The 54,605-nt window shown below is 71.1% G+C and carries 57 protein-coding genes and 1 pseudogene (1 of these 58 cut by a window edge); 27 read left to right on the top strand and 31 right to left on the bottom strand.

Annotated elements, in window-relative coordinates:
- A protein-coding gene (locus ACFPZ3_RS62780) for a TROVE domain-containing protein (protein ID WP_379523953.1) crosses the window boundary here: on the top strand, positions 1-1,127 show its 3' portion. Its footprint begins 265 nt before the window's first position; only the last 1,127 of its 1,392 coding nucleotides appear in the window; its start codon lies beyond the left edge, outside the window; the stop codon is at positions 1,125-1,127.
- Between the two features lie 108 nt (positions 1,128-1,235).
- Here ACFPZ3_RS62780 and ACFPZ3_RS62775 read toward each other — a convergent pair whose 3' ends face one another.
- Entirely contained in the window at positions 1,236-2,477 is a 1,242-nt protein-coding gene (locus ACFPZ3_RS62775) for a tetratricopeptide repeat protein (protein WP_379523952.1), read from the bottom strand.
- Between the two features lie 117 nt (positions 2,478-2,594).
- Positions 2,595-3,596, bottom strand: a complete 1,002-nt coding sequence (locus tag ACFPZ3_RS62770; RefSeq protein WP_379523951.1) for an aldo/keto reductase — start codon at positions 3,594-3,596, stop codon at positions 2,595-2,597.
- Between the two features lie 110 nt (positions 3,597-3,706).
- Between ACFPZ3_RS62770 and ACFPZ3_RS62765 the strand changes: the two genes are divergently transcribed.
- On the top strand, positions 3,707-4,342 hold the full coding sequence (locus ACFPZ3_RS62765; protein ID WP_379523950.1) for a TetR/AcrR family transcriptional regulator: 636 nt from the start codon (positions 3,707-3,709) through the stop codon (positions 4,340-4,342).
- On the opposite strand, the gene ACFPZ3_RS62760 is transcribed toward ACFPZ3_RS62765, so the two are convergent.
- On the bottom strand, positions 4,339-5,874 hold the full coding sequence (locus ACFPZ3_RS62760) for an MFS transporter (protein ID WP_379523949.1): 1,536 nt from the start codon (positions 5,872-5,874) through the stop codon (positions 4,339-4,341). The two genes, ACFPZ3_RS62765 and ACFPZ3_RS62760, sit on opposite strands and share 4 nt — an antisense overlap.
- A 92-nt stretch (positions 5,875-5,966) precedes the next feature.
- Between ACFPZ3_RS62760 and ACFPZ3_RS62755 the strand changes: the two genes are divergently transcribed.
- The gene (locus ACFPZ3_RS62755; protein ID WP_379523948.1) at positions 5,967-6,887 is read left to right on the top strand and encodes a LysR family transcriptional regulator; all 921 of its coding nucleotides are present in this window, start codon (positions 5,967-5,969) and stop codon (positions 6,885-6,887) included.
- A gap of 172 nt (positions 6,888-7,059) precedes the next feature.
- Positions 7,060-7,401 (top strand): hypothetical protein, encoded by a 342-nt coding sequence (locus ACFPZ3_RS62750; RefSeq protein ID WP_379523947.1) that lies wholly within the window; start codon positions 7,060-7,062, stop codon positions 7,399-7,401.
- Here the strand turns inward: ACFPZ3_RS62750 and ACFPZ3_RS62745 are convergent.
- Positions 7,376-8,308 (bottom strand): cation diffusion facilitator family transporter, encoded by a 933-nt coding sequence (locus ACFPZ3_RS62745; RefSeq protein WP_379523946.1) that lies wholly within the window; start codon positions 8,306-8,308, stop codon positions 7,376-7,378. The genes ACFPZ3_RS62750 and ACFPZ3_RS62745 overlap by 26 nt on opposite strands.
- A 161-nt stretch (positions 8,309-8,469) precedes the next feature.
- On the opposite strand from ACFPZ3_RS62745, the gene ACFPZ3_RS62740 reads away from it, so the two are divergent.
- Genes ACFPZ3_RS62740 through ACFPZ3_RS62730 form a run of 3 tightly spaced genes read left to right on the top strand, consistent with a single transcriptional unit; the run spans position 8,470 to position 9,775 of the window.
- Positions 8,470-8,970, top strand: a complete 501-nt coding sequence (locus ACFPZ3_RS62740) for a phosphoheptose isomerase (RefSeq protein WP_379523945.1) — start codon at positions 8,470-8,472, stop codon at positions 8,968-8,970.
- Positions 8,967-9,179, top strand: a complete 213-nt coding sequence (locus tag ACFPZ3_RS62735; protein ID WP_379523944.1) for a HypC/HybG/HupF family hydrogenase formation chaperone — start codon at positions 8,967-8,969, stop codon at positions 9,177-9,179. The genes ACFPZ3_RS62740 and ACFPZ3_RS62735 overlap by 4 nt, the downstream gene beginning before the upstream one ends.
- Positions 9,176-9,775, top strand: a complete 600-nt coding sequence (locus tag ACFPZ3_RS62730; RefSeq protein WP_379523943.1) for a D-sedoheptulose-7-phosphate isomerase — start codon at positions 9,176-9,178, stop codon at positions 9,773-9,775. Before ACFPZ3_RS62735 ends, ACFPZ3_RS62730 begins: the two co-directional genes overlap by 4 nt.
- Here ACFPZ3_RS62730 and hypE read toward each other — a convergent pair.
- The 13 genes from hypE to ACFPZ3_RS62665 are packed head-to-tail and all read right to left on the bottom strand — an operon-like array spanning position 9,758 to position 19,426.
- Positions 9,758-10,831, bottom strand: coding sequence for a hydrogenase expression/formation protein HypE (hypE, locus tag ACFPZ3_RS62725; RefSeq protein ID WP_379523942.1), 1,074 nt, complete (start codon positions 10,829-10,831; stop codon positions 9,758-9,760). The genes ACFPZ3_RS62730 and hypE overlap by 18 nt on opposite strands.
- Entirely contained in the window at positions 10,828-11,988 is a 1,161-nt protein-coding gene (hypD, locus tag ACFPZ3_RS62720; RefSeq protein ID WP_379523941.1) for a hydrogenase formation protein HypD, read from the bottom strand. Before hypD ends, hypE begins: the two co-directional genes overlap by 4 nt.
- A gap of 15 nt (positions 11,989-12,003) precedes the next feature.
- Positions 12,004-12,276 (bottom strand): HypC/HybG/HupF family hydrogenase formation chaperone, encoded by a 273-nt coding sequence (locus ACFPZ3_RS62715; RefSeq protein WP_379523940.1) that lies wholly within the window; start codon positions 12,274-12,276, stop codon positions 12,004-12,006.
- Positions 12,254-12,619, bottom strand: a complete 366-nt coding sequence (locus ACFPZ3_RS62710) for a hydrogenase maturation nickel metallochaperone HypA/HybF (protein ID WP_379523939.1) — start codon at positions 12,617-12,619, stop codon at positions 12,254-12,256. The genes ACFPZ3_RS62715 and ACFPZ3_RS62710 overlap by 23 nt, the downstream gene beginning before the upstream one ends.
- Positions 12,620-12,625: 6 nt before the next feature.
- Positions 12,626-12,733 (bottom strand): DUF6893 family small protein, encoded by a 108-nt coding sequence (locus ACFPZ3_RS62705; protein ID WP_379523938.1) that lies wholly within the window; start codon positions 12,731-12,733, stop codon positions 12,626-12,628.
- A 1-nt stretch (position 12,734) separates the two neighbouring features.
- Positions 12,735-13,559 (bottom strand): hydrogenase maturation protease, encoded by an 825-nt coding sequence (locus ACFPZ3_RS62700; RefSeq protein WP_379523937.1) that lies wholly within the window; start codon positions 13,557-13,559, stop codon positions 12,735-12,737.
- Positions 13,556-14,515, bottom strand: coding sequence for a hypothetical protein (locus ACFPZ3_RS62695; protein ID WP_379523936.1), 960 nt, complete (start codon positions 14,513-14,515; stop codon positions 13,556-13,558). Before ACFPZ3_RS62695 ends, ACFPZ3_RS62700 begins: the two co-directional genes overlap by 4 nt.
- 6 nt (positions 14,516-14,521) lie before the next feature.
- On the bottom strand, positions 14,522-15,172 hold the full coding sequence (locus tag ACFPZ3_RS62690) for a DUF6084 family protein (RefSeq protein ID WP_379523935.1): 651 nt from the start codon (positions 15,170-15,172) through the stop codon (positions 14,522-14,524).
- Positions 15,169-15,387: a hypothetical protein gene (locus ACFPZ3_RS62685; RefSeq protein WP_379523934.1), complete on the bottom strand. Its 219-nt coding sequence runs from the start codon at positions 15,385-15,387 to the stop codon at positions 15,169-15,171. Before ACFPZ3_RS62685 ends, ACFPZ3_RS62690 begins: the two co-directional genes overlap by 4 nt.
- Positions 15,384-16,031: a DUF5947 family protein gene (locus tag ACFPZ3_RS62680; RefSeq protein ID WP_379523933.1), complete on the bottom strand. Its 648-nt coding sequence runs from the start codon at positions 16,029-16,031 to the stop codon at positions 15,384-15,386. The genes ACFPZ3_RS62685 and ACFPZ3_RS62680 overlap by 4 nt, the downstream gene beginning before the upstream one ends.
- Complete coding sequence (locus tag ACFPZ3_RS62675) at positions 16,004-16,552, bottom strand: hypothetical protein (RefSeq protein ID WP_379523932.1); 549 nt, start codon at positions 16,550-16,552, stop codon at positions 16,004-16,006. Before ACFPZ3_RS62675 ends, ACFPZ3_RS62680 begins: the two co-directional genes overlap by 28 nt.
- A gap of 11 nt (positions 16,553-16,563) precedes the next feature.
- Positions 16,564-18,369 carry a nickel-dependent hydrogenase large subunit gene (locus ACFPZ3_RS62670; RefSeq protein ID WP_379523931.1) on the bottom strand — a complete coding sequence of 602 codons (1,806 nt, stop codon included), beginning with the start codon at positions 18,367-18,369 and terminating at the stop codon, positions 16,564-16,566.
- 13 nt (positions 18,370-18,382) lie between these two features.
- On the bottom strand, positions 18,383-19,426 hold the full coding sequence (locus ACFPZ3_RS62665) for an NADH-quinone oxidoreductase subunit B family protein (RefSeq protein WP_379523930.1): 1,044 nt from the start codon (positions 19,424-19,426) through the stop codon (positions 18,383-18,385).
- A gap of 111 nt (positions 19,427-19,537) precedes the next feature.
- Between ACFPZ3_RS62665 and ACFPZ3_RS62660 the strand changes: the two genes are divergently transcribed.
- Positions 19,538-20,059, top strand: a complete 522-nt coding sequence (locus tag ACFPZ3_RS62660; RefSeq protein WP_379523929.1) for a DUF6789 family protein — start codon at positions 19,538-19,540, stop codon at positions 20,057-20,059.
- On the opposite strand, the gene hypF is transcribed toward ACFPZ3_RS62660, so the two are convergent.
- Positions 20,048-22,348, bottom strand: a complete 2,301-nt coding sequence (hypF, locus tag ACFPZ3_RS62655; RefSeq protein WP_379523928.1) for a carbamoyltransferase HypF — start codon at positions 22,346-22,348, stop codon at positions 20,048-20,050. The genes ACFPZ3_RS62660 and hypF overlap by 12 nt on opposite strands.
- A 56-nt stretch (positions 22,349-22,404) precedes the next feature.
- On the bottom strand, positions 22,405-23,874 hold the full coding sequence (locus ACFPZ3_RS62650) for an SDR family oxidoreductase (protein WP_379523927.1): 1,470 nt from the start codon (positions 23,872-23,874) through the stop codon (positions 22,405-22,407).
- An 82-nt stretch (positions 23,875-23,956) separates the two neighbouring features.
- Here ACFPZ3_RS62650 and ACFPZ3_RS62645 point away from each other — a divergent pair, with 82 nt between their 5' ends.
- Positions 23,957-24,934: a YbgA family protein gene (locus ACFPZ3_RS62645; RefSeq protein ID WP_379523926.1), complete on the top strand. Its 978-nt coding sequence runs from the start codon at positions 23,957-23,959 to the stop codon at positions 24,932-24,934.
- A 7-nt stretch (positions 24,935-24,941) separates the two neighbouring features.
- On the opposite strand, the gene ACFPZ3_RS62640 is transcribed toward ACFPZ3_RS62645, so the two are convergent.
- Entirely contained in the window at positions 24,942-25,985 is a 1,044-nt protein-coding gene (locus ACFPZ3_RS62640; protein WP_379523925.1) for a LacI family DNA-binding transcriptional regulator, read from the bottom strand.
- A 314-nt stretch (positions 25,986-26,299) separates the two neighbouring features.
- Here ACFPZ3_RS62640 and ACFPZ3_RS62635 point away from each other — a divergent pair, with 314 nt between their 5' ends.
- From ACFPZ3_RS62635 to ACFPZ3_RS62610, 6 genes are all read left to right on the top strand, one after another.
- Positions 26,300-26,449, top strand: a complete 150-nt coding sequence (locus tag ACFPZ3_RS62635) for a hypothetical protein (RefSeq protein ID WP_379523924.1) — start codon at positions 26,300-26,302, stop codon at positions 26,447-26,449.
- Positions 26,446-27,369, top strand: a complete 924-nt coding sequence (locus ACFPZ3_RS62630; RefSeq protein ID WP_379523923.1) for a DUF6807 domain-containing protein — start codon at positions 26,446-26,448, stop codon at positions 27,367-27,369. The genes ACFPZ3_RS62635 and ACFPZ3_RS62630 overlap by 4 nt, the downstream gene beginning before the upstream one ends.
- Before the next feature lie 80 nt (positions 27,370-27,449).
- Positions 27,450-28,787, top strand: coding sequence for an ABC transporter substrate-binding protein (locus tag ACFPZ3_RS62625; protein WP_379523922.1), 1,338 nt, complete (start codon positions 27,450-27,452; stop codon positions 28,785-28,787).
- On the top strand, positions 28,784-29,752 hold the full coding sequence (locus tag ACFPZ3_RS62620; protein ID WP_379523921.1) for a carbohydrate ABC transporter permease: 969 nt from the start codon (positions 28,784-28,786) through the stop codon (positions 29,750-29,752). Before ACFPZ3_RS62625 ends, ACFPZ3_RS62620 begins: the two co-directional genes overlap by 4 nt.
- Positions 29,749-30,597 carry a carbohydrate ABC transporter permease gene (locus ACFPZ3_RS62615; RefSeq protein WP_379523920.1) on the top strand — a complete coding sequence of 283 codons (849 nt, stop codon included), beginning with the start codon at positions 29,749-29,751 and terminating at the stop codon, positions 30,595-30,597. Before ACFPZ3_RS62620 ends, ACFPZ3_RS62615 begins: the two co-directional genes overlap by 4 nt.
- 6 nt (positions 30,598-30,603) lie before the next feature.
- On the top strand, positions 30,604-31,197 hold the full coding sequence (locus ACFPZ3_RS62610; protein WP_379523919.1) for a hypothetical protein: 594 nt from the start codon (positions 30,604-30,606) through the stop codon (positions 31,195-31,197).
- Positions 31,198-31,255: 58 nt separating this feature from the next.
- Here ACFPZ3_RS62610 and ACFPZ3_RS62605 read toward each other — a convergent pair whose 3' ends face one another.
- Positions 31,256-35,083, bottom strand: a complete 3,828-nt coding sequence (locus ACFPZ3_RS62605) for a S8 family peptidase (protein WP_379523918.1) — start codon at positions 35,081-35,083, stop codon at positions 31,256-31,258.
- Between the two features lie 116 nt (positions 35,084-35,199).
- On the opposite strand from ACFPZ3_RS62605, the gene ACFPZ3_RS62600 reads away from it, so the two are divergent.
- From ACFPZ3_RS62600 to ACFPZ3_RS62585, 4 genes are all read left to right on the top strand, one after another.
- A complete protein-coding gene (locus ACFPZ3_RS62600) occupies positions 35,200-36,144 on the top strand; it encodes a transcriptional regulator (RefSeq protein ID WP_379523917.1) in 945 nt (314 codons plus the stop codon).
- Entirely contained in the window at positions 36,141-37,115 is a 975-nt protein-coding gene (locus ACFPZ3_RS62595) for a helix-turn-helix domain-containing protein (protein ID WP_379523916.1), read from the top strand. Before ACFPZ3_RS62600 ends, ACFPZ3_RS62595 begins: the two co-directional genes overlap by 4 nt.
- Before the next feature lie 508 nt (positions 37,116-37,623).
- Positions 37,624-38,208: an RICIN domain-containing protein gene (locus tag ACFPZ3_RS62590; protein ID WP_379523915.1), complete on the top strand. Its 585-nt coding sequence runs from the start codon at positions 37,624-37,626 to the stop codon at positions 38,206-38,208.
- A 43-nt stretch (positions 38,209-38,251) separates the two neighbouring features.
- Complete coding sequence (locus ACFPZ3_RS62585) at positions 38,252-39,628, top strand: S8 family peptidase (protein WP_379523914.1); 1,377 nt, start codon at positions 38,252-38,254, stop codon at positions 39,626-39,628.
- A 111-nt stretch (positions 39,629-39,739) separates the two neighbouring features.
- Here ACFPZ3_RS62585 and ACFPZ3_RS62580 read toward each other — a convergent pair whose 3' ends face one another.
- Positions 39,740-40,060, bottom strand: coding sequence for a hypothetical protein (locus tag ACFPZ3_RS62580; RefSeq protein ID WP_379523913.1), 321 nt, complete (start codon positions 40,058-40,060; stop codon positions 39,740-39,742).
- A gap of 195 nt (positions 40,061-40,255) precedes the next feature.
- Between ACFPZ3_RS62580 and ACFPZ3_RS62575 the strand changes: the two genes are divergently transcribed.
- Both ACFPZ3_RS62575 and ACFPZ3_RS62570 read left to right on the top strand, forming a co-directional pair.
- Positions 40,256-41,764: a sensor histidine kinase gene (locus ACFPZ3_RS62575; RefSeq protein ID WP_379523912.1), complete on the top strand. Its 1,509-nt coding sequence runs from the start codon at positions 40,256-40,258 to the stop codon at positions 41,762-41,764.
- A 28-nt stretch (positions 41,765-41,792) separates the two neighbouring features.
- Complete coding sequence (locus ACFPZ3_RS62570; protein WP_379523976.1) at positions 41,793-42,449, top strand: response regulator transcription factor; 657 nt, start codon at positions 41,793-41,795, stop codon at positions 42,447-42,449.
- Positions 42,450-42,620: 171 nt separating this feature from the next.
- Here ACFPZ3_RS62570 and ACFPZ3_RS62565 read toward each other — a convergent pair whose 3' ends face one another.
- From ACFPZ3_RS62565 to ACFPZ3_RS62550, 4 genes are all read right to left on the bottom strand, one after another.
- On the bottom strand, positions 42,621-43,268 hold the full coding sequence (locus tag ACFPZ3_RS62565; protein ID WP_379523911.1) for a phosphatase PAP2 family protein: 648 nt from the start codon (positions 43,266-43,268) through the stop codon (positions 42,621-42,623).
- A gap of 249 nt (positions 43,269-43,517) precedes the next feature.
- Entirely contained in the window at positions 43,518-44,060 is a 543-nt protein-coding gene (locus ACFPZ3_RS62560; RefSeq protein ID WP_379523910.1) for an OmpA family protein, read from the bottom strand.
- Positions 44,044-44,619, bottom strand: a complete 576-nt coding sequence (locus ACFPZ3_RS62555; RefSeq protein WP_379523909.1) for a hypothetical protein — start codon at positions 44,617-44,619, stop codon at positions 44,044-44,046. Before ACFPZ3_RS62555 ends, ACFPZ3_RS62560 begins: the two co-directional genes overlap by 17 nt.
- Positions 44,620-44,823: 204 nt before the next feature.
- On the bottom strand, positions 44,824-45,414 hold the full coding sequence (locus ACFPZ3_RS62550; protein WP_379523908.1) for a TetR/AcrR family transcriptional regulator: 591 nt from the start codon (positions 45,412-45,414) through the stop codon (positions 44,824-44,826).
- Positions 45,415-45,538: 124 nt separating this feature from the next.
- Between ACFPZ3_RS62550 and budC the strand changes: the two genes are divergently transcribed.
- Both budC and ACFPZ3_RS62540 read left to right on the top strand, forming a co-directional pair.
- Positions 45,539-46,300, top strand: coding sequence for a meso-2,3-butanediol dehydrogenase (gene budC, locus ACFPZ3_RS62545; RefSeq protein ID WP_379523907.1), 762 nt, complete (start codon positions 45,539-45,541; stop codon positions 46,298-46,300).
- Positions 46,301-46,332: 32 nt separating this feature from the next.
- On the top strand, positions 46,333-47,289 hold the full coding sequence (locus ACFPZ3_RS62540; protein ID WP_379523906.1) for an alpha/beta hydrolase fold domain-containing protein: 957 nt from the start codon (positions 46,333-46,335) through the stop codon (positions 47,287-47,289).
- Positions 47,290-47,326: 37 nt separating this feature from the next.
- Here the strand turns inward: ACFPZ3_RS62540 and ACFPZ3_RS62535 are convergent, their stop codons facing one another.
- Positions 47,327-48,664: an aminotransferase-like domain-containing protein gene (locus tag ACFPZ3_RS62535; RefSeq protein WP_379523905.1), complete on the bottom strand. Its 1,338-nt coding sequence runs from the start codon at positions 48,662-48,664 to the stop codon at positions 47,327-47,329.
- Positions 48,665-48,744: 80 nt separating this feature from the next.
- Between ACFPZ3_RS62535 and ACFPZ3_RS62530 the strand changes: the two genes are divergently transcribed.
- The gene (locus ACFPZ3_RS62530) at positions 48,745-49,368 is read left to right on the top strand and encodes a LysE family translocator (protein WP_379523904.1); all 624 of its coding nucleotides are present in this window, start codon (positions 48,745-48,747) and stop codon (positions 49,366-49,368) included.
- A 137-nt stretch (positions 49,369-49,505) separates the two neighbouring features.
- On the opposite strand, the pseudogene ACFPZ3_RS62525 reads toward ACFPZ3_RS62530, so the two are convergent.
- A pseudogene (locus ACFPZ3_RS62525) lies at positions 49,506-49,883 on the bottom strand (MmyB family transcriptional regulator); the annotation flags it as partial.
- 17 nt (positions 49,884-49,900) lie between these two features.
- Between ACFPZ3_RS62525 and ACFPZ3_RS62520 the strand changes: the two are divergent.
- Positions 49,901-50,509 carry an MFS transporter gene (locus tag ACFPZ3_RS62520; RefSeq protein WP_379523903.1) on the top strand — a complete coding sequence of 203 codons (609 nt, stop codon included), beginning with the start codon at positions 49,901-49,903 and terminating at the stop codon, positions 50,507-50,509.
- Positions 50,510-50,545: 36 nt separating this feature from the next.
- Here the strand turns inward: ACFPZ3_RS62520 and ACFPZ3_RS62515 are convergent, their stop codons facing one another.
- Positions 50,546-51,196 (bottom strand): class I SAM-dependent methyltransferase, encoded by a 651-nt coding sequence (locus ACFPZ3_RS62515; protein WP_379523902.1) that lies wholly within the window; start codon positions 51,194-51,196, stop codon positions 50,546-50,548.
- A 129-nt stretch (positions 51,197-51,325) separates the two neighbouring features.
- Positions 51,326-52,180, bottom strand: a complete 855-nt coding sequence (locus ACFPZ3_RS62510) for a class I SAM-dependent methyltransferase (RefSeq protein WP_379523901.1) — start codon at positions 52,178-52,180, stop codon at positions 51,326-51,328.
- A gap of 77 nt (positions 52,181-52,257) precedes the next feature.
- Here ACFPZ3_RS62510 and ACFPZ3_RS62505 point away from each other — a divergent pair, with 77 nt between their 5' ends.
- Together ACFPZ3_RS62505 and ACFPZ3_RS62500 are read left to right on the top strand one after the other, a co-directional pair.
- Positions 52,258-52,908, top strand: coding sequence for a GntR family transcriptional regulator (locus ACFPZ3_RS62505; RefSeq protein ID WP_379523900.1), 651 nt, complete (start codon positions 52,258-52,260; stop codon positions 52,906-52,908).
- Between the two features lie 27 nt (positions 52,909-52,935).
- Positions 52,936-53,700 (top strand): NAD(P)-binding domain-containing protein, encoded by a 765-nt coding sequence (locus tag ACFPZ3_RS62500; protein WP_379523899.1) that lies wholly within the window; start codon positions 52,936-52,938, stop codon positions 53,698-53,700.
- Between the two features lie 25 nt (positions 53,701-53,725).
- On the opposite strand, the gene ACFPZ3_RS62495 is transcribed toward ACFPZ3_RS62500, so the two are convergent.
- On the bottom strand, positions 53,726-54,487 hold the full coding sequence (locus tag ACFPZ3_RS62495; RefSeq protein ID WP_379523898.1) for a hypothetical protein: 762 nt from the start codon (positions 54,485-54,487) through the stop codon (positions 53,726-53,728).
- Positions 54,488-54,605: the final 118 nt, after the last annotated feature.

Below are 54,605 nucleotides of genomic sequence, written 5' to 3'. Positions count from 1 at the left end.
GCCTGCTCGATCAGTGCCTGCACCGCGCCGACGAGCCTGGCGAACTGCTCGCCTACTGGCTCCAGTGGTACGGCAGGGCCGTGCCTCAACCGGTCAAGCGCGGCGTCGCGGACGCCGCCGTCCGCCTCTACGACGAACTCGCCCTGGCCACGTATGACAGGCCGGGCGCCCCGCTGCGCTTCGCCGACGTACTGGCGCTGACCCACCCCGTCCCCCAGGGAACGACACAGACGGCGGTCTTCCACCACGCGATCGCGCGCAGGCGTGGCGACCTCAACGAGATCCCGGCGGCGTTGCCGCTGCTCCGCGCCCGCCGCGCGCTCTACTGGATACCGGCGAGCCGGCGTCCCGCCCTGTTCCAGCGCCCGGAGGCCGGCCGGATGCTGGCCGAGGCCGCCATGACCTGGCCCACCGTGCAGCGGTGGCTGCTCGGCACGATGACCGGCCCGGCCTGGGCCGCGGTGGTGCCGTCCATGTCCTACCAGGACCGGCTCGCTCATCTGGCCGACTTCGACCACGACGGGATGCCGGACGAGATCGCCCACCAGGTGGCCGAGGAGGTCGCCGAGCCCGCGGCGGTGCTGCGCTCCGGGGTGACGCCGCTGGAGGTCTTCGCGGCGATGCGATCGGTGCCCGGCAGCCGCTGGACCCGCGCGCTCACCCTGGCCATGGAGTTGTCGATGGCCAACGTCCCCGCGCTGCCCGGCCGCACGCTCGTGCTGATCGATCGCGGCGACCTGATGGCGGGTCCGGCGTACGGCGGCCTGACCAGGGCGGATACGGCCGCGATGCTCGGCGCGGCGCTCGCCTGCCGCGCCGAGCACGCGCAGATCGCCGTTCTCGGCGCGGCCTGTGCCATCGTGCCCGTCCTGCCGGGACAATCGCCCCTGTACGTGCTGGACCGCCTGGGAGCCCTCGGCGGCTCGACCAGCCCCGCCCAGGCCATCCGGGAGCACGGGGCAGGACATGACAGGGTCGTCGTCCTCACCCACCCCGGCCAGGCAGCCGAGGCCGCCGAGGCGGTCACGAGCCCTGGCCAGGAGCATGTGGTCACCGACGTCACCAGCGGCTGGTTCACCGCCATCCCGCACGTCGAGATGGCACGTACCGCGGACTGGCCCTTCTGAGATCACCGGCCCTGCCGGGCCGGGGCGCGGGGGCCGACCGGCTCACCCGGGCGTGATGGTGAGGTGCATGGCGGTGTAGTCGAAGGTGATGGCGTAGGGCTTGAAGAACTAGTGGGTGAAGTTGGCGATCAGATCGAAGCCGAACTGTGCGGATTGTCCCGGGCCTGGGAACCCGGGGAAGACCTGCTCGGCCGCGTGGCCGCGCACGTCACGTCCGCCCGCCCGGCCCAGGCTGATCCGTTCGGCGGTGATCGGATAGAGCTTGTTTCCGCCGGGCTGCTCGATCGGGTGGTCGTAGTCCACCTGGATGCCGCCCGCCTTCTCGGCGATCTCCACCGTGGTGTCGAGGCCGCTGGCGATGCCGCCGGTGTCGAGGGTGACCATCCGCGGGCCGTGGTCGCCGAGGCTGCCCACCGTACAGGGGTAGTGATCGCCGGCCAGCCACAGCGGCAACCGGCCCGCGGCGTTCTGCCGCTGCCCGGCCTTGGTCTTGCGCCGCAGGATGAGGGCCCGTCCGGCGTAGTCCATGGTGGTCAGGAAGTGGTAGAAGATCGTCGTTCCGAACGCGCCCGCCGCCGGCGTCCCGTCGGGCATGGAGGGCCGCCGCGCGTCGCTCCATTGCACCGGAAGGTTGCGGATCTCGATGTTGCCGATCTTGAAGGAGTCCAGGACGCCCAGCCAGATGGTGATCGGCTGATTGTTGGCCACCCCTCCCGACATGGTGGTCACCGCGCGCAGGCCCGCCTGCTCCGCCACCTCCTTCGACAGGTCGAGCGTGGCGTAGGTGTCGAGCCAGAACCTCTGCGGTTCCCCGCCGTTCAGGCTGGCTTCGACGGCGGGCACGGGATCCAGGGTGACGAAGGGCACGTGCGTGCTCCGCGGGCCGCGGATCTGCCATGGCGTGCCGCCGATGTGGGGGTAGAGCTCGGCGAAGGCCTGCTCACGGGGGCGGTCGATGCCCTTCAGCAGTGGCAACGCGCGGGTGAGCCGATCCTGCCGTACGAAGCACTCGGCCAGCCGCTGTGCCGAGGCGACGTCGCCGGGCTGAAGGTCGAGGGCCTTTGACAGGTGCTGCTCCGCCTCGCCGAAGCGGTTGGAGAGCAGGGCGAGGTAGCCGACCTGAGCCAGGGCGTGCGTGTTGCTCGGATCTGCGCGCAGAAGGCGCCGATATCCGCGTTCGGCAGCGGTGAGCCTGCCCGCCTTGAACAGCTCGTCAGGGTCGGCCGCGGCGGCGGCCGCGTGCGGGCCGGCGTCCAGCACGGAGAGGACGGCGCCGGCGGACAGGGTCAGGCCTGTCCGCCGCAGGAAGGCGCGCCGGCTGGGAGCATGGGGGTCGGCTTGGAGGGTCATGCCAGTCCTCAGGTCGAGATGTCCCACCGCCGAGATGATCACGACGGACGTGGGGCCAGCCAACGCGGAGGCGTGTTTCCTCAGCGTTTCCGGCCGGCGGACGCCCCGGCGCCTGAGTCAGACGTTCGCCGCGGCGAAGACCCAGGGGGAGGTCTGCGCGATGAAGTCGTGCGGGAACCCGAGCTCGACGGGGGCTGTCTCCTCCAGCCGGGCCAGCGCCTCCGAGCCGAGCTCCAGCTCCGCCGCCGCGAGGTTGTCCCGCAGTTGCCCGGTGCTCCGGGCGCCCACAATGGGCAGCACGGCAGGCGAACGACTCATCGTCCACGCGATCGCGACCTGGGAAGGCGTGGCGCCCATCTCGTCGGCGACCTCCTGCACCGCCCGGGCGACGGCGTGGTCCCGCTCCGAGATCGAGTCCTGCGACAGCCGGGCGGGGCCGTCGAGCCCGTCCGGTCGCGTGTACTTGCCCGACAACACGCCACCGCCCAGCGGGCTCCACGCGGCGACCCCCAGCCCGAGCGACTCGGCCATCGGCAGCAGCTCGCGCTCGATGTCGCGCTGGAGCAGGCTGTAGGGGACCTGCAGACCGATGAAGGGGCTCCAGCCCCGCCACTCGGCCAGGGTGTTGGCCCGCGACACCACCCAGGCGGGGCTGTCGGAGATCCCGACATGGAGCACCTTGCCCGCCCGGACCGCGTCGTCCAGGGCGCGCATGGTCTCCTCCAGGGGCGTGCGCCGGTCCCACATGTGCACCCAGTACAGATCCACATAGTCCGTGCCCAGCCGCCGCAGACTGGTGTCCAGGGACGCCCGGAGGTTCTTGCGGTGGTTTCCGGCGGCGTTGGGGTCGCCGCGGTCCCGGGAGACGGTGTACTTCGTGCCCACCACGAACGAGTCCCGCCGCCCGTGCAGCCACTGGCCGAGGATCTCCTCGCTGCCCCCGTCGCGGTAGTTGACCGCCGTGTCGATCGTGTTGCCGCCCGCCTCGCTGTAAAGGTCGAGCATGCGCCGGCACTCCTCCGCCGGCGCGCCCACCCCGCCCTGTTCGCCGAAGGTCATGGCCCCCAAGATCAACTCGGAGACCCGCAGGCCGCTGGGGCCTAACGTCCTGTACCTCATGCTTGCATCCCGGATGGATCTGTCGCGAACCGTGTCATGAAAGGACCATACGCCTTGTATGGACACTATGTATAGACACAGCATCCGGACATGTTGTCTAAACTGGCGGCATGAGCAGCAGCGAAGCCTCTGACGGTCGTCCCGCACGTCGATCCGGCCCCACTCCCGCCGCCACGGAGACGCGGGAGCGCATCCTTACCGCCACCCGCGAACTGCTGGACGAACGCCGCTTCGACACCCTCAACGTCGCCGACATCCTGGCCGCCGCAGGAGTGTCGAGAGCGAGCTTCTACTTCTATTTCCCCAACAAGCAGGCCGTGCTGGCCGACCTGGTGCGCGCGGCGGTGGCGGGAGGGCAGCAGGCCGCCCAGCCGTGGATCGGGGAGGAGCAGTCCCCGATCGCCGCGCTGCGGGCGGGCGTGAGCGACGGGGCGAAGCTGTGGCGAGAGAACGCCGGCGTGCTCCGGGCGATCGTGGAGAGCTGGGGCTCCGACGACGACCTGCGTGCTCTCTGGCTGGCGCAGATGAACCTGTTCACCGAGGCCGCCACCGCCCGGATCGAGGCGGATCCGCAGGCCCGGCAGCGCCTCGGCGACCTCGACAGCCGGGCGGTCGCCGCGTCACTGTCGTGGCTCGGGGAGCGGCTCTACTACCTGGCCGCGGCCGGCGTGCCGCCCTTCGACGACGAGCAGATCCTGGTGGACGTCCTCACCAACGCGTGGACCTCCGCCCTGTACGGCACCTAGCGCCTCGGATGGGCCGTGGTCGATCGGGCCACCAGCAGCACCGCGAGCAGGCCCATGCCGATGAGGACGTAGCCCGAGGTGGTCATGGCGCCCAGGGTGCCGAGCACGGCGACGCCGAGCGCGGAGCCCGCCTGCCGGATGCCGTTGAGCGCTCCCTGGCTGGTGGCGGCGTACTCCGGCGGGGCGGAGACGGCCATCGCGGCGGCGGCGCCGGGGATGGAGAGCGTGCCGGTGGCCGCCAGCGCCAGTTCGGCGGCGACGAGCAGCGGCAGCGGTGGGTGGTGGCCGACGGCGAAGGCCAGCAGGACACCCGCCACGACGGAGGCCGACATACCGGCCAGCAGGATCGGACGCGGGCCGAAGCGGGCCACGAGGCCGCCGGTGAAGAACGGCATGACGCAGACAGGGAACGCGATCGGCAGCGAGGCCAGGCCCGCCACGAACGGGCTCAGCGCGTAGGCGTGCTGCAGCGATACGGCGACCATGTACATCCCGCCGAAATAGGCGAAGCAGGAGACGGCCGCGGCCACCATGGCGGCCCGCACCTTGGGCAGGGCGAGCAGGGCGGGTGGCAGCACGGGAGAGGCGACCCGGCGCTCGACGACGGCCAGGGCGGCGAAACAGAGCAGCGCCGCGGCGATCGGGGCCACGGCGAGCGGCGTGCCCCAGCCCTCAATGCCGGCCTCGACCAGGCCGAAGGTGAGCAGACCCAGCCCGGCGGTGGACAGGGCCAGGCCGAGCCGGTCCAGGGCGCGCGCGGCTCGTGCGGGCGGCATCGGCAGCCGGCGGGCGAGGAGCAACGCGGCGAGCGCGATGGGCGGGTTGACGAGGAACACCAGGCGCCAGCCGCCGAGCTCGACCAGGGCGCCACCGAGCACGGGTCCGGCCGCGGCGCCGAGGCCGCTCAGCGCGCTCCACGCGCCGATGGCGCGGGTGCGGCGGACAGGGTCGGGGTTGAGATGAATGAGCAGCGCCAGCGAGGCCGGGACGAGACCGGCGCCCGCGGCCCCGAGCAGTGCGCGCCCGGCGATCAGCGCGCCTGCGTCAGGCGCGGCGGCGCAGAGCGCGGACAGCACGGCGAAGACGGCGAGAGCGCAGGCGTAGACGCGCCGGGCGCCCCATCGGTCGGCGATGACGCCGCCCGCCAGCAGCAGGCCGGCGAAGACGACGGTGTAGGCGTCCACGACCCAGGGCAGGGCGGCGGCCGCCGGATGGAGGGACGTCTGCACGTCCGGCACCGCGACGTTGAGGATCGAGGTGTCGAGCAGGACGAGCAGGTTGCCGGCGGCGATCCCTGCGAAGATCAGCTTGGCGCGGCCCCCGGAGGCCGCGGGAGCGGCATCGGAGGCTGCGGGAGCAGGATCGGAGGCTGCGGCAGTGGACGGGGGCGCTCCCGCGGCAGTGCTATCGGCGGCGCGGGAGAGTGGTTCGGCGGTGGTGCCGGCGGTGCGGGGAAGCGGGTCGGCGGTGGTGCGGGGAAGTGGGTCGGCAGTGGAGTCGGTCGCGCGGGGAAGTGGGTCGGCAGTGGTCATGCGGGAAGGTTCGCCTGGGGGCCACCGGTCTCGCGACGCCGTACCTTCGATGGCCCCATCGGAAAGTCCGATGGGGTGGCTATGCTGGCCGGATGGACTCCCGCTACCTGCGAGCATTCGTCGCCGTCGCTGAGCACGGCGGCATCTCCGCCGCCGCGCAGGCTCTCGGGTACGCGCAGTCCAGCCTCAGCGCCCAGCTCAAACGACTGGAGGCGGATCTCGGAGTGGCCGTCCTCCTGCGCGCGGGCACGGGCGCGACGCTCACGGAGGCCGGCGAACGGCTGCTGCCGCACGCGCGAGAGGCTCTGGAACTGGACAGGCGCATGCGCTGGGCAACCCGCGGCGAACGCCCCCGGCTGCGCATCGGGTCGCAGGAGTCACTGGCGCACGTGTGGATGCCGGAGGTGCTGGCCGCGCTGGAGTACGGCGCGGCAGGCACGGACACCCACGCGGACGTCGAGCTCATGGTCGCCACCCGGAGCAGCTTGGAGCAGTCGTTCCGGACAGGCGAGCTGGATGTGGTCTTCCAGTACGACAACGGCGTCCGAGCGCTCGGCCCGCACGCGGTCGTCGGGCACGACCGCACGGTCCTGGTGACGGCGCCGATCCATCCGCTGGCGCGGCAGGCGCTGGTGACGCCCGAGCAGATGCTGGCCTACGACTTTCTGGTGGCCGAGCCGGGGTGCACCTCGGAGATGCTGGTGGACCGCTTCGGGCGGGATCTGCTGGAGGGTGCCCAACTGGCCATGATCCAGGGATCGATGTCCGCCCTGCTGCGGCTGGCCGGACACGGGCGCGGGGTGTCGCTGTTGCCGGAACTGGCGGTCGCCCGGGAGTTGCGGGACGGGGAGTTGGTGGAGTTGCCGCTGACGGAGCGTCTCCGGCCGGTCAGCATCGTCTCCCAGTGGCGGCCCCGGCTGGGGCCGGCCGAGCCGGCGCTGCGCGCCCTGCTCGACCTGGCCGAACGCGCGGATCCGCAGCCCGAAGTGACCCGCGCGACGCAAGCGTCCTGACCACCCGGCGCGGCGCGAGCGTCCCCGGTCGCCCCGAGCGGTCGGCGGTGTGTACCCCGCGTTACGACGGGCCTCTGAGGCGTTCCGTGGGTTTTGCGCGATCACCTGGGCCGCTGCTCATCTCGCCGGTCTTATGGGGTTATTTGTCCCGATAACAGAGACTTGGAGAACGATGCGAGCGAAGCTAGTCACCGCCACTGTCATCGCCGGGCTGGCAACAGCACTGGCCAGCGCACCTGCCGCCAACGCGGCCGCGGATGGTCACCTGAGCTGTGTCACGCACACAGTCAAGATCAAGGGCAATGACAAGATCCTCACCGTCCGTAACAAGTGCGGCGGCACGGTCAAAGTCAATGTTCACCAGAGCATGTCCGACTCCGGCTACAAGGCGGTCTCGCGCGGGTCCTCGCGCAAATTCACCGGAGGCAAGTACCACTACGTCTGCGGCCTGAAGATCTACTACAAGGGCACGAGATACTACAACCGCATCAGCGGCCCTCTGGGTGACTGCTGAGGCCAGGTGAATCAGGCTGCAGGTAGACGGCGGTGCTGATCGGGACGCGTTCCCGGATGCGTTCTTCCGTGCTCCTCAGCGCCTCGGCCACCGCCTCCGCCTCCGGGAGGCCTGCCATCGTGACCCGGGCGGCCACCAGCAGATCTTCCGGCCCGAGATGCAGTGTTCTCAGTTGCGTGAAGTCCTGGATCGACGGGTCGCGATGGAGAACGTCCTCGAGTGCCCGCTGGATCTCGGGAGTGGCCGCCTCACCGATGATCATGCTCTTGGTCTCCCTGGCGAGCGTGATCGCCACCGCGATCAGGAGGAGGCCGATGGCCAGCGAGCCGATGCCGTCGAAGACGGTGTTCCCGGTCAGCAGCGCCAGCGTGACGCCCGCGAGCGCGAATGCCAGTCCGATCAGCGCGGCGGCGTCTTCCAGCAGCACGACGGGAAGCTCGGGGGCCTTGGCCTCCCTCACATACCTCGGCCACGAACGGCCGTTGCGCACCCGATCGGCGTTGCGAATGGCGGTGCGCAGGGACAGGCTCTCCATGAGGATGGCTCCGGCCAGGACGCCTATCGCCCAGGGCCAGCTCTCCAGCGGATGGGGATGAGCGATCTTCTCGTACCCCTCGTACAAGGCGAACAGTCCCCCGCCGAAGAACAGCACCACGGAGACGAGGAAGGCATAGAAATACCGTTCGCCTCCGTAGCCGAAAGGGTGGGCAGGGCTGGGGCCGCGGGCCGCCCGCGTGCGTCCGAGCAGGAGCAGCCCCTGGTTGCCCGAGTCGGCGACGGAATGGATGCCCTCGGCCAGCATGGAGGATGAGCCGGTGAAGAAGAACGCGACGAACTTCGTCACGGCGACCCCCACGTTCGCCGCCAGCGCCGCCAGGGTCGCTTCCTGAGAACCGCCACCACTCACACCGTCTCCCCCTTCGTGAAGCCTGCCTTTACCCGAGAGCGGCAGCTCGGAACCTGACACGAACCTTGAGGGAACCTTGCCGGGCCTCTTACGGGCGGCGCTCCCCCGCCTGACCGTCGTCGCAGTGGAATGGGCGGGATGGGCGAGCTGAGGAGCGCAGGATGGCGGAAGCACTCGATCAGGCCCGCGCGGGCCGCGACGCCGCCGGGACGGCGCTGGTGGCGGAGACCCGCGCGGTCGTCGCCGCGGCGGGCGCCATGTCCGCTCGCTTCCGGTCGGGAGGCAGGCTGCTGGCCTTCGGCAGAAACGGGGGCGCGGCCGACGCGGCGCACGTCGCGGTGGAGTTCACGCACCCGGTGATCGTCGGCAAACGCGCCCTGCCCGCCCTCAGCCTCGGCGAGGACCCCTCCACGCTGCCGATCCTGGGCCGCCCGCGGGACATCGTCCTCGGCATCCGGCCCGCCCCGGACGACCTCGCGGTCGCCCGCGAGCACGGCATGCTGACCGTCGCCCTGACGATGGGCCGCCGGCGCCCGGAGGCGGACCACGTGCTGCCGGCGCTGAGCGAGGACCCCCTGATCGCGCGGGAGATCCACGTCACGATGTACCACCTGCTGTGGGAGCTGGTCCATCTGTTCCTGGAGGGGGAGACGGAGGCATGAACGAGCAGGTCTGCGACTCCTGCGTGACGTGCGGTGACATCGCCGTACAGGTGCGCGTCGTCGCTCTGCTGCCCGGCGGGCTGGCGCGGGCCGGCACCAGTGAGAGGACGGAGGAGATCAGCGTGGCGCTGGTGGAGGCTCAGGTGGGCGACACCGTGCTGGTGCACGCGGGCGAGGCCATCGCCGTGATCGCAGGAGACGAGCGGTGACGGAGACGATGTATCCCTTCCTGCGACGCGAGCCGCTCGACGTGGCCGCGTCCACGGCGGAGAAGGCGCGCGAGAGCCTGGAGCTGCGGATGCGGGTGCTCGACGGCCTGGCGGTCCCGCTGGCCGGGTGCGCGGCGGCGATGGCCGCGGCCCTGCGCGGCGGCGGCAGGTTGTTCACCTTCGGCAACGGCGGCAGCAGCACGGACGCGCAGTCGATGGCCGGGCTGTTCACCGGTCGTGGCCTGCCCGCGGTGTCGCTGGCCGCTGACTCCGCGCTGGTGACGGCGCTCGGCAACGACGTCGGGTTCGAGGTGGTGTTCGCCCGCCAGCTCGCCGCGCTGGGTGACGAGGGCGACGTCGCCTGTGCCTTGTCGACCAGCGGCGGCTCGGTCAACGTGCTGCGGGGGCTGGCGCAGGCCAGGGAGCAGGGGATGGTGACGGTCGGCTTCGCCGGCTCAGGAGGCGGACGCATGGCCGAGGACGGGCTGGCCGAGCACCTGTTCGTCGTCCCGTCGCCGTCGGTGCACCGCATCCAGGAGGCGCAGGCGACGCTCTACCACGTACTGGCCGAGCTGGTGTCAGCAGATACGCGGTAGCGGGTCGCCCACGAGAACGTCGACCACCCGCGTGCCACCGAACGCCGTACGCAGCAGGACCAGGCCGGCCGGGTCCGCGGCGACCGTGGCGATGATCGCGGCGTCGCCTCCCAGCGGATGGCGGCGCAGCAGGTCAAGGGCACGATCGGCGTGCTCGGCGGCGACGACGGCGACGAAACGGCCCTCGCAGGCGACGTAGAGGGGGTCGAGGCCGAGCAGTTCGCACACGCCGGTGACCTCCGGCCGTACGGGGATCGCGCTCTCCTCCAGGATCACGGCCTTCTCCGAGGCGCGCGCCACCTCGTTGAGCACCGTGGCCACGCCTCCGCGGGTGGCATCGCGCAGCGTCCTGACCTGGCCGGGCAGGGCGTCCAGCAGTTCGGCGACGATGCCGTGCAGCGGGGCGGTGTCCGAGGCGATCGGCGCCTCGATGTCGAAGTCTCCCCTGGCCAGCATGATGGCGGCGCCGTGTTCGCCGATCGGCCCGGACACGAGGACCGCGTCGCCGACCCGGGCGGCCGAGGCCGACAATGCCGACGGCTGCTCGACGAGCCCGACCCCGGCCGTGGTGATGTAGCAGCCGTCGCCCTTGCCCCGCGGGACGACCTTGGTGTCGCCGGTCACGATCGTCACCTGCGCGGCGGAAGCGGCCGCGGCCATCGAGGCGGTGATGCGCCGCAGGTCGGCGACGGGGAAGCCCTCCTCCAGGATGAAGCCCGCCGACAGGTGGCGGGGTACGGCGCCGCACATGGCCAGGTCGTTCACCGTGCCGTTGACGGCCAGGTCGCCGATGTCGCCGCCGGGGAAGAACAGGGGCGAGACCACGAAGCAGTCGGTGGTGAAAGCGGCCCGTTCGCCCTCCAGCGTCAGGAGGGCGCCGTCGTCGAGGGGCGCGAGCATCGGGTTGCGGAACGCCTCCAGGAAGATGGCCTCGATCAGGGTGTGGGTGGCCTGGCCCCCGGCGCCGTGCGCGAGCGTGATCCGCTCTTCCCTGACGGTGGCCTTGCGCCGCCGCACCCGTTCGATGCGGTCGAGCACCTGCTGTTCGCGGTTCACGCCCGGTTCGCCTCCCCCGCGCCGGCGAGCGGCTCGCGGGCCGCCGCACGCATCCGCTCCCTGCTGAAACGGCCGAAGTTGTAGTACGCGGCACAGGCTCCCTCGGAGGAGACCATGCAGGTGCCGATCGGGGTCTGCGGGGTGCAGGCCGTGCCGAACACCTTGCACTCCCACGGCTTGAGCACGCCCTTGAGCACCTCGCCGCACTGACACGAGCGCGGGTCGGCGACGCGTACCCCGGGCAGGTCGAAGACGCGCTCGGCGTCGAAGGCGGCGTACTCCTCGGCCATGGCGAGCGCGGAGCCGGCGATGAAGCCGAGGCCGCGCCACTCGAAGTGCGGCCGCAGCCGCATCACCCGGCCGATGGCGGAAAGCGCGACGCGGTTGCCCTCCCAGGGCACCACACGGGCGTACTGGTTCTCCACCTCGCAGCGGCCCTCGGCGAGCTGGCCGAGCAGCATGTGCACCGAAGCGAGGATGTCCAGCGGCTCGAACCCCGCCACCACGAGCGGCTTGCGGTAGTCGCGGGCGATGAACTCGTACGGCTCGCAGCCGATCACCGCCGAGACGTGGCCGGGGCCGATGAAGCCGTCGAGCCGCAGGTCCGGCGAGTCCAGGATAGCCTTGATCGCCGGAATGATCATGACGTGGTTGCAGTAGACGGAGAAGTTCGTCAGGCCCTCGGCCGCGGCCCGCAACACGGTCATGGCGGTGGAGGGCGCGGTGGTCTCGAAGCCGATCGCCATGAACACGACTCGTTTGTCCGGATTCCCGCGCGCGATCTTGAGCGCGTCCAGCGGCGAGTAGACCATGCGGATGTCGGCCCCGGCGGCCTTGGCGTCCAGGAAGGAGCCCGACCCGCCGGGCACGCGGAGCATGTCGCCGAACGACGTCATGATCACGTCCGGCTGACCGGCGATGTGAATGGCGTCGTCCACGCGTCCCATCGGGATCACGCAGACCGGGCAGCCCGGCCCGTGAACGAGATTCACCTCGGGCGGCAGGTGATCTTCCAGGCCGTGCTTGTAGATCGTGTGGGTGTGGCCGCCGCACACCTCCATGAACGTGTACCGGTCCCCGGGCCCGCAGCGGGCGGCGATCCGCGCGGCGAGCGCACGCGCCCGGTCCGCGTCGCGGTACTCATCGACGAACCGCATCGGTCCTCCTCATGCTCATCCGATGTCCGAGGCGCGCAGCGCGTCGAGCTCGTCGGTGTACGGCTGGCCGAGTCCTTCGAGGTAGTCGACCACGGCCTGCGCCTCCTGCTCCGAGATCTTCGACAGGGCGAACCCGACGTGGACGAGCACCCAGTCACCGGGCCGGAGCTCCTCGTCGGCGAGCAGGCCGACGTTGATGCGGCGCCGGACGCCGCTGACCTCCACCGTGGCCAGATCGGCATGCTCGGGCAGGAAGTCGATCAGCTCACCGGGGATGCCGAGACACACCGGCGGCCTCCTCGTCGAAGGTGAGCGACTCCAGGATCAGCTCGTCGCCGCCGCTGAGGTCGACGGTGTCGTCGCCGCAGTGCGGGCAGGCGGTCAGCGGGTCCGCGGACTCGCCCTGCCCGCCGCAGGTGCGGCAGTCGACAGTCATCGGCGTGATGACCAGGTCCACGACCGCGTCCTGGACGATGGTTCCCGCCGCGGCCAGCGAGAACGCCTGGTCGAAGGCGTCGCCCACGACCGCGTGCCGGGCGCCGACGCGTATCCGCGCGGAGGCGACCCGTCGGCTGCCGGCCTGTCGCTGGATCAGCTCGACCAGGCCCTCGCACATCCCGATCTCGTGCATGCCGTCCTACATTCGCTTGATCTTCAGGTATCGGCGGATCTCCGGCCATTGGTGGACGAGCAGCGCCGCCAGCCCGCACAGCACGAGCAGTTTCACCAGTGGGGACTTCCACATCTCACGTCACCTCATCTCGGTCGTCGATCGCGGGAGCCCCGTCCGGCTTTTCCGCAATCATGTCCATAACCAGGGACTTCACAAGACCGGCCGCCTCGGCGACCATCGCGCGGACGGGCTCGCTCAGCTCGAACAGGGCCTCCTCCACGGTGACCGGCTCGCAGCAGACGACCCGTACCCGTCCGGGGATCGGGCCGAGCTGCCTGGCCAGCCGCAGGACCCGCACCGGATCCATGCCATGGGCCTCCACGAGCGTGCCGTCGTCGTCCGGCAGGTCGGGTTCCAGCACGGTGAGCGTGCCGGGCGCCTGGCCGCGCGGCGCGGCGTCCACGAAGATCACTCCGGTGTAGTCGCGCTGCAGGGCGTAGGCCAGGTCCATGCCACGGATGCCGAAGTCGACGACGTCCGCGCCCGCGATGGCGGACCGCGTGCCCAGATGGCGGATCACCTCGACGCCGAAGCCGTCGTCGGCGAGGAAGACGTTGCCGATGCCGGCCACCAGCACGCGGGCGTGGGCGGGAGGGCTCTCGCGCTCGTCCAGCGGCTCGATCTCCTCTGCGGAGTAGAAGAACCGGTGGCCGGGCATCCGGGCCTCACCCAGGTCGCGGCCGGGGTCGTCCTCGAGCACGACCGCGACGTGCAGGGCGTCCTCGTCGTCCTGCTCGATGCTCTCCACGACCGCGCAGCGGCCGTCGAGGACGAGGTCGAAGATGTCGGTACGGTTCCTGGGCCGCAACCGGACCCGGCTGCCCGGCCCGATCCGCACTCCGGCCACCGTCACCTCGGCGGGGCCGCGCCCGGCCATGTGCGTCCAGAAGCCGTTCACGCGCGCGGTCCCGTCTTGCGCATGATGCCGTGCATGCGCATCAGCTCTTCAGGAGTGAGGGCGGTACAGCGGTCGAGGATCTCGCGGGCCCGCGGATCGCCGCCGCGGATCTCCTGCCGCTCCTGGTCACTGAGGGCGAGCACGCTCAGGGTGAGGAGCTGGTCGATCTCGGTCGCGTCGAACAGGTCGCCGGGACTTTCCGGCGCGATCCGCGGGTGGTCGTAGAGGATGATGGGCGCGGACAGGACGGTGTGCCTGTCGCCCTCCGGCCCGGCGAGCACGGGCCAGGTGCCGACGTTCACGCAGTCGGCCGCATGCGCCCGCAACTCCTCAGGCGGGTCCATCAGTGAGACGAACCGGCCGCGGGGCGCGTGCAGGACGGCGTGCGCGGAGACGAGCGTGCGCCGCAGCGCGTCAGCGCGGGTGCCGGGGCTCTCGCCCGGCCAGGGCGTGGTGTTGACCACCTCGACGGTGATCATGAACAGGCCGGGCCGCAGGGCTCGCGCGCTCGTCTCGACCCGCCCGCGCAGGCCGTGCCACCGGCGCACGACCGTGGCGTCCTGCTCGTCCGGCGGCTCGTAGCGGCACCCCGCGGACAGCGCGATGTCCGTGGTGACGGGGGCCTCCAGCAGGTCGCCCACGACCAGCCCCGTCACGCTCACCTCGCGTTCGCGCGCCTCCTCGCCGCAGTCGCGCGCGCCGGCGGCGAGCGTCGTCTCCCGGGTGAGCACGTGCAGGAAGCGCGCGCACACCTCCACGCTGTCGCCGGGCTCGGCTTCGAGCAGGCACTCGGTACGCATCCGCCACGCGTTGCCTTCGTGGGCCCTGCCGTACGCCTCCGGGTGCACGCCGCCGATCGTCCAGCGGTGGCGGTTCTTCAGCGACGACTCCCGGTAGGGCCAGAGCAGGTAGCCCTCGTACAGCACCGCCCGCGCGATCTGCCTGACATGGTCCATGTGGGGTCAACCTTCGTTCGTGTCCAGGAGTGAGCGCACCGTGTCGTCCCAGCCGAGCATGGTGTGGCGCACCCGGTGGGCGTACAGGCGGTCGAATGTCTCGCGCTCCAGCCGGATCCAGGCGGTCCGCGGAAAGTGCCGGTCCATGAGCTCCTTCCACACCTCCACCGGCATGAGGAAGCCCGCCTCGGTGTCCCACGGGAGGTGGCCGGCGCGCAACAGGCCGCCGTCGTCGTAGAAGACGGTGCCGGTGAACAGGAATCGCAGCGGCACCTCACCGCCCTGCAGAGCGTGCAGGTACTTGGTCGCGGCCACGTCGAAGTCGTAGGTGCACGCGACGGTGATCGGCGCGCTCGTGCCGCCGGTGAAGGGGGGCACGTGCGTGACCGTCTGCGTCCACAGCAGGCTCGACAGCGTGCGCCCCCAATCCCCGGGCTCGCCGAACAGCTCCTTGAGCCGCTGCCGGTCGCTCTCGTCGTAGGCGCGTGCGGGAGCGTCGATGCGGATCTGCGTGGCCAGCGTGAGCGCGCGGATCGGCGCTCGCGTGGAGGCGTCGATGCGCAGCAGGAAACGCAGCGTGGGCGCGGCGGCAGGCTCGGCCGGCTCCACGCCGCGGACCTGGATGCGCAAGGACGGCGACGCGTTCGCGACGCTCATGCCGGTGAGAGGTTGGGCATGTCGGGGTCGATCGGGTCGTGCGCGCCGGGGTTGACGCCGGTCGATCGGCGTGCGGTGGAGCGCCCGTCGGGCAGGTGGCCCTGCTGCTTTTCGTAGTTGCCGGTGGAGTTGCCCTCCTTGATGCCCTTCACGTGGCTCGGTGTGTCGGGGCGGGCGTCGCGCCTGCCCGTCCGGATCGGCTGCTTCCTGCTCACGATGGGCTCCTGTCGCTGTCGGCGGCCGGCGCGATGGACCGGCCGTTGAGATCGTCGAAGAACCGGGTGACGTGCTCGCGCACGTCCGCGCCCCCCGTCAGGCCCCTCCAGTGGGTACGGATCGTCCCGACGAGCCGGTAGCAGTCGTCCACCGGGACGATCCAGGCGCCACGCTCCCGGTCGGCCAGCAGGGCTTCGACGTCGGGCAGCATCTCCGAGAGCTCGGGTTGCTCGCGCCGCAGCAGATCCCAGGCCGCCTGGTCGGCGGGCTCCCGCACCGCTCCCGCCGGGCTCGGGTAGAACCGCACGACCTGCCCGGCCCGCGAGTCGCGGATGAGGAACGTCGTCCGCACGGGCGCCCCCACCCTCGCCCAGCCGGGACCGTCCAGGAAACCGCCGCTCAGCCGCCGGCGGCGCTCCGGCACCAGGCGGTAGTGCCCGCCCCCCGCCGCGGCGTGGTCCAACAGGATCTGACAGGCGCGGCACGCACAGCGCAGTTCGCCCGCCGTCAGCTCCAGCAGGTGGCGGTGGGCGGCCGGCAGGACCTCGCCGCACAACTCGCAGCGCGACGTCCGCGGCTCCGCGGGCCGGGACGCGAGCCGGCGCAGCCCGCCGGTCACGGCGCCGCCCGCGAGGTGGGACACGCGCTCGGAATCTCCGCCTGGCCCGGCGCCGCCCGCGAGGCGGGACGCACACTCGGATTCTCGGCCTGGCCCGGCGCCGCCCGTGAGGCGGGGCGCATGCTCAGGCTCTCCACCGGGATCAGCGCGCTCTGTTCCGGTTCGAACTCCACGTGCTCGATCTCCGGAGCCGCGGCCAGCACCGCCGCCCGCACGGCCTCCTGAGCCGCCGCCTGCGACGAGCGGCAGCCCGCCGCCCGGAGGCGCAGCCGGGCCCGGCCGTCCTCGATGGCGAGCAGGTCGGCGCCGCCTTCCAGCGCCGCCGTCACCCTGGCCCGCGCATCGAGCGGGTGCAGGTCGTGCAGCACGAGCAGGGGCGAGAGGAGTTCGTCGGCGGCCAGCAGTTCCGCCGTCTGCTCCCCCGCGATCTCCATGACACGCGCGAGGCCCTCGCCGTAGAGGCCGAGCAGGTGCCGGACGAGCTCGATCGCGGCCGGGTCGGCCTCCTCGAGCATGGATTCGATGGCGGTGATGCGCTCGTTCACCTCTGCTCCCCCTAGCCGGAGACGCCCGCGCCGAAGGTCGGCGAGTGCACCTGTTGCAGGACTTTGCCGCCACCGAGGTACATGTGGACCCCGCACGGCAGGCAGGGGTCGAAGCTGCGTACCGTGCGCATGATGTCGATGCCCTTGAAGGTGTCGGGGCCGTTCTCCTCGAAGATCGGCAACCCCTGAACCGCGTCCTCGTACGGGCCCGGTGTGCCGTAACTGTCGCGCGGGCTGGCGTTCCACGGGGTCGGCGGGTACGGATGGTAGTTGGCGATCTTGCCGTCGCGGATCACCATGTGGTGCGAGAGCACCCCGCGCACGGCCTCGTGGAAGCCGCAGCCGATCGCGTCGTCCGGCACGTCGAAGTCGTTGAACACCTGGGTGCGCCCGGCCCTGATCTCCCCCATCGCCTGCTCGACGAAGTAGACGGCCATGGCCGCCGCGTAGGCGACGAAGTAGACGCGGGCGCGGTTGCGTTCGATGGTGTTCGACCAGCGCGGCACCTTCCACTCGAAGCTCATCTCCGGGAAGGCCATGCTCTTGGGCAGGTTGATCTCCACCGAGCCGCCCGTGGCACGAACCGTGCCGGTGTCGACCAGGCCGGCCAGCGCGGTCGCCCAGAGCCTGGCCAGCGGCCCGCCGCCGGTGTCGAGCGCCAGGTGGTCGCCGGTGCGCTGGTCGTACCAGCGGGGGCTCATCACCCAGCTGTAGTTGCCGCGCTCCAGGTCGCGCTTCTGCGGTTTGGGGAGCGTCGTCTGGTTCCATGGGTGGCGCTGGTCCACCGGGTTGCCGAGCGGGTCGTGGCTGACGAACGTCTCCTCGCCGTGCCAGTCGTCGTAGTAGGAGCTGCCCAGCAGGATGCGGATGCCGAGGTTGATGTCCACCAGGTTCGTCGTCAGCAGCTCGCCGTCGAGCACGATGCCGGGCGTGACGAACATCCGGCGGCCCCACTCGGCCATGTTCCGGTAGTCGTAGTCGACCGCGTCCGGGTCCTGGAAGGCGCCCCAGCAGCCGAGCATCACCCTGCGCCGCCCCACCTCCTCGTAGCCGGGCAGGGCTTCGTAGAAGAAGTCGAACAGGTCGTCGTTCATCGGGACGGCCTTCTTCACGAAGTCGAGCACCCGCAGCAGCCTGGCCAGGTAGTCGGTGAACACCTGGGGTGTGGCCACGGTGCCCACGCCGCCGGGATAGAGCGTGGACGGGTGCACGTGCCTGCCCTCCATCAGGCAGACCATCTCCCTGGTGACCCGGCTCACCTGCAGCGCCTCGCGGTAGACGTCTCCGGTGAACGGGTTGAAGGCGCGCATGACGTCGGCGATCGTGCGGTAGCCGTGGATGCGGGCGTTCGGCGCCTCGGTGGTCTCGGCACGGCGCAGCAGGCTGGGATTGGTCTCCTTGACCATCTGCTCGCAGTAGTCGACGAAGACCAGGTTGTCCTGGAAGAGCGTGTGATCGAACATGTACTCGGCGGCCTCGCCGAGGTTGATGATCCAATCGGCCAGCGGCGGCGGCTTGACCCCGTAGGCCATGTTCTGGGCGTAGACCGAGCAGGTCGCGTGGTTGTCACCGCAGATGCCGCAGATCCGGCTGGTGATGAAGTGCGCGTCGCGCGGGTCCTTGCCCTTCATGAACACGCTGTAGCCGCGGAACAGCGACGAGGTGCTCTTGCACTCGACCACCTCGCGGTTGGCGAAATCAATCTTCGTGTAGATGCCCAGGTTCCCGATGATCCGGGTGATCGGGTCCCAGGACATCTCGACCAGCTCGCGGGCGGTGCCCGCCTCCTGGCCCTGTCCCGCGGTACGGGTAGTCACCTTGCCGTTCCCCCTAGTTGCCCCAGCGCGGGTCGTACCCGCTGGTCAGTTTGCGGCCGTTGTGCCGCCACTTCGGTTCCTTGTTCGCCGTGTGGTTGGTGATGGAGCGCAGCCTGCGGATCAGCGCGCCGTACGCGCCGCTCATCGCCACCGACACCGATGCGCCCGGGGGCTCGTCCATGAACGGCATGAACTTGTCGGGGAAGCCCGGCATGGTGCAGGCGATGCAGATGCCGCCCACGTTGGGGCAGCCGCCGACGCCGTCCATCCAGCCGCGCTTGGTGACGTTGCAGTTGACCACCGGCCCCCAGCAGCCGACCCGCACCAGGCATTTGGGCGAGTTGTAGTCGTGCGCGAAGTCGCCCTGCTCGTAGTAGCCGGCCCGGTCGCAGCCCTCGTGCACGGTCTTGCCGAACAGCCAGGTGGGGCGGAGCATCTCATCCAGCGGGATCGTCGGGGCGATGCCCGCGGCCTGGTACAGCAGCCAGGTCAGCGTCTCCATGAAGTTGTCGGGCTGCACCGGGCAGCCGGGCACGTTCACGATCGGCAGGCCGCCCGCCGAGCGGAAGTCGTGGCCCAGATAGTCGGACAGGCCCATGCAGCCGGTCGGGTTGCCCGCCATCGCGTGGATGCCGCCGTAGGTCGCGCAGGTGCCGATCGCCACGACGGCCCACGCCTTGGGCGCCAGCCGGTCGATCCACTCGTTGACGGTGATGGGCTCGCCCGTCACCGGGTCGTTGCCCATCGACGTCCAGTAGCCGTCGCCGTTGATGTTCTCGTTCGGGATCGATCCTTCGACCACGAGGATGAACGGCCCGAGTTCGTCGCGGTGCGCCTGGTGGAAGGCGGCCATGAAGGCGTCTCCCACCTCGGTGGCCAGCACCTTGTTGTGCAGGTGGACCTTGGGCAGGCCCGGGACGAGCCCGAGCAGCACGTCTTCGATGCTGGGCTGCGTGGCGGCGGTGATGGAGACGGTGTCGCCGTCACAGCTCATGCCTTCCGAGGTCCACAGAATGTGCACCTCGTCCAGGGCAGTCGGCGTTTGCGCGGTTGTCATGGCTCAAGCCCCCTTCTTGTCCTGCCTGTGGAGGTTTAGACCCGATGACGTTTGGTATCCGATCTGCAGCTCTACGTAGCGTTGCATACCGCAAAGACGAGGTTGTAAACCATGACGCGGACTCTTCAGCCGGCCACCGGCTCACACGCTGACCTGCGGGAACGTCATCCCGCCAAGCCCCGGCGGTCTCCGCTGCGCGCCGGCGCGCGCGGAGCGATCGGCGCCATGGCGATGTCCGGCCTGCGACAGTTCACCACGGCGATCGGCGTGGTGGAGAAGGTGCCTCCCGAGGCCGTGCTGGAACGCACCGCGCCCACGATGCTCCGGCGGCTGCCCGCCGGGCGCCGTCCCGCGATGGTCGAGCTGACGCACTGGGGATACGGGGCGCTCGGCGGCGTGCTGTTCGGGCTGCTGCCGTGGGCGCTGCGCCGCCGTTCCCTGGCCGGACCGGCGTACGGCGTGGCGTTCTGGGCCGTCTTCGAGACCGCCATCGCGCCCGCGCTCGGCCTGCCACGCCGCTCCGGCACCACCCCGGAGCGGCTGGCGCTGCTGGCGGATCATGTGCTGTACGGGATCGTGGTCGGCGCCTCCCCCTGGCCACATCGCGACAAGCCGGACAGATCATCCTCTTGATCGTTGCGCGTCCCGCGCGGCGGCGACGGCCACCTGACCGAGGCTGATACCGCCGTCGTTCGCCGGCACGCGTGCGTGGGTGAGCACCAGGAAGCCCGCCTCCTCCAGCCGCTCCACCGTCCGCCCCGCCAGCAGCAGGTTCTGGAAGACACCGCCGGACAGAGCCACCTTCGACAGCCCCGTCCTCTCGCGCAGGAGCAGGCAGCAGCGCACGATGAGGTCGCGCACACCGTTGTGGAAGCGGGCGGCGACGACGGCCGTCTCCACGCCCTCCTTGAGATCCGCCGTGGCCGCGCGTACCAGGTCGGCCCCCTCGATCACGAGAGTGCCGGCGCCGCAGGAAACGGCCGCGTGGTAGGCGCCCCGCTCGCTCAGGTCGGCGAGTTGCTCCAGCTCGATCGCCGCCTGCCCCTCGTAGCTGATCGTGTCCCGCACGCCGAGCAGCGCCGCCACGGCGTCGAACAGCCGCCCCGCGCTCGACGTCGGCGGCGCGCCGCTCCCGCCGCTCCGGGCCAGCGCCGTCACTCTCCCCCACCACCGCTCGTTGCGGCGCGCCACCGCGAGCGCCTCCGTGCCGTCGATGCCGTCCAGGTAGGCGGCGGCCATCCGCCACGGCTGCCTGATCGCCGTGACGCCGCCCGGCATGGGCACCGGCGCCAGATGGCCGGCCCGCTCGAAGGAGACCAGGTCCGCCAGCAGGAACTCGCCACCCCACAACGTGCCGTCGGGGCCGTAACCCAGCCCGTCGAACGCCACGCCGATCACCTGGGCGTGCTCGCCGTTGTCGGCCAGGCAGGAGGCGATGTGAGCGTGGTGATGCTGCACGCCGGCCAGTTCGACGCCGTGCAGCTCCAGGGCGTGTTTCGTGGACAGGTACTCCGGATGCAGGTCGTGCGCGACCACCTCAGGGCGCACTCCGAACAGGGACTGGAAGTGCTCGATGCCTTCGCGGTAGGAGCGCAGGGTCGCGTAGTCCGCCAGATCTCCTATGTGCGGGGAGACGAACGCGTGCCGCCCCTTGGCCAGGCAGAAGGTGTTCTTCAGCTCGGCGCCGCACCCGAGGATCTGCCGGGGAGCCTCCCAGGCCAGCCGTACGGGCTGGGGGGCGTGCCCGCGCGAGCGCCGCAGGAGCGCCGGCCGCCCACGGAAGGGGCGCGCGACCGAATCGTCGGCACGCAGGTGAATGGGCCGGTCGTGGGCCAGGACGGCGTCGGCGATGGCCCCGAGCCTGGCCAGGGCCTCAGCGTCGTCGTGCACGATCGGCTCGCCCGAGGTGTTCCCGCTCGTCAGCACGATCGGCGCGGCGGTGCCCGCGAGCAGCAGATGGTGCAGCGGCGTGTACGGCAACATGATCCCCAGGCAGCGCTGACCCGGAGCGACCGACTCGGACACGGCCGGCTCGGACACGACCGACTCGGATGCGGCCGCGCCCGCTCGCCGCGGCGCCAGCACGATCGGCGCGGCGGCGTCGGTCAGCAGGCTGGCCGCCACCGCGTCCACCTCGCACAGCCGCCGGGCCTGCGCCAGGTCCGCCACCATGACCGCGAACGGCTTGGCCTCGCGTCCCTTGCGCCGCCGCAACTCGGCGACGGCGTTCTCGTCCCCGGCCAGGACGGCCAGGTGGTATCCGCCGATGCCCTTGACCGCCAGCACCCCACCGCTCAGGAGCACCTGGACCGCGCCGGTCAGGGCGTCACCCGGCGCGCCGGCCAGGCTCAGCGCGGGACCGCATGCCGGGCAGCAGGTGGGCTGGGCGTGGAAGCGCCGATCTCCGGGGTCGTGGTACTCGGCCGCGCATTCGCCGCACATGGCGAAGCCCGCCATCGTGGTCCGCGGCCTGTCGTACGGCGTGCCCCGCACGATCGTCAGCCTCGGCCCGCAGTTGACGCAGTTGACGAACGGGTAGCGGTAGCGCCGGTCGGCGGGGTCGCGCAGCTCCGCCAGGCAGTCGGCGCAGGTGGCGAGGTCGGGCGACACCAGCGTGCCAGGAGCGCCGGAGTCGTCGCTCGCGACGATGGCGAACCCGCCGCCGCTGTGTGCCGCGGACCTGCCGGACGTGACCGTGATCCGCTCGATCCCGGCCCGCGGCGGCGCGTCACTCTCCAGCCTCAGTAGGAACTCCTCGATCTCGGTCCTGCCGCCCGCCAGCTCGACGAAGACGCCGCGGCCGTCATTGCCCACGTGCCCCGCCAAGCCCAGCCGAGTCGCCAGCGCGTACACGAAGGGTCTGAACCCGACCCCTTGCACGACGCCCTCGACACGTATCCCCACCTGCGCCCGTCCCCCCACGGGGCCAGTCTGCAATGAAGATCTCCCATCTGGAAGCACCTCGGCCGTGCGCGGTGTCAGGGCGAGGAGCGTTGCCTGCGCAGGGCCGCGGCGGCGACGTTGACCGGCATCCGGCCGAAGATCAGGCCGTGGAAGGGTGAGATCGCCCACCAGTACAGGTGGCCGAGCAGGCCGTGCGGATGGAAGATCGCCCGCTGGGTGTAGACCGTCCGGCCGGCGGAGCAGGTGACGCCCAGTTCCAGCCACGCCAGGCCCGGCAGCCGCATCTCGGCGCGCAGGCGCAGCAGCCGGCCGGGAAGCAGCTCCTCGACCCGCCAGAAGTCGATCGAGTCGCCCACGCGCAGCCGCGCCGGATCGCGTCTGCCGCGCCGCAGGCCGACGCCGCCGACGAGCCGATCGGCCAGGCCCCGCAGGCTCCAGGCGACGGGCAGGGAGTACCAGCCGTTGGAGCCGCCGATGCCCTCGATGACCTGCCACAACGCGTCGGGATCGACGGGCACGGGCCGGCTGCGATCGTCGATGAACAGGCTGCCGCCCGCCCAGTCCGGGTCGGTGGGCAGCGGGTCGCTCGGCGCGCCCGGAGTGGACGCGGAAGACCAGCGGCTGGCCACGTCGGCCTCCTTGATCTTCTTCAGCGCCAGGGACACCGCCCGCCGGAAACCGACGAGTCCGGACTCCGGGCCGGGCACGTAACGCACGATGTCGTGCTCGTGGCAGACGGCCTCGTTCCGCAGGGACTCCACCAGGGGCCGCGCGATGCTCGCGGGAACCGGGGTGACCAGCCCCACCCACAGGCTCGACAGCCGGGGGCTGAGCAGCGGCACCGGGATGATCAGCCGGGGTGGCAGCTCGGCCACGGAGGCGTAGCCATGCATCATGTCGGCATAAGTCAGTACGTCGGGCCCGCCGATGTCGAAGGCCCGGTTCACCGTGTCCCGCACGTCGGCCCAGGCGACCAGGTAGCGCAGCACGTCCCGGACCGCGATCGGCTGGGTACGGCTGCGCACCCAGCGCGGCGTCGTCATCACCGGCAGCCGCTCGGTCAGGTAACGCAGCATCTCGAAGGAGGCCGACCCCGACCCGATGATCACCGCGGCCCGCAGCACCACGGCCGGCACGCTCCCCCGCAGGAAGATCTCCGCGACCTCGGCCCGCGAGCGCAGGTGCGGTGAGAGCCCCTCGTCCGCGGTGAGCCCGCCCAGATAGACGATCCGCCGCACCCCGGCCTGTTCCGCGGCCGTCGCGAACGTCCGGGCGGCCAGCCGGTCCCGCTCGGCGAACCGCCCGGTCGCGCCCATGGTGTGGATGAGGTAGTAGGCGACCTCCACACCTTCCAGGGCCCGGCGAGTCGGCTCAGGGTCGGTGGCGTCCGCCTCGGCGATGTGCGTGCGCGACGCCCAGGGCAGATCGCGCAGCTTGTCCGCCGACCGCACCATGCACCGTACGTCGTGACCGGCGTCCAGCAGTTCGGGCACCAGCCGTCCTCCGATGTAGCCGGTCGCCCCCGTGACCAGGCACAGCGTCATGACCTCGCCCTTTCCCCGAGCAGCTCGCATCATGCCTGCGCGGCGAAGGGGCGCGACCAGGCGTACGGGTTACGCTCGGTTGGTGGAGGGATCGCAGGGTGTGACCGTGGCGCGGCGTTACGGCAGGCCGCGGGTGGCGGTGTCGAGCTGCCTGCTCGGCGAGCCGGTGCGCCACAACGGCGGGCACAGCCGGTCCCGGTTCCTGACCGACCACCTGGCGCCCTTCGTGGACTGGGTGCCGATCTGCCCCGAGATGGAGATCGGCCTCGGCGCGCCCCGGGAGTCGCTCCGCCTCGAACGCTCCCCTGCCGGCCCCCGGCTCATGACGCGGCGCAGCGGCCGCGATCTCACCCCCGCCATGACGACGCTGGCCGGCGAGCGGACGGCGCGGCTGGACGTCGACGGCTACGTGTTCAAGGCCAAGAGCCCGAGCTGCGGCATCCACGGCATCCCGGTCTACGCCGGCGACGCCCCGGTGACCAGGCAACATCGCGGCCTGTTCGCCGACGCGGTGATCGAGGCCCTTCCCCTGCTGCCCGTCGAGGACGAGGGCCGGCTGAACGACGCCGTCCTGCGCGAGGCGTTCACCGAGCGCGTCTTCGCCCACGCGCGGCTGCGCGACCTGCTGGACGGCGACTGGCGGCCGCGCGACCTGGTGGGCTTCCAGGCCCGGCACAAGATGCAACTGCTGGCCCACTCCCCCAGCGGCTACCGCGAGACCGGCCGCCTCGCCGCCGAGGCCGGCACGCGCCCGCGCGACGAGCTCGCCGACGCGTACGGCACGGCGTTCCGCATCGCCATGGCAGTCAGGGCCACGCTCGGCCGCAACGTCAACGTCCTGCAGCACTGCCTCGGCATGCTCGGCGACGAGCTCGACCCGGTCCGCCGCGCCGACGTCGTCGAGGTCATCGGCTCCTACCGGGCGCACCGGGTGGCGCTCAGCGTGCCGCTGGCTCTGCTGCGCCACCACGCCCGTGGCGAGGCCGCGACCTATCTGCAGGAGCAGACCTTCTTCTCGCCGTATCCCGAGGAGCTCGGGCTGCGCAACCATGTGGTGTGACACGCGCTCACGGCGGCAACCGCCGCCGCACACCCTCCGTGGACTCCCGCACGACCAGCCGGTACGGGGCCAGGTGCACCTCGAACGGCAGGGGCTCTTCCGAGCGGATCCTGGTCGCCAGGCACTTCACGGCCAGGGAGGCGATCGCGGCCTTGTCGGGGATCACCGAGGTGAGGGACGGCGTGCTGTAGAGCGCCTCCTCTGAGCCGTCGATGCTCGCCACGGCGACCTGTTCGGGAACGGTCATGCCCGCTTCGTGCAGGGCCCGCTGCGCGCCGATCGCCAGCAGGTCGCTGAAGCAGAAGACCGCGTCGGGGCGGACGCCCGGCGGCAGGGAGGCGAGGGCGCGCATGGCGAGAAGGCCGTTGCGGCGGTCGAACTCCTTCACCGAGGGCGCGAGCCGGGGATCGTAGGTCAGCCCGGCATCGTGCAACGCCCGCTGGAAACCTTCCAGGCGTTGCCGGTCGGTCGCCGACGCCTGCGCCTTCACGCCGATGGCGGCGATCCGGGTACGGCCCAGGGCGGCCAGGTGCGCGGTGGCCTCGCGAGCCGCCGCGACGTTGTCGATCAGGACATGGTCGGCGGCGACCTGATCGCGCTCGTAGCTGCGCTCGCCGAGCAGCACCAGGGGGAACTCGTCGGCGACAGGGGCGAGTTCGTCGAGCGAGACGTGCAGGGGAGAGAGGATCACGCCGTCCAGCAGCGCCGCGCCGACGCCGGTCGCCAGGCGCAGCTCCTCGCGCGCGTCGCCCATCGTCTCCTCGATGAGGACGGTGAGGCCCAGCTCGGCGGCCTCGGCTCGCACGTGCTGGGCGAGCTCCGCGAAATAGGGCATCGCCAGGTCCGGGACGGCGAGGGCGATCAGATCGCTGCGCCCCGTCCTGAGGCGGCGAGCCGACGGGTTCGGACGGTAGCCGAGCTCACGTACGGCCCGGGTCACGCGTTCCCGCGTGGCCTCCGACACCCGGGGAACGCCGCGTACAACGTTGGACACGGTCTTGATCGACACTCCCGCGCGCATCGCGACGTCCTTGAGTGTCGCTGCTGCCACCGCCGGCCCCCGTCCTCTGTGATTTCCAGATTATGTATGGTCCAACGGCGCGTGTCAGTGCTTGAGGCGCACTTCCCCTTCATTTTCCGCGTTTCCGACAGAAGGGTTGACCACGGAGATACACGGCTGTTACAACGTTGGAATAGTTCGCTAACGGCTGCGTTCTGCAGCGGTTACGGCGGCCCGCCGCATGCTGACGGGCCAAGGCTGCATGCCTGAACGGAGGGCGCGGATCCGGGTCTCGCGCCGAAGCCCCCACGACGAGTTCGCGCTGCCCGCAGCGCTCCGTCCGCCTGCCTCACGAGAGGGTCCCCATGTCTCCGCATGGCTCGAACGCCCCGCTGCGCACAGCCGTCGTCGGCGCGGGCGACATCGGCCCCGGCGACCCCTACTACACCGAACTGTACGGCGGCGCTCCAGGCTGGGCGCCGGCCGGCCCTCGCGAGGAAGAGGATCACGCATGACCCTGGCACTGACCCACGCGCACGGCGACCGCGTCACCGTGGTCCACGAGGCGACAGGGACAGAGCTGTTCGCCTACGTCTACCGGCCCGAAGCCGCGTGGGAGGCGCCCAAGCCCTACCTGCACCCGATCAGGACCCTGTCCGGCGGGCTCGTCACCGATTACCGCCCCAACGACCACCGCTGGCACAAGGGGCTGCAGCTGACGGCCTCTCACCTGTCAGGCCAGAACCTGTGGGGCGGCAACACCTACGTGCACGGCGAGGGGTATCTCCCGCTGCCGGAGAAGGTCGGCTCGATGGCCCACATCGCCTTCGACGAGGTCTCCGCCGCGGAAGACAGCGCTGTCATCGCCGAGCGCCTGACCTGGCACCCGTACGAGGGCGAGCTGTGGGCCGAGGAGGAGCGCCGCATCGAGGTGCGCGACGTCGACCAGGAGGCCGGGAGCTGGTCGTTCACCTGGACTTCCGCGGTGACCAACCGGCGGGCCGAGCCGCTGCGGTTCGGCAGCCCCACGACCCATGGCCGCCCCGCCGCCGGATATACCGGGCTGTTCTGGCGCGGGCCACGCGCCTTCCGCGGCGGCCACGTCTTCACCGCCGAGGCCGGCGGCGGCGACCTGATGGGCAGCCAGGCGCCCTGGCTGGCGTACACCGGTGAGCACGACGGGCGCGACGGCCATGCCACGGTCGTCTTCGAACACGCCCCGGCCAACGACCACGCGAGCGAGAAGGGGACGCACCCGGCGCACTGGTTCGTGCGCAGCGACCCGTTCGCCGCGGTCGCGCCGTCGTGGGCGTTCCACGAGGAGCTGGTCCTGGCCCCCGGCGACACGCTGGCCAGGAGCTACCGCATCCACGTCGCCGACGGCGCCTGGGACCGCGAGCGGGTCGCCGCGCACGTGGCGGGGCACGCATGGTGAGCACGGCGTACGAGGGGGACGACCCGTAGCCACCGCGCACCCGCGCTCCCCCACTCACCCCCCATTCTTGAAAGGCCCCCATGCCCGAGCCCCGAAGCGGCCGGCGCCGACCTCCAAGCCGCCGAGCCGTCCTGGCCGCGGCCACCGCCGCTCTGACCACCGCCCTGGCCGCCACGCTCTCCGCGTGTTCGCCCGCCGGCGGCGGCACCTCCCAAGGAGTCGTCCTCACCTTCTCCTGGTGGGGCAACGACAACCGTGCCGAGCGCACCGAGAAGGTCGTGCGGCTCTTCGAGCAGCGACACCCCGGTGTCACCGTCCGCACGTCGAACGCGGACTTCGGCTCGTACCTGCAGAAACTGGCCACGCAGGCCGCGGGCGGCGGCATGCCGGACGTGGCTCAGCTCGACTACCGCCAGATCTCCCAGTACGCGGGCAGCGGCGCGCTCATGCCGCTGAGCGAGGCCATCAGCGACAAGACGATCCATACCGACGAGATAGATCGGCAATTCCTGCGCACGGGCACCTACGAGGGCGGACAGTACGCCCTGCCCATGGGCCGCGGCATCACCGGCTACGCCTACGACTCCGCCCTCTACACCAAGGCCGGCGTCCCCGCGCCGCAGCCGAGCTGGACCTGGCAGGACTGGGAGAACGCCAACAGGAAGATCGCCTCCCTCGGCCTGAAGGGCCCGGACGGGCGTCCCGTCACGGGCGCCAACGACGGCGGGGGCAACCAGGACGTGTTCGAGACCTGGCTGCGCAGCCGCGGCGGCCAGCTCTACGCCAGCCAGACGCGGCTCGGGTTCACCGAGGACGACCTCGCCGAGTTCTGGGCGTTCTGCGACAGGCAGCGCGAGGAAGGCGCCATCGCCTCGGCCGCGGACACCACCCAGGCCAGCAGCACGGAGACCAGCCCGATGGGACGCGGGCTGGCGGCCGCCGACTTCACCTGGGACGCGCCGTTCCCCGGGTACGCGACGCTCCTCGGCGAGTCCACCCACTTCGCGCCGGTCCCCTCGACCCAGGGCCGCCAGGGCACGTACTTCAAGCCCAGCATGCTCATCGGCATCTCGGCCAACACCAAGCACCCCAAGGAGGCGGCCCAGCTGGTCGACTTCCTCCTCAACGACCGGCGGGCGGGCGACATCCTCAGCTTCACCCGCTCCACCCCGCCCAACCGCGTGATCGCCGCGAACGTCGCCAAGACCCTCAAAGGCCCGGAGCTGGAGATCTACCAGTACGCCCAGAAGATGGAGAAGTACGGCCTCGACGCACCGCCGACCGCGCCGCCGCCGGGCGACGTCGCGATCAACTCCGCCTTCGGCCGCCACTACCAGCGCGTGATGTTCGGGCTGGCCACCCCCCGGCAGTCGGCACGCGAATTCATCGAAGAGGCCAACCGGGAGCTGAGGTCATGAGAACCCTGTCGACCAGGGCGCCCGAGAGCGCCGACGGAACGACCGGCCCGCGCGCACCGGCCAGGCGGCGCCGCCAGGTGCGTGAGAAGCAGTGGCCCGCCTACGTGTTCCTGTCGCCGTGGATGATCGGCGCGGGCGTGCTGACCCTGCTGCCGATGGCCGTGTCGCTCTACCTGTCGTTCACGGACTACAACCTGTTCGACGCGCCGAACTGGGTGGGTCCGCGCAACTACGTCGAGCTGCTCTTCGAGGACCCCCGGTACTGGCGGTCGGTCGGCACGACCCTGCTGTACGTCCTGGTCGCCGTCCCGCTCAAGCTGGCCCTCGCGCTCGGCGCGGCGATGCTGCTGAAGAACCTCAACCGGGGCCGCGCCTTCTACCGTTCCGCGTTCTACGCGCCGTCCCTGCTCGGGGCGAGCATGTCCATCGCCCTGGTGTGGCGCGCGCTGTTCAACGACGGCGGCACGGTGCCCAACCTCCTGGACGCGGTCGGCATCGACACCGGCGGCTGGGTCGGCAACCCCCACCTGGCGGTGTTCGCGGTCGTCCTGCTGACGGTGTGGCAGTTCGGGGCGCCCATGGTGATCTTCCTGGCCGGGCTGCAGCAGATCTCGCCCGAGCTCTACGAGGCGGCGGGCATCGACGGCGCCGGCCCATGGCGGCGGTTCGTCTCCATCACCGTGCCGATGTTGTCGCCGGTCGTCTTCTTCAACCTGGTGCTGGAGATCATTCAGTCGTTCCAGGTCTTCACCCCGGCCTACGCCATCAGCGGCGGCAAAGGCGGCCCCGCCGACTCCACCATGTTCTACACGCTGTACCTGTACGAGCGCGGCTTCACCGCCTCGCACATGGGCTACGCGGCGGCGATGGCCTGGCTGCTGCTGATCGCCATCGGCGTGATCACCCTGATCCTGTTCAGGACGTCCCGGTCCTGGGTCTTCTACGCGGGCGAGGAGGCACGATGAACAGCACGACGAACACAGCGACGAAGCGGTGGCTGCCGCACACGATCGCCCTCGTGGGCCTGCTCGTCCTGCTGTATCCGCTGGTCTGGCTGCTGGCCACGTCGCTGAAGCCGGCCGACGAAGTGGTGACCAGCCTCGACCTGTGGCCCGGTCATCTGGAATGGCCGAACTACACGACGGCCCTGGAGGGCGTGTCCGGCATCTCCGTCACCCAGCTGCTCTCCAACACCCTGCTGATCGCGGTGGGCTGCGTCATCGGCAACGTCCTGTCCTGCTCGCTGGCCGCCTACGCCTTCGCCCGGCTGCGCTTTCGCATGCGGAAGGTGATGTTCGCCTTCATGGTGGCGACGCTGATGTTGCCGCACCACGTCGTGCTGATCCCGCAGTACATCATCTTCAACCGGCTCGGCCTGGTCGACACGTACTGGCCGCTGATCCTGCCCAAGTTCCTGGCCACCGAGGCGTTCTTCGTCTTCCTCATCGTCCAGTTCATGCGCGGGCTGCCGCGTGAGCTGGAGGAGTCCGCCCGTATCGACGGGTGCGGCCCTTTCCGTACGTACTGGGCGATCACGCTGCCGCTGAGCCGGCCGGCGCTGATCACCACGGCCATCTTCACCTTCATCTGGTCCTGGAACGACTTCTTCACGCAGATGATCTACCTGTTCGCGCCGGAGAAGTTCACCATCACCCTGGCCCTGCGCAGCTTCGTCGACCAGTCCAGCACCTCCGCGTACGGCCCCATGTTCGCGATGTCGGTGATCTCCGTGCTGCCGATCGTGCTGTTCTTCTTCGTGTTCCAGCGCTACCTGGTGCAGGGCATGGCCACCTCCGGGCTGAAGGGCTGAGGCGCCGTGTCCCGCGTACCGGCCGACCGCCGGGAGCCCGGAGAGGTCTTCGGGCCCGGTTTCACCCTGTTCGCCGACGTGCTGCTCGTCGGCCTGCTCACCAGCGTCGCCAGCGTGCCGGTCGTCACGGCCCCGGCCGCGTTCGCCGCCGCGTCGGCGACGCTCCGGCAGAGCACGCAGGACGGCATGCCGGTCAGGTTCGGGGCGTACGCCGGCCACCTGCGCGCCCGCCTGTCCGCGGGCACCCTGGCCGCCGGTCTGGCGCTGCCGCTCCTGGTCGTGGTCCTGCTGGTCGACGCCGCGCTGGTGCGCGGCGGGCTGCCCGGAGCGAACGTCCTGGCACCCGCTCTGGCCCTGCTCACCCTGGGAGCCGTGATCGTGGGGCTGCGCGCCGTCGCGATGCCGGCCCCGCATCGGATGTCGGTACGCGAGGGGCTGCTCCGCTCGGCCGGCGACCCGCGTGGCACCCTCCTCCTGGCGGGCGCCGTGCTCCTGACCGCGCTTCTCGCCTGGTCGATCCCACTGCTCATCCCCCTGTTGCCGGGACCGCTGGCGTTCGCCGCCACCGCGGTGGACCTCCGCTCCACCCCGGGCCGGTGAGAAGCCGAGCCGGTGAGAAGCCGGGCCTCCCCGCTCCTGAGGCGGGGAGGCCCGGGGGTCACTTCAGTCCGTACGCCCGGTGGACGGTCTGCTCGACGGTGTTGCCCTCGGCGTCGGTGGCCTGGGCCCTGAGGCCGACGGCCCCCGTCGTGCGCGACAACTCGGGAGGCGTGATGGTGGCACGCCCCGAGGCCGAGACGCGGAGCGGCGTCCAGTGCGCGCCGTCGTCGAACGTGACCGACAGCTTCACGTCGGTGACCTTCGCGTCCGGCGCGGTGTAGGAGCCGTGGTAGCCGGTGACGGTGATCCGGTGCGACGTGCCCGCCTTGACCCGGTTGTCCAGGTCGAGCGGCACGTCATAGCGGAGGTTGAGCCGCCTGACCGGTTCGCACGGCGCCAGCTTGCCCGTGGCGAACCAGGCCAGGCAGAGCCCGTCGGCCGTGCTGGTCATCCCGCCGGTGGGCCGCTTGGAGCGGAACGTCCACGCGCTCTCGACGTCCTTGGCGTACAGCTGCGACGGGTTGGGGGTGTGGAAGGTGTCGGTGAGCCGGTAAGCCGCGTCCTGCTCAGGCAGCGTGAACGTGGGCACGATGATCGCGAAGATTCCGAGCACGACCGTGGCCTCGACGAGCGGCACCTCCTGCCCGTCGCGGTACAGGCGCATCTCGTCCCTGCCACCGTGCTTGTCGCTCTGGAAGTTGGCGTTGTACGCGAAGGCCTCCTGGTGGTTCGGCACCGGCCCCATGATCGGCAGGGCCGCCAGGAAGGTGTCGTTGGTGCGGCACGGGAAGCACTGCACGGTGCCGGAGTGGAGCACCGCGTCGGAGACGACGACGTTGCCTGGCACGCGGGGCTGGATCCCCCACGGCTCGGTACGCGAGCCGGCGGAGGTGAAGACGTCCACGGCGGTCGCCGACAGCCCGCGCCTGGCGTAGTAGTCGGCGCCGTCCTGGTAGGTCGTCGTGTTGGAACGGGTCCAGACGACCTCCGGCGAGATCGGTCCCACGTACTCGGTGAGGGTGGTCTGCGAGCGCACGCTGTGGTCCATGGACCACACGCCCGAATACCTGACCGGCTTGATCATCGCGGCCGAGATGGTCAGGCCCACCTGTCCTGGCCGGTCGGCGTGGAAGCGGTCCTCGATGCGCTGCAGGTCGCGGGTCCTGATCGAGTAGCCGAGGTCGGTGGGCACCCTGCCCTGCTCGGGGAGCATCAGCGAGTACAGGTACGGCGTGGTCGCGACGCCCTCGGCCGTGACGGTCACCGGCCGGCGCCCGGCCAGGGCGGCCAGCGCCCGCCCCTCCTTGGCCGGCAGGCTCATCGTCGGGATCGGGTACGCGGGCCAGCTGCCCCCCGGGTCGAGGAAGGCCCGGCCGGCCGCCCCGTAGCCGAGGACGGCGGCGGCGCCCGCCTGCTGGGCGGCCTTGACCCGGTCGAGGGCGTTGCCCGAACAGGTCGTGGCCGGGCAGAGGTCCGCCAGGTCGAGCAGGACGAGCTTGCCGAGCACGTCCAGGCCGGTGAGGTCGGCACCCTTCCCCGCGTTGACGAGCGGGAGCCTGCTGCGGCCGTCGAGCTTGCGCGTGTCCGGCTGCAGGTTCGGGTAGCGCGGGGTGAGGGCGGGGCCGCCTGGCACCTTCATGGTGATGGCGGGCGCGCCGAGCTGGTAGCGGCCGGTGAGGGTGAAGGTGCCCTGGGTGACCTTGCGCGTGGGCAGCAGCACGTAGTCGTCGAGCCCGTACGCCGGATACAGGGACTGCACGTCGATGTAGGTGACGCCGTCGGCGGCGATGCGGCGGAAGGCGTACTGGGAGAGGTAGGCCTCCGAGTCGCGCGGCGTCTTCACCGACACCTTGCGCGCCTTGCGCAGGTCGAGTGTGACCGTGGTGTCCTTGGTGATCTCGATCTGCGGGTCGGCCGGCAGCGACTGGACCCACTCGCCGTCCGCGCCGCGCCAGGCCAGCGCGCTGACCACGGTGTAGGTGCCGGGGTAGACCTGGGCCTCGGTCTCCATGCCAGTGGCGGGGAGGTAGGAGTACTGCAGGTCGTCGCGGTCGTCGGTGCGCATGAAGAGCCACGGGATCTGCGTGTTCTCGCTCGCCCCGTCGGGGAGCACCAGCTTGGCCCGGACGGTGACCTTCTTCGGCTCGACGAACGCGCCGACGGCCGTGTTCACCTGGACCTCGCCGTTCGAGGCCCGGACGAAGCCCTCGTACCAGGTGTCGGGTCCCGAGGGGTCGAACGTGAGCGTGACCGGCGCGGTGCCGTGCGCGGGGACGGTGACCGTCTCGCGGTCGGCGGTGAGCGTGTCCGGCGGCAGCGCGCCGCCCCGGTGGGCCTTGACGCCGGTGCTCAGGGTGAGGGTGACGGGCTGGTCGCCGTCGTTGGTGTAGTTGAGGGTCTTGGTGACCGGGCCGTTCTGGGGCGAGGGCAGGAAGCCGAAGTCGATGCCGCCGGAGCCGCGTACCTGCTGCTTGACGGCACGGGCGACGTCGACGCGGCCGGCGCCCTGCTCGTAGGCGTCCTGGCCTTCGCCGTGGGCGCTGCTGGTGAGCGCGGCCTTGAGCTGGGCGTTGGCCCAGTCGGGGTGCTGCTGAGCGAGCAGCGCGGCGGCGCCCGCGACGTGCGGGGTGGCCATCGACGTGCCGGACGCCGTGGTGTAGCCGTCCTCGGCGGGCACCCCCATGGACGTGCCGTGCGCGCGGGCGGCCACGATGTCCACGCCCGGGGCGCTGATGTCGGGCTTGAGGCTGTAGTCGATCGCGGTCGGGCCCCGGCTGGAGAAGGAGGCCAGGGCGTCCGAGCGGTCGACCGCGGCGACGGTCAGCGCCGAGGCGGCGGTGCCCGGCGAGCCGATCGCGCGGCTCTTGCCGTCGTTGCCGGCGGCGACCACGAACAGGGCTCCCGACTCGGCGCTGATCTTGTCCAGTGCCTGGTCGAGCGGGTTGTCCGGCCCGGGGCAGCAACCACCGAGGCTCATGCTGATCACCCTGGCCTGCTGGGCGGCCGCCCACTGCATGCCTTCGATCACGTCGGACTCGAGGCCGCTGCCGTAGTTGTTGAGCACCTTGCCGACCAGCAGCGATGCCTCGGGGGCGACTCCCCGGTACTTCTCGCCGTTGCCCGCGATGATCGAGGCGACGTGGGTGCCGTGGCCGTGGCCGTCCTGGGCGCTCGACTCGGAGCTGAAGTTCTGGGAGGCGGCGATCCGGCCGGCCAGGTCGGGGTGGGTGGCGTCGATGCCGGTGTCGAGCACGGCCACCTTGACGCCGACGCCCTTGAGCCCGGCCGCCCACGCCTCGGGGGCGCCGATCTGCTTGACGCTCCTGTCGAGGGAGACCTGGATCTTGCGGTCGAGCCAGATCTTCTGGGAGGCGGACCTGGCCGTGCTGATCCCGGCCCAGAACTGGCCGGCGGCCTTCTTGTCCACCTTGACGGCCGCGCCGTCGATGCTGGCCAGGGTACGTGCGCCGGCGACGCGCTGCTGCGGCCCGTGCTGGACGATGACGGGCAGGGTGGGGCTCTCGGCGTCGGAGTAGCCGTTGCCCGCCTGGTAGGCCACGTCGAACAGGCCCTTGTCGAGCCGTCCTGCCGACAACTGGCTCATGACGTCCGTGGGGTAGACGTAGTACGCGTCGCCCTCGCGTACCGACAGGAAGAACACCGGCGCGCCACCGGGCCGTTTCGCCGGCGCGACCCGCACCTGCGGGCCGCCGTCCTGGCCGGTGGTGTAGGTGACCACGTCACCGGTGATCAGCGTGATCTTCTTCTGGGGTTCCCCGGCCGTCCCGGCGACGGACGCCGGGACCGGGGTGTCGGGGGGTGGGGTCGGCGCGGCCATCCCGGTGGAAAGCAGCACGCCTAACGCGACAAGCGACCGGCCGATCATGCTTCTCCTCAGAGATCATCGGTATCCCCGGGAACCATGACAGATCCCAGTAAAGTCGCGAAAGGCGGCAGTGAGTCCTCTTCCCGCCATGTACGGAAATAGGACATGCTGGGGAAGTGCTGGAGATCATCGGGCTCTCGTACGCCGAGCAGGCGCTGTACGAGACACTGGTCGAGCGCTCCCCCGCCACGCTCGCCGAGCTGGGGCACGCCGCCTCCACCGCGGCCGGGCTGGAGGAGCTCGGGCTGATCACCCGGCTCCCCGAGGACCCGCCGCGCTATGTGGCGGTCTCCCCCGAGATGGGGCTGGACGCGCTGATCCGGGCGCGTACCCGCGAGCTGGCCGCGGCCCGCCACCGTGCCGCCCAGCTCGCCTCCCGCTTCCACCGCTCGGCGCCGGACCAGGACTCGGCCGAGCTGGTGGAGGTGGTGATCGGCAAGGACGCGGTGGGCCGGTGGTTCCAGCGGCTCCAGGAGAGCGCGCGGCGGCAGATCCGGGTCTTCGACGCGCCGCCGTACGCGACGCCCATGGGCGGCAACGCCGTGGAGTTCGAGCTGCTGGAGCGGGGCGTGGAGTATCGGGCGCTGTACGACCGGCGCGCCATGGAGGTGCCGGGAACCCTCTCCCTCATCACCCGCTACGTCGCGGCCGGCGAGCAGGCCAGGGTCGGCGACGTGCCCGTCAAACTGGCGCTGAACGACCACCCCATGGCGATCCTGCCGCTGCGCCACGACCAGCACGTGGTGGAGTCGGCGCTGGTGGTGCACGACTCGACGCTGCTGGACGCGTTGTCGGCGCTGTTCGAGATGTACTGGGAGCGGGCGGTGCCGCTGCAGGTCCGGCACGGCCGCCTGGCCGAGGCGACGGGCGCCGCCGACGCGGGGCGCGACCTGCTGCCGCTGCTCACCGCGGGGCTGACCGACGCGGCCATCGCCGCCCACCTCGGCTGGAGCGACCGCACGGTACGCCGCCACGTCCGCGCGCTCATGGTCCACCTCGACGCCAGGACCCGCTTCCAGGCGGGCTACCAGGCGGTCCTCCGCGGCTGGCTGGACTCATGACGTCGCTGGAGGCCGTCGGTCTCGAACCCGACGAGGAGGCGCTGTACGAGGTGCTGCTCGACCGCTCGCCCGCCACCCTCGACCAGCTCACCACCGCCTGGCCCCGCGCCGACCTCCAGCCCTTGCTGGCCGCGCTGGAGCGCAAAGGGCTGCTCAGCACGTCACCCGGGCCGCCGCCCGCCTACACCGCCGTCGCCCCGGAGATCGCGCTCGACGTGCTGCTGCTCGCCGCCGAGCGCGACCTGCTCCGGGTCCGGGAGCGGGCCCGCGAGCTGGAGGAGGTGTTCCAGGTACGCGCAAGGGAGCGGACGCCCCCGGTGGTCGTCGAGGTGCTCACCGGCCGTCGAGCGGTCGAGCAGCGGCAGGCCCAGATCCAGCACGCGGCCCGGCAGCAGTTCCGGTGCCTGTCCAAGCGCCCCTACTTCGACCCGCTGGGCAGTGTGGCCGCCCAGCGCGAGCTGCTCGAACGGGGCATCACCAGCCGCATGATCTACCAGCGGGAGTTCGTGGCGGCCGAGGGCGCGCTACGGCAGATCGACGAGATGGTCGAGGCCGGCCAGCAGGCGCGGGTGCTTCCCGACCTGCCGATGAAACTGTACGTGGTGGACGACCGGCTGGCGCTCCTCCTGCTCAGGCACGAGCCGGTGGACGCGGTGTCGGCACTGGTCATCCACCCGTCTGGGCTGCTGGAGGCGTTGATCCGGCTGTTCGAGGGGTTGTGGCAGCGGGCCCTGCCGCTCGGCCTGGCCCCGTCGGCCGGCGACCGGCCGCGGGGCTCCCTGGACGACGCGCGGCTGGTCGCGCTGCTGCTGTCGGGGCTCACCGACGAGGGCATCGCCCGCCAGCTCGGCATCGGGCACCGTACGGCCGAGCGCCGGATCGCCGGCCTGATGGCCCGCCTCGGCGCCCGCACCCGCTTCCAGGCCGGCGTCCAGGCCGCCCGCTCCCACCCGCCCCCGGGCTCCCCCTGACGACGCCCTTCGCCGCGGCACTCTGACCTGAGGAGTAAGGGCGAGGAACGGGAACCGGCTGAAGTCCTGGAAGGCCGAGGTGAGGCGTTCCCGCCAGGGGTTAAGGTCACGATCAGCGCCTTATCGACGGCGTCGACCCCCGGGGCTACTCCCGCTGACCGGCTCATTCGTCAGCGGGGGCCTTCGCGCCGTCACGGAGATCCGGGAGAGTGAGGATCTTCGCAGCGCGTCAGCTCGGCACTTCAGGGCCGCCCGATCAGTGCGTCGCCCTGGAGGCGCCAAGCCCGGTCGCCACAAATGTCGAGCTTTTCAGGTAGCGGCTGTAGCTCTTGGGCTAGTTCTATCCTCTCACCTGCATTGATTACGTAGAGATTGGATATGACTACACATAGTCATCAACGGTAGCCCCCTCTGCGCCCGTCCCCCGACGCCCTGCCCGCCCTGCGGCGGCTGCGGTCCCCAGCACCCCACACGGCGGGCGCCCGCCTGCCCCCTTGAAAGGATGCTCATGATTCCCATCTGCCCGCTTCGCCGCCTGGCCTGTGTCTTCGCGGCGGTGGTCCTCTCGGTAGGTCTGTCCGCCCCCGCCGCGCAGGCCGTCACTGTGGTCAAGGCCGAGCCCAACCCCGCGATGTGGGGCTGGGTCGATGAGAGCCGCACCTACAAAATCGACAACGTCAACGTCGGAGGCCATCTCGTACCGCAGGGGTGGGGCGCCGACTCCACCGAGGGCCTGTTCATCTACTCGGCCCTCTCCGACGCGGGAAACGGCTGGAAGTTCCAGCAGCGCCGCGACGAACCCGACGGCTGGTCCTACTACCAGATCAAGAACATCCACACCAACCGGTGCATCAAGCCCGGCCCGCTCGGCGGCCTCAACCGCACCCTCGTCATTCAGGTCTCGTGCAACACCAGCGACTCCTCCCAGTACTGGCGGGTGGAGCGTTCCCGCGCCAACCCCAACCAGGTGCAGTTCGTCAACCACTCCTCCGGCCAGGCCTTCCGGCCCTGGACCGAGTCCAACGGCGATCAGTTGATCTTCATGACCAACCGCGACGTCTCCGCTGCCTACTGGACCCTCGAAGCGCTGTAACCGGCCTCGACCGCCACGAAACGACCAACGGAAGGTGGCATCCATGCGCGTGCTGATCCAGTTGCGCCTCTCTCCCGACATCGTCAACGCTGTGGCCGATCCCGCCGTCATCACGACCGCGGCCGACGTCGCCGGCCGGCTCGCGGGCCCGTTGCCCGGTGTCGTGATCGACGAGTCCTTCGCCCCGCTGACGCTGGTGCTCCCTCAGCCGGCCTCACCCCGCGGCGACCCGCTGTCGCTCAACCAGCCGCTGAGCTTCTCCACCGCCCCGCAGGACACGCACGTCCTCATCCGCGGCGAGATCGACGCTGACGACGTCACCAGCCACGCCCGTCTGCTGCGCTCGACGGTCCGCGAGGTGACGGGCGTGTTCGCCGACCCGTCCGTCGAGCACCACCTCACCTGCGCCGGCAGCGGCGCGGTCGGCGACTGGCACGACGTCAGGCGCCTGCTGCACACCTCGGAGCTGTGGCAGGCCGGATGCGACGGCGACGGCGTGATGCTGGCCGTGGCCGACGGCGGCTTCAACTACGAACACATCAAGGCACACCTCGGCGCCGAGCTCAAGGTCGACGCCACCCGCAGCTGGTCCCCACCTGGCGCTCCCCACACCCCCGGCCGATACGAGGTGGCGCACGGCACCATGTGCGCCTTCGACGCACTGCTGGCCGCCCCCAAGGCCACCCTGCTCGACATCGCCGTCATACAGAGCCGGACACCCGGCGGGCCGGGCAACACCGCGGGCTTCCTGTCGGACGCGGTCGCCGCGTACGCCCACCTTCACCTCCAGCTGACCACCATGCCCGCCGAATCACGCAAGCTGGTGATCAGCAACAGCTGGGGTGTGTACAACAGCGACCAGGACTTCCCAGTCGGCCACCCGGGCAACTACTCCGACAACCCCTCCCACCCGTTCAACACGATGGTGGCCAGCCTGGAGAACGCCGGTGCCGACATCGTCTTCTCCGCCGGCAACTGCGGCCGCCAATGCGCGGCCCCGAACTGCAACCTGGGTGAGCGTTCCATCGCCGGCGCCAACGGCCACCCCAAGGTCCTGACCGTCGGCGGGGTCGACACCCACGACGAACGCGTCGGCTACTCCTCGGAGGGGCCCGGCCGGCTCACCGACCACAAACCCGACATCTGCGCCTACACCCACTTCACCGGCTCTCAGTTCGACGGCCCCACCGTGCCGGACAACGGCACGTCGGCCGCCTGCCCCGTCGCGGCGGGCGTCGTGGCCGCGATCCGCGCCCGCTGGTCCGTCCTCGAACTCCCGCCGGGCAGACTCCGCTCGCTGTTGCAGGCCACCGCCCAGGACCGCAGCACCCAGGGCTTCGACTACGACTACGGTTACGGCATCATCAACCCGCTCGCCGTCGTGGCCGCACTCGACGAGCAAGCCAGAAGGGCCGCCTGAGAGGGTCTCCGCACGGGTCCGTACGACCGGCCCGCACCGCGCTGAACTCATCCGAGCGGATGCGGCACCCTCCGACGGAGAGCAGCATCGGAGGGTGCCGGCCGCGCTGCGCTACCTGAACGGCTGAGGGCGCGCGTCGAAGACCACGACGTCGCCGGGCCGCGTCCCGTCGGTGCCCTCGTGCCAGACGCCCTGCTCCATCGCGGTGCCGACGGCCCATTCGACCGACTGGAAGCCCTGGGCCCGCGGGTCGCGGTGCGTCTTCTGCATGTCGGGCAGCGGGCCGCCGGCCTCGTTGAACACCCATGACACGAAGCGGGCGCACCAGGAGGCGTCGGGGTGGTCGGAGTCGTACCACTGGTTGATCGCCTGGCTGTCCTTGCCCTGATGGCCGCGCGCGATCTCCACGACCCGCGCGCTCTCCGGGCTCACCTTCTGAGGGCGCCGCGGAAGGGGCCGCCTCCGACGACCGTGCGGTCATGCTCGCTGCCGACGTGGGCCGGCCCGATCTGACCGTGCAGTCATGCTCGCTGCCGGCGTGGGCCGGCCGCATCTGCCGCGCAGGCCGGTCGAGGGTTGACTTTCGGCAATGGGGGTCTGTGACCGGCGCCGATAGCGTTGACCGGCATGAGGGGAAGAGTGCGGCTCTCCGGTGACGTGCTGTTGGGGGCGGTGCTGGGGCTGCCGGTGATGTGGGCGGGGTTCACCTCCAGCGAGGATTACCGGCTCGCCTGGTGGGAGGCCGTCGCGTTCCTGGCCGGGGTCGCCGCGACGGTGACGCTGGCGCGGCGGTGGCCTTGGGCGGCGATGCCGGCCGGGGTGACGTTGTGGGTGGCGGCCGTGGTGGCGGGCAGCCCGTTCGTGGTGTTCGCGGCGATGGCGGTGCCGGCGTACCTGGCGGGGGTACGGGGCGAAGGGCCGCGCGCGCTCGCCGGGGCGGCCGGGGGTGCGGTGCTGGGCGTGGTGGCGCCGGTGGCCGCCGGGGACGCGGGCGCGTGGTTCGTGGCGGTGGCCGGGACGGTGCTGGGCGCGGTCGTGCCATGGCTGGCCGGACGCGCCCGCCGCCAGTACGTGGTGCTGGCCCGCGAGGGCTGGGAACGGGCCGAGGAGCTCGAACGCGCCCAGCGCACGATCGCCGAGCAGGCCAGGGCCAGGGAACGTACCAGGATCGCCGGGGACATGCACGACCTGCTGGGCCACGAGCTGAGCCTGGTCGCGCTGCGGATCGGCGGGCTGGAGGTGGCGCCGGGCCTGGCGGAGCCGTACCGGGAGGCGGCGGGCGAGGCACGCAGCGCGGTCACGGCCGCCGCGCGACGGCTGCAGGACATCGTGCACCTGCTGCGCGAGGACGCCGACCCCGCCTCCGAGGAGGTGCCGGAGCTGGTGGCGCGCGCCAGGGCTGCGGGGCTGCCGGTGGAGCTGCGTACCGGAGGGGACGGGCCGCCCGCCGGGGCCATGGCGGAGCGGGCGCTGCGGCGGGTCGTGCAGGAGGGCCTCACCAACGCGGCCAAGCACGCCCCCAGCGGCCCGGTGACCGTCGCCGTCGAGCACGGGGAGGACGGGAGCACGGTCACGGTGACCACATGCCGGGGGGCGGAGCCGGCCCGCGAGTCGTACGGCGGGTACGGGCTGGAAGGGCTCGGAGAACGGGTCCGCCTGTGCGGCGGGAGCCTGCGTGCCGGGCCGACCGATGAGGGAGGCTTCGAGCTGCGGGCCACCCTGCCGCGCCGGCCCGGCCCGATCGTGCCTTCGACGTCCGCGTTCCACCTGGACAGGGCTCGGCGCAGGGCACACCGCAGCCGGTTCGCGGCGGTCACCACGGCGGTGGCGGCCACCGCGACGGTCGCCGCGCTGCTGCTGGGCTTCATGGTCTACGACTCGGTCACCTCGGCGCTGTCGCCGGCTGTCTTCGACGGGCTGCGAGTGGGTCAGGAGGAGGCCGCAGTGCAGGCCGTGCTGCCCTCCCGTACGCGGGTGGACGGCGGGCGGGCCGGCGAGCCACCCGGCATCCGCTGCCGGTACTACGGCACTCACCCCAACCCGTTCGACGTGGTGCGGGGTGAGATGTTCCGGCTGTGCTTCCGCGACGGGCGGCTGGTGGCCAAGGATTTCCTGCCCCACGGCCGCGACGCGTAAGGTGCGGTCCCGCGAAGGAGGTATGACGGTGGTGCGAGTGGTGCTGGCCGACGACGAGGCGGCGGTGCGGGCCGGGGTGCGGGTGATCCTTTCGGCCGACCCGGCCATAGAGGTGGTCGCCGAGGCGGGCGACGGTCACGCCCTGATCGAGTCCGTCCGCGCCCACCGCCCCGACGTCGCGCTGGTCGACATCCGCATGCCCAGGCTCGACGGCCTGACCGCCACGGCCGAGCTGCGTACCGTCGCTCCCGGCACGGCCGTGCTGATCATGACGACGTTCGGCTCGGACGCCTACATCTCCCGCGCGCTCGGCGACGGGGCGGCCGGGTTCCTGCTCAAGACCGGTGATCCGCGCGAGTTCTCGCTGGGGGTGCGGGCTGTGGCCGAGGGCGGGGCGTACCTGTCGCCCATGGTGGCGGCCCGGGTGATCCGCACGCTCAGCGGCGACCACCTGGCCAGGACCGTGGCCGCCGGTGAGCGGGTCGCCGTCCTGACCCCGCGCGAACGGGACGTGCTGGCGCTGGTCGGCCTGGGGCTGTCCAACGCCGAGATCGCCCGGCGGCTGCACCTGGCAGAGGGCAGCGTCAAGACCTACACCAGCACGATCCTGGGCCGGCTCGGGGTGAGCAACCGCGTCCAGGCCGCCGTGATCGCCCACGACGCCGGTCTGGTCCCCCGCGAGTGACCGCTCACCGCGAGCACTCAACCGCGGCGACGGCGCTCAGCGACGATGCTCAGCGACGGCGGTGTTCAGCGGCGACGCTTCTCAGCGGCGGTGCTCGGCGGCGGCGGTGCTCGGCGGCGGCGGTGCTCGGCGGCGGCGGTGCTCAGCGGCGGTGCTCAGCGGCGACACTTCTCAGCGATGACGGTGCTCAGCGTGACGCGGGCCGTCCGTCCACGGCATGGGCGGCTCGTCCGGGACGGGCGCGGCCAGGAGGGGACGTGTCGTGGCCTGCTCCCGCAGCCGCAGCACCAGCGTCGTCACCGGCCCTCGCAACGCCAGCACCAGCACCGGCGCCAGCACCCCGCCCAGCAGCAGCCCCATCACCACGTCACGCGGATAGTGAACACCGACGAACACCCGCGACCCGCCACCCAGCAGCGCCAGCACCACCACGTACGGCGCCAGCGCCCGCCAGGCCAGCACCAGCCCGCCCGCCGCCGCGGCCACCAGCGTCGCGTGGTTGCTGGGCCACGACCAGTCCCCGTACGCCGGGCACGGCACGATCGTGGCCATCCCCTGCGGCAACCGGCACGGCCGATCCTCCTGGGCCAGCCCCTTGACGACCTCGCTGACCACGTAACTCGCCACCATGGCCACCGGCACGAGCAGCGCCGACGCCATCCGCTCCGAACTCCCCCGCCTGGCGCGCCACCACGCCGCCGACATCAGCGCCGCGAACACCACCAGCACCCCATCGGTGCCTGTCTCCGCCAGCCATCGCACCCATCCGGGCGCCTGCGCGGCCAGCTCCACGACGTCCCGATACAAGCCGTCGTCCACGGCGACCTCCCCATTTCTCCTGATGAACAGCCCTAAAGCTAGAAATCAGGAGCGGTCGCGCGCCGCCGCCGATCGTCCCCGGTCACCCTTGACCTTGGTCAATGGCGGCGTCGCCGTACGGCGGGAACCACTCGCCTTTTCAACGCGGGAAGGCGCCGCCATGCGGCGGCGCCTTCGCGGACCCGACAGGCTCGCGACCACGGACCCCGGCCTGGGCCACCGGTCCGACGGCACGAGGCAAGGGGGTGATCACTGTTTGGCGGTGAAGACGATCTCGACGCGCCGGTTCTTGGCCCGGTTCTTCTCCACGGGCTTGCCCTCGATGATGTTGGGCAGCTTGGGGCGGCTCTCGCCGTACCCATGAGACTCCAGCGTCACGCCCGAGCCCGTCAGCAACCCGCGCATGACAGCCTGTACGGCCTGCGCCCGCCGCTGCGACAACGTGACGTTGTAGGAGTCCGTGCCCTGGTCGTCGGTATGCCCCTCGATCTTGACCACTCCGCCGGCGCCCTCGGCGTCGACCTTCTCTGCCACCTTCGCCAGCCGCTGCCTGGCCTTGGCGGTGAGCCGCCACTTGTCCAGCGCGAACAACACGTCGCTGGTCACCGCCACCGTGACCTGCCGGCCCTGCTTGGTCTCGCTCTCGGTGCCGTCCATCGACTCGACCTCGCCGATGATGTCCTCGACCGGCAGCACGAGGTCCTCGACGGCGCCGGTGGCGCCGGGCGGCGCGCTGGGCGCCGGGGTCGGGGTCAGGACGAGGGCCAAGGCGACGCTAAGAGATCGGAACATCGGTGAACACGCCGATCATCGGCATCTCGATGTTGACCTTCGTGACGTCCGGCGGCGGAGCCGCGAACACCGCGTAGAGCGAGGAGGCCTGCTCCGGCTCCATGAACTGCCCCTGCGTCCCCGAGCAGACACACTTGGCGTCCTCGCCGGTGCCGTTGCGGGCCACCCGGTAGCGCTTGGCGTTGACCGGGTCGATCAGGGAGACGCCCGAGACGGTGTAGTCGAGCGTGCCCGTACCCATGCCGTTGTGCATGTTGACCTTGCCGTCGGTCGCGGTGATCATCCAGTTGAGGGTGACGGTCCTGCCCTGGCGCTTGAGCGAGGTGATGTCCACTCGCGCCTTGCCGTACATGTCGCCCGCGCCGGTGCTCGCCTCGCGGGTGGCGATCACCTGGGTGGCCTGTGCCGGTGCGGCCGGTGCCGTCGCCTGCTGCTCGACGGGGGTCGGTGCGGCCGCGGCCGCTGACCGGCTCTCGCCGCCGCTGCCCTGCTGGCCGGGGAGCACGCCGCAACCGGCCAGCCCGACGGCCGCGACAGCCAGCGCGATCGTTCTTCGCATGATGTGGTCACCTTCGTTGTCGGGGATCAGGAGGCGACCTTCAGGATCCGCGTGGTCGGCGGAATTCGCCGACCACGCCGCCTGCGAGCCTTCCGCGCGAGCCCTACGGCCCTGCTCTGTTCGTCACCGAGGACGTCAAACTCTCCCATAGCTCGCATAAGCGTCTCAACTTCCCCATGGGGATCGTCGAAGGAACGTCGGCGATCAGGAGTCCTTCGCGGTGGGACGTTCGCGTGCGGCTCCCCCTGCGGCGACGGTCAGCAGGTCCGCCGTGCCGGCCGAGAGCAGGTCGGCGAAGTCGGCTTCCTCGTCGAGGACCCATCGTTCGGTGGTCAGCCGCAGCACGGCCATGCCCACATCGGTGGCCAGCCGTGCCGTCTGCTCGTCGCAGCCGCGGCGCATCAGCGCGGCGGCGACCACCTCGGACAACGACGCCAGCTTGATCAGCTCGCGTTCCTGCAGCGGCGGATTGGCGGCGACGACCGCCGCCCGTTCCAGCAGGAAGTCGCGCGGACGCAGAACCTCCGGCGCGGACGCGAACGCGGTCAGCAAGGTCGGCAGCGCGCCGACGTCCGGGGGGACGGCCTCGATGGCCGAGACGAACCGGGCCTCGAGGTCATCGCCGCCGAAGAGCACCTCTCGCTTGTCGGCGAACCAGCGGTAGAAGGAGCGTTCGGTCAGGTTCGCGCGCTGCGCGATCTGCGCGACCGTCGTGCGGTCGTAGCCCTGCTCGTTGAACAGGGTCAGCGCCGCTCGTTCGAGGCGGCCACGGGCGTTGCCCTCCCACCGTGCCATGACGCGAGTATAGCGACAGCAGATGCTGTCGTCGCTTGTGCTAGCGTCACCGATGACAGCAGATGCTGTCGTCACTGGACGAGGTGATCCCCAGCCCACCCCGGACATCGAGAAGGAAGTCGTCATGGAACAGCGCTTCACCGGAAAGACGGTCGTCGTGACCGGAGCGAGCTCCGGCATCGGCGAGGGAATCGCCCGGCGGTTCGCCGCGGAAGGAGCGAACGTCGTACTCGCGGCGCGACGGAAGGACAAGCTCGACGCCCTCGCTGCCGAACTCGGTCCGCGACGCATGCTCCCGGTCGCCACCGATGTCACGAAACAAGAAGACGTGCAGGCGATGATTCACGCCGGCGCCGGCCGTTTCGGCGGCATCGACGTTCTCGTGTCGAACGCCGGTATCGGCATCGGCAAAGAGTTCGAGGTGACCACGCTGCCGGACTGGCGGCTCATCATGAGCACCGACGTCGACAGTTGTTTCTTCGGCGCCCAGGCGGCGCTGCCGTACCTGAGACAGAGCCACGGGAGCATCATCCAGGTCGCCTCGGCATCCGGCCTCGGCGGCGACCGTCGCCTCGCCGCCTATAACGCCGCCAAAGGCGCCGTCGTGAACTTCACCCGCGGACTCGCCTTCGACCTCGGCCAATACGGCATCCGCGTAAACGCCGTCGCCCCTTCCCTCACGACGAACGAAGAACACGCTCTCGAATACCGGGAACTCATCGAGCGGTTCAACCGGCGCAGGGCGCTGGCGGGCTTCAGCACCCCCGATGACGTCGCCGGTGCGGTCAGTTTCCTCGCCTCGCAGGACGCTCGATTCATCACCGGGACGGTCCTGCCCGTCGACGGCGGAATCACCGCCGGCAGCGGGCAACCCCCACTGTTCTGACCTGTATGCACGCGGAAGAGGAAGAACACAACATGACTGGAACAGCCGCCTCACTCGACCCCGAACTCGCGGCCGCGCTCGCGGCGATGCCGAGAGCCTCGAACGGCAGCCTGATGGATCTGTCCGACATCCCGGCGCTGCGCGAAGCACTGCGCGCGGAGAGAATCGCGCCGGACGACCCCCGCGTCACGGTCGAAACGCTGCGCATTCCGAGAGACGACCGATCGCTGCTCGACGTCGTCATGTTCCATCCCGGCAACGACGACCGCGCCCGTCCGGCCCTCGTCTACTTCCACGCGGGAGGACAGGTCCTCGGCAGCGCCCACGACGACACCACGTACCCCACCGCCCTGGCCCTGTCGCTCGACTGCGTGCTCGCCGTCGTCGATTACCGGCTCGCGCCGGAGACTCCGGCTCCCGGCGCCGCGGAGGACGGTTACCTGGCGTACACCCATCTCGGCGAGCACGCCGGCGAGCACCGGATCGATCCCCGTCGGATCGGGATCGCCGGGGCGAGCGGCGGCGGAGCGGTCGCCGTGGCCACCGCGCTGATGGCCCGGGACCGCCAGGCCACGCGCCCCTGCCTGCTGTCGCTGAACTACCCGATGCTCGACGATCGCAACGAGACTCCGTCCAGCTTCGAGGTGACCGGCCTCGGCGTCTGGGATCGCAGGGAGAACCTGCTCGCCTGGGCCGCGGTCCTGGGTGACCGCGTCGGCGATCCCGCTCTGGATCCGTACTGCGCGCCGGGACGCGCCACCGACCTCGACGACATGCCGGACACCTTCATCGCCGCCGCCCAGTTCGATGTGTTCCGCGACGAGGACATCGCCTTCGCGCAGCGGTTGATCGCCGCCGGTGTTCCCGTCGAGCTGCATCTCTACGCCCGCGCGTTCCACGCCTGGGACCTGTTCGCTCCCGAGTCGGCACTCGCCCGCACGTTCGTGCACACGTGGCACGACTTTCTCCGGCGCCATCTGCACGGGTGAGCATGACGATGCCGGCGAACCGGCGCGGCCGCGGGCGTCACTCGGCGACGAGATCTTCCGGTGTGGATCGGGCGAGGCCGGCGAGGGTGGCCAAGGCTCGGGAGAGGGTGTCCGGCGGTGGTGAGGCGAGGCCGAGGCGGATGGCGTTCGGGGCGCTGTTGCGTCCGACGGCGAAAGCGGCCGCGGGGGTGACCGCGATGCCGTGCCGGGCGGCGGCGGCCACGAACGTATCGGCCCGCCACGGTGACGGGAGCTCCCACCAGCAGTAATAGGAGCGCGGGTCACTGCGTATGGCGAAACCGTGGAGGTGAGCCGCGGCGATGTCCTGGCGCATGGCCGCGTCTCGCTGTTTGGCGACGGCCACCGACCGTGCGGTGTCGTCGGTCAGCCACCGGGTGGCCGCCTCCAGCGCGAACCGCATCGGCGTCCAGCCGCCCGAGCGCAGCGCCGTCGCGACGGGCGCGACGGCGGAGCCCGGCATGACCGCGAAGCCGAGCGACAGGCCAGGCGCGAGCCGCTTGGACAGGCTGTCGACGAGGATCGTGCGCTCGGGGGCGAAGGCGGCCAAGGGCGGCAGGTCGTCACGGAGGAAGGACCAGATCGTGTCCTCGATCGCGGGCAGGTCCAGGCGGGCGAGGAGGTCCGCGATGTCGGCCCTGCGTTCCACCGGCATGCTGATCGACAACGGATTGTGCATGGTCGGCTGGACGTACAGGGCCTTGAGCGGAGCCTTGCGCGCGGCGGCCTCCACGGCCGCGGGATCCAGGCCCGCCGCGTCGACCCGCAGCGGGACGAGCGTGACGCCGGCCCGGGCCGCGATCCCCTTGAGCACCGGGTAGGTGAGCTCCTCCACCCCGAGGCGCCCGCCCGGAGGGACCAGCGCGGCGAGGGCCGCCGCGATCGCCTGACGACCGTTGCCCGCGAACAGCAGCCGCTCCGGATCCGGGCGCCACTGCCCGCGCGCGAGCAGGTCGGCTGCGACGCTGCGCGCCAGCGGGGTGCCTGCCGCGCCGACCGGCCGCATGGACGATTCCAGCACGTCGGCGCGCAACAACGGGCTGATGCCGTCGGCGAGCAGCTTCGACTGCTCGGGCACGACGGGGTAGTTGAGCTCCAGATCGATCCTGCTGCCGGCGGGCTCGGCCAGCGCGGGGCCCGGCCGCGGATCGGCGGCCCGGACGAAAGTGCCCCGGCCCACCTCCCCCACGGTCAGGCCCCGGCGCGTCAGCTCCCGGTAGACACGGGCGGCGGTGGAGTTGGCGATGCCGTGCCGCCGCGCGAAGATCCGCTGCGGAGGCAGCCGGTCACCCGGCCGCAACCTCCCGGCCTCGATCTCCGCGGCGATGGAATCGGCAACCCTCCGAAAGTCCTCCACTCCCCCATCCAATCACCACATTGCTCTGAGTTCAATTCTAGATATTGTACCGAGATTGCGTTCTCGATAGCTTCGTTCACATGGTCGAACAAACCGCGGTACTTGGCGTGGCGTCCGTGGGCCTCGGGATGGTGCTGTCGCCAGGGCCCAACATGATGTACCTCATATCCCGGAGCACCGGCCAGGGACGGCGAGCCGGCGTCATCTCCCTGGCCGGGGTCGCGGCGGGCTTTCTCGTCTACCTCGTCGGGGCGAACCTCGGCCTGGCGGTGTTGTTCGCCGCTCTGCCTGAACTCCTGACCGTCATCAGAGCCGTGGGGGCGTTGTACCTGCTGTGGCTGGCCTGGAAGACGCTCAAGCCCGGCGGGGTGTCCATCTTCGCGGCCAGGGAAGTGCCGCACGATCCCCCGCGGCGGCTCTTCATGATGGGCCTGATGACCAACCTGCTCAACCCGAAGATCGCGCTCCTCTACATTGCGGTCATCCCGCAGTTCATCGCCCTCGACCGGGGGAACGTGCTGCTCCAGGGCATCATCCTCGGCTGCGTCCAGATCGCGGTCGCCCTCCTGGTCAACCTCTCGATCGTGCTGGCCGCCGGCGGCATCGCCGGTTTCCTGTCCGCCCGGCCCTCCTGGCTCCGCGCCCAGCGCCTGGCCATGGGCTCCCTCCTCGCCGTCCTCGCCGTCACGCTCGCCTTCTCCTGAGCCGATCGATCAAGGAACGCTACGCGCGCGAGGGCCGGCCGGTGATCGCTCTGACGCGACGGGCCCACCCTCGCTGTGAGCAACCGCAGGGCATCGGACGCGGCTTGATCATGCGCCGTGTAGATCTCAAGTCTGTGGTCAGGGCTGTCGGGCTGGAGCCAGACCTGGTAGTCGACGTCGAGGTCTCCGACGGTGGGGTGGCGGAACCGTTTGAGGCCCGCGGTGCAGTCGCCGACGCGGCCGGCCGCCCAGAGCGCGGCGAATTTGCCGCTGCCCATGGTGAGCTCGCCGATGAGCTCGGCGAGGCGGGCGTCGCCGGGGTGACGGCCGCTGACCAGGCGCAGGTAGGCGACGTGGGTCTTGGCGAGGTCCTCCCAGTTGCGGTGGAGTTCCCGGGCGTGCGGGTCGAGGAAGAACCAGCGCGACAGGGACGGCCGCGTGGCGGCGTCACCCGGCGCCTCGACATCCAGGTGAGGTACGAGCAGGGCGTGGGCGGCGCGGTTCCAGGCGAGCACGTCGTTGCGCCGGCCGGTTGCGGGACGAGCTGCGTCCGTTCCGTTCCCCGGCCGTGTGGGGGGCGCTGGCCACCACGGCGATCGGCTTCGGCGGGCTCTTCGCCTCCTTCACCTACATCTCCCCGCTGCTCACGACCCTCACCGGCTTTCCCGAGAGTGCGCTGACGTGGCTGCTGATGATCTACGGCGCCGGCCTGGTCGTCGGGAACTGGGCAGGAGGACGCGCCGCCGACCGCTACCCGAACGCGACCATCACGGTGCTCCTCGTGCTGCTCCTCACCGGATTGATCGCGCAATCGCTGCCGGCCCCGTTCCCGGCTCCTACCATCGTGATGCTGTTCGTCATCGGGGCTGCCGGATTCGGGCTGATCGCGCCTTTGCAGAACCGGGTTCTGTCGGTGGCAGGGGATGCGGCGACCATGATCTCGACCGCGAACATCGCCGCTTTCAACCTCGGGGCGACCCTCGCCAGCCTCGCCGGCGCCGCCACCCTCAACGCCGGACTCGGCTACGCCGGAGCCGCCATGACCCTCATCGGCCTCGTCATCTTCAGCGTCACCAGACGAGCAGGGCGCGTGCTGCCAGGCCGTGGACCCGTACCGGAGCAGGGTGCGGACCGGCGGTGAAGAGCGGTGGGGGTGCGTCGTGCTTGGTTGCCGGCGTCAACGCGCAGGGGCGTCGTAGACCAGGGTGTATCGCCAGAACAGGCGACGCCGGATCCGGGCGCCGGGCAGTTCCTGTGCGCAGGCGTCCCGGATGTCGGCCAGGGTCTCCTGCGGCTCGGCGGTGGGCGCCATCATGTGCAGGGGCTTGGCATCGGCGCGGCCCGGGTGCTTGACCAGCCCCATGATCGGGTTGGCGACCATCGCCGGCAGCGAGGTGAGCAGATCGGCGGGCCCGGCTTCCCGGTAGCAGCCGACGACCACGAGACGCCCGCCCGGAGCAAGACAGCCGCGTAGTGCCCGCAGGGTGAGCACCAGAGGAAGATGGTGCAGGACGGCGACGAGAGTGACGGCGTCCCAGCGTCGCTGCGGGTCGCGCCCGGCGAAGTCGGTTCGGACGATGGTGACAGCGGGGTCGTCGGCGAAGCGCTCCGCCGCGGCTCGGGCGGTCGCGGGGTCGGGTTCGAGCCCGGTGACGGTAGCGGTGCGGTGGCGGAGCGACGCGGCGAGGTTGCCGGTGCCGCACCCGACGTCGAGGACGTCGCGGGCCCCGGACGCGGCCACCTGGTCGGCGATCCAGCGGCCGTAGTGGTCGTTGTGGCTCCATGGGTGCCGCTGGTTGAAATGGTGGAGGTGGGACAAGAGCGCCATGTCAGCCAGCTTAACGATCACGTGTCTCGTACGAGATCCGTGAGCGGTGCGGCCGTCCAGAGGAATACCTTCGGATCGCCGGGACCTGAGTCGGTGAGCCATTGAGCGGCCCCTCTGCTGGTCCACCCCTCAGCGGCGGAGATGCCAGATGATCAGGGCGGGGGTGTCGTGATAGGCGGCCGCGGCCGCCTCGGGGCACCATTGCCGGGCGAGCGGGCCGCCGTGCCCGCCGGGCACCTCACCCCACCTGGGTTCGTGGCAGGCCACGATCTCCAGCCCGGCCTCGTGGATCGCGGCGATGTAGTCGCCGGCGAAGAAGCGGCTGGCCGGCATCGCCCGGAGGCCGCCGTCCGGTCCGCCCACCGTGGCCACGCCGCCCAGGTAGAGCGACAGCACATGAATGTCCGACAGCACGACGTGACCGCCAGGCCGGGTCACCCGGGCGAACTCGCGCAGTGCCGGCCCAAGAGCCGGCTGGTGGGTCAGTGCCAGCGCACAGACCACCAGGTCGAAACTCGCGGACTCGATCGGCAGGTCGTGCAGGTCCGCCTGGTGAAACGTGCCCTCCGGCGTCTTGGCACGGGCCAGGGCGAGCATGTCCGCCGAGGAGTCCACACCGACGACCTCGTGCCCCAGTCCGGCCAGGAACGCGGCGTGCCTTCCCGTGCCGCACGCGGCGTCCAGGGCCCGGCCCGCCGGCAGCGTGGCGAGGATGCGCCGCACCTGCGGCTCCTCCGCCGCGATCAGTGGGTTCTCCTCGGAGTCGTACCGATCGGCCCACTGCGCGTATCCCTCCACCGTGGTGGCGTGGCCGACGACGGCGCCCGCGCTCAGCGACAGGTCCTGGTCGGCGGTCATCCCGCGGATCTCGGCGATCCGCCGCGCCACGAACTCCTCGTCGCCGAGATCACCGGCCTGTGTACGCAGCAGCGCCACGCCTTCAAGTGCCAAGAGCCAGGCCAGCGGATGAGCATAGGAGGGCATGCCGGGAGATGTTAGGGAACGCGGCCGGGTCCGAGCCACCCATTAACCAGCCGGTGCATATCGTATACGATAGGCAGATGGACGCGAGGGAGGCGATCGAGCGGCCGGCGCCGTTACGCACAGCCGTCTATCAGCGGGTCGTCGACCTGGTGACCGCGGGAGAGTTGAAGCCGGGGCGGGCGGTCACTGAGGCCAGGCTGAGCCGTTCGCTGGGGGTCTCACGCACTCCCGTGCGGGAGGCGCTGCTGCGGCTGGAGGCCGAGGGGGTGCTCGATTCCACACCGGCGCGGGGGTTCACCGTACGTCCCCTGAGTCCCGAGGAGGCCGCCGAGCTGTATCCGATCCTGGCCGCTCTCGAGCGACTGGCGGTGTCTACCTCACCGGCACGAGCACTCGACCTCACCGCGCTGCGCGCGATCGACGGCGAACTGCTGGCCACCGGCGATCCCGTGCAACGGTGGCGGTTGGACACCACCTTCCACGACACGATCGTGTCGGCGTGCCCGAACGCCAGCCTGCGCGCGATGATTCAGGCGCTCCGGGTCCGGGTGGCGCGCTACGAGCTGGCGTTCATGCGCGATGGCGACCGCGAAGGTCACGCCGCCCCGCTGCATGAGCAGATCCTTGCCGCGTTCGACGACGCGGACCTGGCCGGCGCCGCCGACCTCATCGGCCGCAACTGGGAAGGCTCCCGCACGCTGGTCCTGAACTGGCTGAGCACGCAATGACGACCACGCACCATGGAGGAAGACGCAGTGAAGCGCATCGGCATCATCGGAGTGGGCGAGATCGGCCGGGCCATCGTGGTGGGCCTGTGCGACGGAGCCGACAAGCCCCCGGAGGTGTTCCTCTCTCCTCGGGGAGCCCGCACGGCCGCGGAGCTGTCCGAGCGCTTCGAGGGTGTACGGGTATGCGCCGGCAACCAGGAGGTGGTGGACCGTTCCGAGGTGGTGATCATCGCCGTACGCCCCCTGGACCGGCATGAAGCACTGGCCGGCCTGAGTGTGGACGGCGACAAGATCGTGGTCAACGTGATGGCCGGCGTCGGCAACGACGAGCTGCGCCGGATGCTCGCCACCGACGCCCCGCTCGTGCGGGCCATCCCGCTGCCTCCCGTACGCGAACGCGACTCCGTCACGGTGACGTTCCCGTCGCACCCGGTGGTGGACTCTCTCTTCGAGCGCCTGGGCGGGTCTCTCGCGGTCGAGGACGAGGCGGCGTTCAACGTCTTCTCCGCGCTGACGGCGACGCTGACCACCCACCTCTCGTACCTCACCACACTCACGTCATGGGCCGTCGGCCACGGCGTCCCCTCCGACGTCGCAGACCACTACGTTCGCGGCCTCTTCCAGGGCGTCGGGCGCGCCCTGAGCGACGAGACCCGCTCGCTGCACCAGCTCGCGGCCGACCACGAGACTCCGAACGGAAGCAACGAACGCATCCGCACCACCTGGTTCACCCCCGCCAACTCCGAAGCCCTCAACAAGGTCCTCGACGACCTGCTGGCCCGTCTCAAGTAGCCCCGTCGCCCGGGCCGGGATCCAGTTACGAGAAGCCTGCGACCCGGTGGGCGCGCAGCCCTCGCGGGATGACGACGCGGTCCGCCTTGCGCGTCTTACCGGTGCGCGGATCGAACACCCAGCGGTCGTAGGCCGAGTAGTTGCGCCACGGGCCCTTGACCACGGCGAGCCGCATCGTCAGCGTGCCCGACCGGTTCCAGGCCAGGTAGACGTTGTGCGTGGGCACCGGGATGCGGGGCCGCACCTCGGTCCCCTTGCTCAAGCTGGTGAACGTGATCCAGGTGCCGCCGTCCACGATCCTCGTGGCGAGGGTGTCGCCGTCGCCGGAGAGGGCGTGGGCCGGCCCGATTCGCCGTACCACAGTCGAGGTCCGCAGGTCGTACACCGCCACCTCGTCGCCGTAACCGTCCGTGTGGACAAGCATGCGTGAGGCGTCGGGGGTGAAGGAGATGATGCTCCACTGTGGGGGCAGGGTGGAAACGGCGCCGGTCAGGGTGTTCGCGATGCGAAGCGGTGCGTCCGCCTTCTGCTCGCGGAGGCCCACGAAGTGTCCGAGCGGAGAAACCGTCAGCGTCACCCTCCCCGGTGGCACGATGAAGCCGGGGACCCGGCGGACGTACCCGTCGACGAGGCTCCTGATGACCAGGGCTCGGTCCCCGTTCCGCGAATAGGCGAGATGTCCGCCGTGCGGTGAGACGCCCATCGGGGCGGCGAACACTTTCTTGCCTCCGGGGAAATGGAGAGTCGCCCGCGCGTCCTTGAGCTGGATGACCCGATTGTCGCTCAACCAAACCTTCCACGGTCCGCACGCCTGACCGCCGCAGCTCCCCAGGCCCATGTAGCGGAGCGTCGGGCCTTTCGCCTGCTCGGCCGCCATGCCCTGACCGGGGGCGAGGAGCCCGAAG

The sequence above is a fragment of the Nonomuraea insulae genome (assembly GCF_042656245.1).
The sequence above is the reverse complement of the archived record's forward strand: the minus strand, read 5'-3'. Positions and strand labels throughout refer to the sequence as shown.

Excerpts from the sequence above, each read along its gene's own strand:
- ACFPZ3_RS62775 (WP_379523952.1), bottom strand. The coding sequence starts at position 2,477 with ATGACCCTCCAAGCCGACCCCCATGCTCCCAGCCGGCGCGCCTTCCTG.
- ACFPZ3_RS62770 (WP_379523951.1), bottom strand. The coding sequence starts at position 3,596 with ATGAGGTACAGGACGTTAGGCCCCAGCGGCCTGCGGGTCTCCGAGTTG.
- ACFPZ3_RS62765 (WP_379523950.1), top strand. The coding sequence starts at position 3,707 with ATGAGCAGCAGCGAAGCCTCTGACGGTCGTCCCGCACGTCGATCCGGC.
- ACFPZ3_RS62760 (WP_379523949.1), bottom strand. The coding sequence starts at position 5,874 with ATGACCACTGCCGACCCACTTCCCCGCGCGACCGACTCCACTGCCGAC.
- ACFPZ3_RS62755 (WP_379523948.1), top strand. The coding sequence starts at position 5,967 with ATGGACTCCCGCTACCTGCGAGCATTCGTCGCCGTCGCTGAGCACGGC.
- ACFPZ3_RS62750 (WP_379523947.1), top strand. The coding sequence starts at position 7,060 with ATGCGAGCGAAGCTAGTCACCGCCACTGTCATCGCCGGGCTGGCAACA.
- ACFPZ3_RS62740 (WP_379523945.1), top strand. The coding sequence starts at position 8,470 with ATGGCGGAAGCACTCGATCAGGCCCGCGCGGGCCGCGACGCCGCCGGG.
- ACFPZ3_RS62735 (WP_379523944.1), top strand. The coding sequence starts at position 8,967 with ATGAACGAGCAGGTCTGCGACTCCTGCGTGACGTGCGGTGACATCGCC.
- hypD (WP_379523941.1), bottom strand. The coding sequence starts at position 11,988 with ATGCGGTTCGTCGATGAGTACCGCGACGCGGACCGGGCGCGTGCGCTC.
- ACFPZ3_RS62710 (WP_379523939.1), bottom strand. The coding sequence starts at position 12,619 with ATGCACGAGATCGGGATGTGCGAGGGCCTGGTCGAGCTGATCCAGCGA.
- ACFPZ3_RS62705 (WP_379523938.1), bottom strand. The coding sequence starts at position 12,733 with ATGTGGAAGTCCCCACTGGTGAAACTGCTCGTGCTGTGCGGGCTGGCG.
- ACFPZ3_RS62695 (WP_379523936.1), bottom strand. The coding sequence starts at position 14,515 with ATGGACCATGTCAGGCAGATCGCGCGGGCGGTGCTGTACGAGGGCTAC.
- ACFPZ3_RS62690 (WP_379523935.1), bottom strand. The coding sequence starts at position 15,172 with ATGAGCGTCGCGAACGCGTCGCCGTCCTTGCGCATCCAGGTCCGCGGC.
- ACFPZ3_RS62665 (WP_379523930.1), bottom strand. The coding sequence starts at position 19,426 with ATGACAACCGCGCAAACGCCGACTGCCCTGGACGAGGTGCACATTCTG.
- ACFPZ3_RS62660 (WP_379523929.1), top strand. The coding sequence starts at position 19,538 with ATGACGCGGACTCTTCAGCCGGCCACCGGCTCACACGCTGACCTGCGG.
- ACFPZ3_RS62650 (WP_379523927.1), bottom strand. The coding sequence starts at position 23,874 with ATGACGCTGTGCCTGGTCACGGGGGCGACCGGCTACATCGGAGGACGG.
- ACFPZ3_RS62635 (WP_379523924.1), top strand. The coding sequence starts at position 26,300 with ATGTCTCCGCATGGCTCGAACGCCCCGCTGCGCACAGCCGTCGTCGGC.
- ACFPZ3_RS62630 (WP_379523923.1), top strand. The coding sequence starts at position 26,446 with ATGACCCTGGCACTGACCCACGCGCACGGCGACCGCGTCACCGTGGTC.
- ACFPZ3_RS62625 (WP_379523922.1), top strand. The coding sequence starts at position 27,450 with ATGCCCGAGCCCCGAAGCGGCCGGCGCCGACCTCCAAGCCGCCGAGCC.
- ACFPZ3_RS62620 (WP_379523921.1), top strand. The coding sequence starts at position 28,784 with ATGAGAACCCTGTCGACCAGGGCGCCCGAGAGCGCCGACGGAACGACC.
- ACFPZ3_RS62615 (WP_379523920.1), top strand. The coding sequence starts at position 29,749 with ATGAACAGCACGACGAACACAGCGACGAAGCGGTGGCTGCCGCACACG.
- ACFPZ3_RS62605 (WP_379523918.1), bottom strand. The coding sequence starts at position 35,083 with ATGATCGGCCGGTCGCTTGTCGCGTTAGGCGTGCTGCTTTCCACCGGG.
- ACFPZ3_RS62595 (WP_379523916.1), top strand. The coding sequence starts at position 36,141 with ATGACGTCGCTGGAGGCCGTCGGTCTCGAACCCGACGAGGAGGCGCTG.
- ACFPZ3_RS62590 (WP_379523915.1), top strand. The coding sequence starts at position 37,624 with ATGATTCCCATCTGCCCGCTTCGCCGCCTGGCCTGTGTCTTCGCGGCG.
- ACFPZ3_RS62585 (WP_379523914.1), top strand. The coding sequence starts at position 38,252 with ATGCGCGTGCTGATCCAGTTGCGCCTCTCTCCCGACATCGTCAACGCT.
- ACFPZ3_RS62575 (WP_379523912.1), top strand. The coding sequence starts at position 40,256 with ATGAGGGGAAGAGTGCGGCTCTCCGGTGACGTGCTGTTGGGGGCGGTG.
- ACFPZ3_RS62560 (WP_379523910.1), bottom strand. The coding sequence starts at position 44,060 with ATGTTCCGATCTCTTAGCGTCGCCTTGGCCCTCGTCCTGACCCCGACC.
- ACFPZ3_RS62555 (WP_379523909.1), bottom strand. The coding sequence starts at position 44,619 with ATGCGAAGAACGATCGCGCTGGCTGTCGCGGCCGTCGGGCTGGCCGGT.
- ACFPZ3_RS62550 (WP_379523908.1), bottom strand. The coding sequence starts at position 45,414 with ATGGCACGGTGGGAGGGCAACGCCCGTGGCCGCCTCGAACGAGCGGCG.
- budC (WP_379523907.1), top strand. The coding sequence starts at position 45,539 with ATGGAACAGCGCTTCACCGGAAAGACGGTCGTCGTGACCGGAGCGAGC.
- ACFPZ3_RS62540 (WP_379523906.1), top strand. The coding sequence starts at position 46,333 with ATGACTGGAACAGCCGCCTCACTCGACCCCGAACTCGCGGCCGCGCTC.
- ACFPZ3_RS62530 (WP_379523904.1), top strand. The coding sequence starts at position 48,745 with ATGGTCGAACAAACCGCGGTACTTGGCGTGGCGTCCGTGGGCCTCGGG.
- ACFPZ3_RS62515 (WP_379523902.1), bottom strand. The coding sequence starts at position 51,196 with ATGGCGCTCTTGTCCCACCTCCACCATTTCAACCAGCGGCACCCATGG.
- ACFPZ3_RS62510 (WP_379523901.1), bottom strand. The coding sequence starts at position 52,180 with ATGCCCTCCTATGCTCATCCGCTGGCCTGGCTCTTGGCACTTGAAGGC.
- ACFPZ3_RS62505 (WP_379523900.1), top strand. The coding sequence starts at position 52,258 with ATGGACGCGAGGGAGGCGATCGAGCGGCCGGCGCCGTTACGCACAGCC.